Origin of the sequence: Streptomyces sp. NPDC006872 (assembly GCF_040635845.1) — a bacterium.
Classification (GTDB): Bacteria; Actinomycetota; Actinomycetes; order Streptomycetales; family Streptomycetaceae; genus Streptomyces.
The window spans coordinates 512449-567319 of sequence record NZ_JBEYIL010000005.1; the positions used below are offsets into that span (position 1 = coordinate 512449).

General features: G+C 70.1%; 60 protein-coding genes, 1 tRNA gene and 1 pseudogene (1 of these 62 cut by a window edge). 26 read left to right on the top strand and 36 right to left on the bottom strand.

The annotated features are described in order from the left end of the window. Positions 1–313 carry the 3' portion of a GNAT family N-acetyltransferase gene (locus ABZ725_RS18130; RefSeq protein ID WP_358803625.1) on the top strand. 164 nt of this gene lie to the left of the window's left edge, so the window shows 313 of its 477 coding nt (coding positions 165–477); its start codon lies off the left edge, out of view; its stop codon occupies positions 311–313. 46 nt (positions 314–359) lie between these two features. Here the strand turns inward: ABZ725_RS18130 and arfB are convergent, their stop codons facing one another. Further along, entirely contained in the window at positions 360–809 is a 450-nt protein-coding gene (gene arfB, locus ABZ725_RS18135; RefSeq protein ID WP_351904424.1) for an alternative ribosome rescue aminoacyl-tRNA hydrolase ArfB, read from the bottom strand. 165 nt (positions 810–974) lie between these two features. On the opposite strand from arfB, the gene ABZ725_RS18140 reads away from it, so the two are divergent. Further along, positions 975–1550, top strand: coding sequence for a TerD family protein (locus tag ABZ725_RS18140; RefSeq protein WP_358803626.1), 576 nt, complete (start codon positions 975–977; stop codon positions 1548–1550). Between the two features lie 94 nt (positions 1551–1644). On the opposite strand, the gene ABZ725_RS18145 is transcribed toward ABZ725_RS18140, so the two are convergent. The 3 genes from ABZ725_RS18145 to ABZ725_RS18155 all read right to left on the bottom strand — a co-directional run bounded on the left by ABZ725_RS18145 (position 1645) and on the right by ABZ725_RS18155 (position 2983). Then, positions 1645–2187: a DUF6879 family protein gene (locus ABZ725_RS18145; protein WP_358803627.1), complete on the bottom strand. Its 543-nt coding sequence runs from the start codon at positions 2185–2187 to the stop codon at positions 1645–1647. After that, complete coding sequence (locus tag ABZ725_RS18150; protein WP_358803628.1) at positions 2184–2666, bottom strand: hypothetical protein; 483 nt, start codon at positions 2664–2666, stop codon at positions 2184–2186. Before ABZ725_RS18150 ends, ABZ725_RS18145 begins: the two co-directional genes overlap by 4 nt. A 92-nt stretch (positions 2667–2758) precedes the next feature. Continuing rightward, a complete protein-coding gene (locus ABZ725_RS18155; RefSeq protein WP_358803629.1) occupies positions 2759–2983 on the bottom strand; it encodes a DUF397 domain-containing protein in 225 nt (74 codons plus the stop codon). 121 nt (positions 2984–3104) lie between these two features. Here ABZ725_RS18155 and ABZ725_RS18160 point away from each other — a divergent pair, with 121 nt between their 5' ends. Further along, a complete protein-coding gene (locus ABZ725_RS18160; protein WP_358803630.1) occupies positions 3105–3275 on the top strand; it encodes a hypothetical protein in 171 nt (56 codons plus the stop codon). A gap of 363 nt (positions 3276–3638) precedes the next feature. Here the strand turns inward: ABZ725_RS18160 and ABZ725_RS18165 are convergent, their stop codons facing one another. From ABZ725_RS18165 to ABZ725_RS18175, 3 genes are read right to left on the bottom strand one after another with little or no spacing between them, the layout of a single operon-like run. Beyond that, positions 3639–4493: a DUF5753 domain-containing protein gene (locus ABZ725_RS18165; protein WP_358803631.1), complete on the bottom strand. Its 855-nt coding sequence runs from the start codon at positions 4491–4493 to the stop codon at positions 3639–3641. A gap of 23 nt (positions 4494–4516) precedes the next feature. Further along, entirely contained in the window at positions 4517–5044 is a 528-nt protein-coding gene (locus ABZ725_RS18170; protein WP_358803632.1) for a DUF6879 family protein, read from the bottom strand. Continuing rightward, positions 5022–5249, bottom strand: a complete 228-nt coding sequence (locus ABZ725_RS18175) for a hypothetical protein (RefSeq protein ID WP_358803633.1) — start codon at positions 5247–5249, stop codon at positions 5022–5024. The genes ABZ725_RS18170 and ABZ725_RS18175 overlap by 23 nt, the downstream gene beginning before the upstream one ends. Before the next feature lie 134 nt (positions 5250–5383). Here ABZ725_RS18175 and ABZ725_RS18180 point away from each other — a divergent pair, with 134 nt between their 5' ends. After that, the gene (locus ABZ725_RS18180; protein WP_358803634.1) at positions 5384–5995 is read left to right on the top strand and encodes a DUF5753 domain-containing protein; all 612 of its coding nucleotides are present in this window, start codon (positions 5384–5386) and stop codon (positions 5993–5995) included. Here the strand turns inward: ABZ725_RS18180 and ABZ725_RS18185 are convergent. Further along, on the bottom strand, positions 5941–6150 hold the full coding sequence (locus ABZ725_RS18185; RefSeq protein ID WP_358803635.1) for a DUF397 domain-containing protein: 210 nt from the start codon (positions 6148–6150) through the stop codon (positions 5941–5943). The two genes, ABZ725_RS18180 and ABZ725_RS18185, sit on opposite strands and share 55 nt — an antisense overlap. Positions 6151–6161: 11 nt before the next feature. Then, complete coding sequence (locus tag ABZ725_RS18190) at positions 6162–7016, bottom strand: helix-turn-helix transcriptional regulator (protein WP_358803636.1); 855 nt, start codon at positions 7014–7016, stop codon at positions 6162–6164. A 227-nt stretch (positions 7017–7243) separates the two neighbouring features. Here ABZ725_RS18190 and ABZ725_RS18195 point away from each other — a divergent pair, with 227 nt between their 5' ends. Then, a complete protein-coding gene (locus ABZ725_RS18195) occupies positions 7244–7639 on the top strand; it encodes an ATP-binding protein (protein WP_358803637.1) in 396 nt (131 codons plus the stop codon). Here the strand turns inward: ABZ725_RS18195 and ABZ725_RS18200 are convergent. After that, positions 7538–8254: a Fic family protein gene (locus ABZ725_RS18200; RefSeq protein WP_358803638.1), complete on the bottom strand. Its 717-nt coding sequence runs from the start codon at positions 8252–8254 to the stop codon at positions 7538–7540. The two genes, ABZ725_RS18195 and ABZ725_RS18200, sit on opposite strands and share 102 nt — an antisense overlap. Then, positions 8238–9080, bottom strand: a complete 843-nt coding sequence (locus ABZ725_RS18205) for a hypothetical protein (protein WP_358803639.1) — start codon at positions 9078–9080, stop codon at positions 8238–8240. The genes ABZ725_RS18200 and ABZ725_RS18205 overlap by 17 nt, the downstream gene beginning before the upstream one ends. 125 nt (positions 9081–9205) lie before the next feature. Between ABZ725_RS18205 and ABZ725_RS18210 the strand changes: the two genes are divergently transcribed. Beyond that, positions 9206–10159, top strand: coding sequence for a bifunctional GNAT family N-acetyltransferase/NUDIX hydrolase (locus tag ABZ725_RS18210; protein ID WP_358803640.1), 954 nt, complete (start codon positions 9206–9208; stop codon positions 10157–10159). A 6-nt stretch (positions 10160–10165) separates the two neighbouring features. Here the strand turns inward: ABZ725_RS18210 and ABZ725_RS18215 are convergent, their stop codons facing one another. Beyond that, positions 10166–11623, bottom strand: coding sequence for a M1 family metallopeptidase (locus ABZ725_RS18215; RefSeq protein ID WP_358803641.1), 1458 nt, complete (start codon positions 11621–11623; stop codon positions 10166–10168). A gap of 6 nt (positions 11624–11629) precedes the next feature. Here ABZ725_RS18215 and ABZ725_RS18220 point away from each other — a divergent pair, with 6 nt between their 5' ends. Then, positions 11630–12130 (top strand): hypothetical protein, encoded by a 501-nt coding sequence (locus ABZ725_RS18220; protein ID WP_351904399.1) that lies wholly within the window; start codon positions 11630–11632, stop codon positions 12128–12130. Positions 12131–12156: 26 nt separating this feature from the next. Here ABZ725_RS18220 and ABZ725_RS18225 read toward each other — a convergent pair whose 3' ends face one another. Then, entirely contained in the window at positions 12157–12867 is a 711-nt protein-coding gene (locus ABZ725_RS18225; protein WP_358803642.1) for a pentapeptide repeat-containing protein, read from the bottom strand. Between the two features lie 72 nt (positions 12868–12939). Between ABZ725_RS18225 and ABZ725_RS18230 the strand changes: the two genes are divergently transcribed. Further along, positions 12940–13926 carry a zinc-binding dehydrogenase gene (locus ABZ725_RS18230; RefSeq protein ID WP_358803643.1) on the top strand — a complete coding sequence of 329 codons (987 nt, stop codon included), beginning with the start codon at positions 12940–12942 and terminating at the stop codon, positions 13924–13926. 59 nt (positions 13927–13985) lie between these two features. Here the strand turns inward: ABZ725_RS18230 and ABZ725_RS18235 are convergent, their stop codons facing one another. The 11 genes from ABZ725_RS18235 to ABZ725_RS18285 all read right to left on the bottom strand — a co-directional run bounded on the left by ABZ725_RS18235 (position 13986) and on the right by ABZ725_RS18285 (position 25283). Further along, positions 13986–17231: a Tat pathway signal protein gene (locus ABZ725_RS18235; protein WP_358803644.1), complete on the bottom strand. Its 3246-nt coding sequence runs from the start codon at positions 17229–17231 to the stop codon at positions 13986–13988. A 114-nt stretch (positions 17232–17345) separates the two neighbouring features. Then, on the bottom strand, positions 17346–18740 hold the full coding sequence (locus ABZ725_RS18240) for an FAD-dependent oxidoreductase (protein ID WP_358803645.1): 1395 nt from the start codon (positions 18738–18740) through the stop codon (positions 17346–17348). After that, positions 18737–19372, bottom strand: coding sequence for a rhomboid-like protein (locus ABZ725_RS18245; RefSeq protein WP_358803646.1), 636 nt, complete (start codon positions 19370–19372; stop codon positions 18737–18739). The genes ABZ725_RS18240 and ABZ725_RS18245 overlap by 4 nt, the downstream gene beginning before the upstream one ends. A gap of 151 nt (positions 19373–19523) precedes the next feature. Further along, a complete protein-coding gene (locus ABZ725_RS18250) occupies positions 19524–20693 on the bottom strand; it encodes a ferritin-like protein (protein ID WP_358803647.1) in 1170 nt (389 codons plus the stop codon). Continuing rightward, complete coding sequence (locus ABZ725_RS18255) at positions 20690–22690, bottom strand: GMC family oxidoreductase (protein ID WP_358803648.1); 2001 nt, start codon at positions 22688–22690, stop codon at positions 20690–20692. Before ABZ725_RS18255 ends, ABZ725_RS18250 begins: the two co-directional genes overlap by 4 nt. A gap of 16 nt (positions 22691–22706) precedes the next feature. Next, positions 22707–23189, bottom strand: coding sequence for a hypothetical protein (locus tag ABZ725_RS18260; RefSeq protein ID WP_351904373.1), 483 nt, complete (start codon positions 23187–23189; stop codon positions 22707–22709). Positions 23190–23203: 14 nt separating this feature from the next. After that, positions 23204–23374, bottom strand: coding sequence for a hypothetical protein (locus ABZ725_RS18265; RefSeq protein WP_358803649.1), 171 nt, complete (start codon positions 23372–23374; stop codon positions 23204–23206). A 314-nt stretch (positions 23375–23688) separates the two neighbouring features. Beyond that, a complete protein-coding gene (locus tag ABZ725_RS18270; RefSeq protein WP_358803762.1) occupies positions 23689–23892 on the bottom strand; it encodes a MerR family DNA-binding transcriptional regulator in 204 nt (67 codons plus the stop codon). 272 nt (positions 23893–24164) lie between these two features. After that, positions 24165–24758: a sigma-70 family RNA polymerase sigma factor gene (locus ABZ725_RS18275; protein ID WP_358803650.1), complete on the bottom strand. Its 594-nt coding sequence runs from the start codon at positions 24756–24758 to the stop codon at positions 24165–24167. Next, positions 24755–25024, bottom strand: a complete 270-nt coding sequence (locus tag ABZ725_RS18280; protein WP_358803651.1) for a hypothetical protein — start codon at positions 25022–25024, stop codon at positions 24755–24757. The genes ABZ725_RS18275 and ABZ725_RS18280 overlap by 4 nt, the downstream gene beginning before the upstream one ends. A 186-nt stretch (positions 25025–25210) precedes the next feature. Next, positions 25211–25283, bottom strand: a tRNA-Thr gene (locus ABZ725_RS18285). Between the two features lie 219 nt (positions 25284–25502). Between ABZ725_RS18285 and ugpC the strand changes: the two genes are divergently transcribed. The 3 genes from ugpC (at position 25503) to ABZ725_RS18300 (ending at position 28245) form a co-directional block, all read left to right on the top strand. Continuing rightward, positions 25503–26588 (top strand): sn-glycerol-3-phosphate ABC transporter ATP-binding protein UgpC, encoded by a 1086-nt coding sequence (ugpC, locus tag ABZ725_RS18290; RefSeq protein WP_351904359.1) that lies wholly within the window; start codon positions 25503–25505, stop codon positions 26586–26588. A 233-nt stretch (positions 26589–26821) separates the two neighbouring features. After that, the gene (locus ABZ725_RS18295) at positions 26822–27292 is read left to right on the top strand and encodes a hypothetical protein (protein WP_351904356.1); all 471 of its coding nucleotides are present in this window, start codon (positions 26822–26824) and stop codon (positions 27290–27292) included. Positions 27293–27513: 221 nt separating this feature from the next. Then, positions 27514–28245 (top strand): nucleotidyltransferase family protein, encoded by a 732-nt coding sequence (locus ABZ725_RS18300; RefSeq protein WP_358803652.1) that lies wholly within the window; start codon positions 27514–27516, stop codon positions 28243–28245. An 85-nt stretch (positions 28246–28330) separates the two neighbouring features. On the opposite strand, the gene ABZ725_RS18305 is transcribed toward ABZ725_RS18300, so the two are convergent. The 6 genes from ABZ725_RS18305 to ABZ725_RS18330 all read right to left on the bottom strand — a co-directional run bounded on the left by ABZ725_RS18305 (position 28331) and on the right by ABZ725_RS18330 (position 34822). Continuing rightward, the gene (locus tag ABZ725_RS18305; protein WP_358803653.1) at positions 28331–30034 is read right to left on the bottom strand and encodes a DoxX family membrane protein; all 1704 of its coding nucleotides are present in this window, start codon (positions 30032–30034) and stop codon (positions 28331–28333) included. Between the two features lie 156 nt (positions 30035–30190). Continuing rightward, the gene (gene rlmB / locus ABZ725_RS18310) at positions 30191–31132 is read right to left on the bottom strand and encodes a 23S rRNA (guanosine(2251)-2'-O)-methyltransferase RlmB (RefSeq protein WP_351911419.1); all 942 of its coding nucleotides are present in this window, start codon (positions 31130–31132) and stop codon (positions 30191–30193) included. A 123-nt stretch (positions 31133–31255) separates the two neighbouring features. Continuing rightward, complete coding sequence (gene cysS / locus ABZ725_RS18315; protein ID WP_358803654.1) at positions 31256–32656, bottom strand: cysteine--tRNA ligase; 1401 nt, start codon at positions 32654–32656, stop codon at positions 31256–31258. 132 nt (positions 32657–32788) lie between these two features. Further along, the gene (gene ispF / locus ABZ725_RS18320) at positions 32789–33304 is read right to left on the bottom strand and encodes a 2-C-methyl-D-erythritol 2,4-cyclodiphosphate synthase (protein WP_358803655.1); all 516 of its coding nucleotides are present in this window, start codon (positions 33302–33304) and stop codon (positions 32789–32791) included. After that, positions 33294–34046, bottom strand: a complete 753-nt coding sequence (gene ispD / locus ABZ725_RS18325; protein WP_351911416.1) for a 2-C-methyl-D-erythritol 4-phosphate cytidylyltransferase — start codon at positions 34044–34046, stop codon at positions 33294–33296. The genes ispF and ispD overlap by 11 nt, the downstream gene beginning before the upstream one ends. 293 nt (positions 34047–34339) lie before the next feature. Continuing rightward, complete coding sequence (locus ABZ725_RS18330; RefSeq protein WP_003953493.1) at positions 34340–34822, bottom strand: CarD family transcriptional regulator; 483 nt, start codon at positions 34820–34822, stop codon at positions 34340–34342. Positions 34823–35475: 653 nt separating this feature from the next. Here ABZ725_RS18330 and ABZ725_RS18335 point away from each other — a divergent pair. Then, entirely contained in the window at positions 35476–36150 is a 675-nt protein-coding gene (locus tag ABZ725_RS18335; protein WP_358803656.1) for a DUF461 domain-containing protein, read from the top strand. A 126-nt stretch (positions 36151–36276) separates the two neighbouring features. Here ABZ725_RS18335 and ABZ725_RS18340 read toward each other — a convergent pair whose 3' ends face one another. Continuing rightward, positions 36277–36957: a response regulator transcription factor gene (locus tag ABZ725_RS18340; protein WP_015659563.1), complete on the bottom strand. Its 681-nt coding sequence runs from the start codon at positions 36955–36957 to the stop codon at positions 36277–36279. Beyond that, positions 36954–38279, bottom strand: a complete 1326-nt coding sequence (locus tag ABZ725_RS18345; protein ID WP_358803657.1) for an ATP-binding protein — start codon at positions 38277–38279, stop codon at positions 36954–36956. The genes ABZ725_RS18340 and ABZ725_RS18345 overlap by 4 nt, the downstream gene beginning before the upstream one ends. Before the next feature lie 303 nt (positions 38280–38582). Here ABZ725_RS18345 and phoU point away from each other — a divergent pair, with 303 nt between their 5' ends. The 9 genes and pseudogenes from phoU to ABZ725_RS18390 all read left to right on the top strand — a co-directional run bounded on the left by phoU (position 38583) and on the right by ABZ725_RS18390 (position 46127). Then, the gene (gene phoU / locus ABZ725_RS18350) at positions 38583–39296 is read left to right on the top strand and encodes a phosphate signaling complex protein PhoU (protein ID WP_358803658.1); all 714 of its coding nucleotides are present in this window, start codon (positions 38583–38585) and stop codon (positions 39294–39296) included. A 100-nt stretch (positions 39297–39396) separates the two neighbouring features. Continuing rightward, entirely contained in the window at positions 39397–39555 is a 159-nt protein-coding gene (locus ABZ725_RS18355; RefSeq protein ID WP_351911412.1) for a hypothetical protein, read from the top strand. A 284-nt stretch (positions 39556–39839) separates the two neighbouring features. Further along, positions 39840–40541 (top strand): hypothetical protein, encoded by a 702-nt coding sequence (locus ABZ725_RS18360; protein ID WP_358803659.1) that lies wholly within the window; start codon positions 39840–39842, stop codon positions 40539–40541. Then, complete coding sequence (locus ABZ725_RS18365; RefSeq protein ID WP_351911410.1) at positions 40538–40885, top strand: transcriptional regulator; 348 nt, start codon at positions 40538–40540, stop codon at positions 40883–40885. Before ABZ725_RS18360 ends, ABZ725_RS18365 begins: the two co-directional genes overlap by 4 nt. 158 nt (positions 40886–41043) lie before the next feature. Continuing rightward, the gene (locus ABZ725_RS18370; RefSeq protein ID WP_358803660.1) at positions 41044–42765 is read left to right on the top strand and encodes an FAD-dependent monooxygenase; all 1722 of its coding nucleotides are present in this window, start codon (positions 41044–41046) and stop codon (positions 42763–42765) included. An 83-nt stretch (positions 42766–42848) separates the two neighbouring features. Continuing rightward, entirely contained in the window at positions 42849–44135 is a 1287-nt protein-coding gene (locus tag ABZ725_RS18375) for a hypothetical protein (RefSeq protein WP_358803661.1), read from the top strand. A gap of 212 nt (positions 44136–44347) precedes the next feature. Continuing rightward, complete coding sequence (locus ABZ725_RS18380; RefSeq protein WP_358803662.1) at positions 44348–45118, top strand: hypothetical protein; 771 nt, start codon at positions 44348–44350, stop codon at positions 45116–45118. 19 nt (positions 45119–45137) lie between these two features. After that, positions 45138–45579 (top strand): annotated as a pseudogene (locus ABZ725_RS18385) (tyrosine-type recombinase/integrase); the annotation flags it as partial. Between the two features lie 53 nt (positions 45580–45632). Further along, positions 45633–46127: a DUF5959 family protein gene (locus ABZ725_RS18390; RefSeq protein WP_358803663.1), complete on the top strand. Its 495-nt coding sequence runs from the start codon at positions 45633–45635 to the stop codon at positions 46125–46127. An 89-nt stretch (positions 46128–46216) separates the two neighbouring features. On the opposite strand, the gene ABZ725_RS18395 is transcribed toward ABZ725_RS18390, so the two are convergent. Then, a complete protein-coding gene (locus ABZ725_RS18395) occupies positions 46217–46978 on the bottom strand; it encodes a phosphoglyceromutase (RefSeq protein ID WP_351911406.1) in 762 nt (253 codons plus the stop codon). A gap of 174 nt (positions 46979–47152) precedes the next feature. Here ABZ725_RS18395 and ABZ725_RS18400 point away from each other — a divergent pair, with 174 nt between their 5' ends. Further along, the gene (locus ABZ725_RS18400; protein WP_358803664.1) at positions 47153–48460 is read left to right on the top strand and encodes an MFS transporter; all 1308 of its coding nucleotides are present in this window, start codon (positions 47153–47155) and stop codon (positions 48458–48460) included. Between the two features lie 37 nt (positions 48461–48497). Here the strand turns inward: ABZ725_RS18400 and ABZ725_RS18405 are convergent, their stop codons facing one another. Next, positions 48498–48929 carry a DUF2000 domain-containing protein gene (locus ABZ725_RS18405; protein ID WP_358803665.1) on the bottom strand — a complete coding sequence of 144 codons (432 nt, stop codon included), beginning with the start codon at positions 48927–48929 and terminating at the stop codon, positions 48498–48500. 49 nt (positions 48930–48978) lie between these two features. On the opposite strand from ABZ725_RS18405, the gene ABZ725_RS18410 reads away from it, so the two are divergent. Both ABZ725_RS18410 and ABZ725_RS18415 read left to right on the top strand, forming a co-directional pair. Next, complete coding sequence (locus tag ABZ725_RS18410; protein ID WP_358803666.1) at positions 48979–49797, top strand: AraC family transcriptional regulator; 819 nt, start codon at positions 48979–48981, stop codon at positions 49795–49797. A gap of 24 nt (positions 49798–49821) precedes the next feature. Then, positions 49822–50313, top strand: coding sequence for a hypothetical protein (locus ABZ725_RS18415; protein ID WP_358803667.1), 492 nt, complete (start codon positions 49822–49824; stop codon positions 50311–50313). 94 nt (positions 50314–50407) lie between these two features. On the opposite strand, the gene ABZ725_RS18420 is transcribed toward ABZ725_RS18415, so the two are convergent. After that, a complete protein-coding gene (locus ABZ725_RS18420) occupies positions 50408–50911 on the bottom strand; it encodes a YbjN domain-containing protein (protein ID WP_358803668.1) in 504 nt (167 codons plus the stop codon). Continuing rightward, the gene (gene mshA, locus ABZ725_RS18425) at positions 50904–52241 is read right to left on the bottom strand and encodes a D-inositol-3-phosphate glycosyltransferase (protein WP_351911400.1); all 1338 of its coding nucleotides are present in this window, start codon (positions 52239–52241) and stop codon (positions 50904–50906) included. The genes ABZ725_RS18420 and mshA overlap by 8 nt, the downstream gene beginning before the upstream one ends. 292 nt (positions 52242–52533) lie before the next feature. Between mshA and ABZ725_RS18430 the strand changes: the two genes are divergently transcribed. Next, on the top strand, positions 52534–53364 hold the full coding sequence (locus ABZ725_RS18430) for a class I SAM-dependent methyltransferase (RefSeq protein ID WP_358803669.1): 831 nt from the start codon (positions 52534–52536) through the stop codon (positions 53362–53364). A 220-nt stretch (positions 53365–53584) separates the two neighbouring features. Continuing rightward, positions 53585–54682: an NlpC/P60 family protein gene (locus ABZ725_RS18435; protein WP_358803670.1), complete on the top strand. Its 1098-nt coding sequence runs from the start codon at positions 53585–53587 to the stop codon at positions 54680–54682. The last annotated feature ends 189 nt before the right edge of the window (positions 54683–54871 follow it).

A 54871-nucleotide genomic window follows, 5' to 3' on the forward strand; every position in this document is an offset into this window, starting at 1 on the left:
CATGGACGGCGACCGGCCGGTGGGCTTCCTGATGGCGTTCCTGGACATCGACTGGACCGGCGACGGGGACGGCCGTCCGATCCGCTCCGGACTGTGGCGGCTGAACATCGCCGCGGACGAGCAGGGCCGCGGGTACGGCCGTTTCGCCGTGGAGTCCGTCGCCGCGGAACTGCGCCGCCGGGGAACGAAGGAGATGTACGTGACCTGGCACGAGGGCGAGAACGGTCCGGCGGACTTCTATCTGGGGCTGGGATTCCGGAAGAACGGCGAGAAGAGCGAGGGAGAGACGGTAGGAGTCCTCTCCCTGGACTAGGGCTGTGACCGGGAGGGGCAAGCGCACGGACCCGCGTGGGACCGGCTCACCCCCAGTCGCTGCCGCCGCCGCTCCTCCCCCGCCCCCGCTTGGTCTCCGACCGCTGCTTCTTCTCCCGCAGCCGGCGCTCGTTGATCCCGCGCGGGATCCGGGTCGGCCGGCGCGGCTTGGGCGGCGGGGCGGTGGCCTCGGCGAGGAGCGCGGCGAGGCGTACGGCGGCGGTCTCCCGGTTGCGCCACTGGGAGCGGTGCTCGGAGGCGCGGACGGTGACGACGCCGTCGACGAGCCGACCGGCCAGCTTCTCGAGCGCCCGCGCCTTCCACACCTCGGGCAGCGCCTCGGTGCGGGCGAGGTCGAAACGGAGCTCCACCTGCGAGTCGCTGGTGTTGACGTGCTGCCCGCCCGGCCCCGAAGACCGCGAGAAACGCCACATGAGCTCGGCCTCGGGGAGGGAGACGGAGCCGCGGACGACATAGGGACCAGACATGCCCACCATGTTCCCGCTCCGCCCGCCCCCGCGTCACGCGAATATCCCTTGGTAAAGAAAGTAAAGAAACGGGGAGTCGTGGGGAACCTTGGGCACCCTTCGCTGCGTTCATAGGGATAGCTGTAGCTTCGTACCCGCGCGAAGCCGTACACAACGAGGGAAGGACTCCCAACCATGGCTGTAAGCCTGTCCAAGGGTGGCAACGTCTCGCTCACCAAGGAGGCTCCGGGCCTGACCGCCGTCACCGTGGGCCTCGGCTGGGACGTTCGCACCACCACCGGCACGGAATTCGACCTCGACGCCTCGGCGATCGCGGTCAACCCCGAGGGCAAGGTGTACTCGGACGCCCACTTCATCTTCTTCAACAACAAGCAGACGCCGGACCAGACCATCGTCCACACCGGCGACAACCGCACCGGCGAGGGCGCGGGCGACGACGAGGCGATCAACGTCAACCTGGCCGGCCTCCCGGCCGACATCGACAAGATCGTCTTCCCGGTCTCGATCTACGACGCGGAGAACCGCTCGCAGAACTTCGGCCAGGTCCGCAACGCGTACATCCGCATCGTGAACCAGGCCGGCGGCACGGAGATCGCCCGCTACGACCTCTCGGAGGACGCGGCGACCGAGACGGCGATGGTCTTCGGCGAGCTCTACCGCAACGGCGCGGAGTGGAAGTTCCGCGCAGTCGGCCAGGGCTACGCCTCCGGCCTCGCCGGCATCGCCCAGGACTTCGGCGTCAACGTCTGAGCGACCTCAGCGCCCTGACGCTTTGAGCTGCACACAACGAGGCCCGACCGGATCGACCCCGGCCGGGCCTCGGCGCGTCTCGGGGGGCCGTTCCCTACGCCCGCTCTCCAACCGGCGACGGCCGGTACTCCTCGTGCGGGACGCCGCGCTCCCAGACAGCTTCGAACGCGCCGCTGCACAGCCTCAGCACCTGAGGGTCGTCGGTCAGCTCCCACCAGTCGTCGGGGCTCTCGCCGTCCCCTGTGAAATGGAGTACGAGGACCAGCTCGTCGTCGAACACCCAGAAGTCGTTTCCGGGGAAGGCGATGTCCGTGGCCCGGCGGCGTGACAGCCAGCGGATCTGCTCCCCTGCTCGTACGTTGGCGTGCGACACGTGGTGCTCGAAGCGGAGGTAGTCGGACTCGGGCACCGAGAAGACGCGGGCCCGGCGGATCACGACACCGCGCTTCGTGGCGTCACCGACCCACGCGAGCCAGGGACGGGTCTCAGGGTCACCGCCCGCGGGAGTGTCCCGGACCCCGGCCTGCCAGGCGACGTAGTCCGGATCCGAGGTCATGTAACCGTCCCGCATCTCCAGATGCACGGCCGAGCGACGGGCGCTGCCCAGCAACTGCTCGAAAGACGGTTCCTCGCTCACGTTCGCTTCTCCTCACCTTTAGGGCACGGAAGTTGAGGAACCGTGCGGTTCGGCGAACAGGTAACCACTGCGAGGGACAGATACGCGGGGCGTTCGAGATAGAAGCCGCACGACACATCACCGCCGCGCGCCAGTTGCGCTGCGGCCGACTCAACGACGCGGGCGAGGCGGACGGCGTCGCAGTCGCCCTCGACGGCGAACCGCGGCGCGTACTCGGCCAGCCGCTCCCCGAGCCAGGCCGCCGCTTCCTTCGGCTCCTCCCAGGTCCTCCGGACGAGCGAGCGCGGTTTCATCAGCCAGAGTGCCGTTTCCAGCGGCGGAAGATCAGAGGTGGGGAACTCTGCGGCCACCTCCCGATACCGCTGGATCAGTTCCGGCCTGCTGCCGGCCGGGGGCGGCTCGGGATGCGGGGGCCGACGCAACGCTTCCTGGTCGAAGCGCTGTTTGGGGCCGGTCCAGAGGTAGCCGTGATGATGCACCGGTAGTCCCGTAGAGGTAGAGGGGTCGGCCCCACCCGGTGGAGAGGAAGCGGGCAGGGCCGAGGGAGGACTCGAGTGGCGGGAGGAACGCGTCAGACAGACAGTCCGAACCGCGCCGGGTCGATGCCGGCGGCGTCCAGCTCCTCCGTCGTGAACCGCAGCGGCGTCGCGTCCGGCCGCTTGCTGTCCCCGAGGGCCCAGGAGTCGTCACCGATCCGGGCCAGGGTCACGCATCCCTCGCTGCATGGACCGCCGCACGCCTTCACGAACGAGGCCCCGCTGATGTCGAGCGCGTACAGATCAATTCCGTCCAGCATTCGCACCACTGCACCTTCCTGATCACCTGACACGACCACGCCTGCATGCGCGCCCGCCGCCGCCCCTCAGAGGCGGGAGTCCAAAGGAGGAAGGGGGTAGGGGCTACGTGCGCTACCCGGAGTGGGGGTCATGCTCCTGATGCGCCGACTCGCACGCAGCACGAAGCGCTTCCGCTATTCGCTCGATGTGCTCGGCGGGGACCACGCCCACGTGCACGAACGGCGACCCGGAATGGGTGACCATCGGCCGCAGATGCCGCTGCACCCGTTCCGGAAGACCAAGGGCGGCTAGCGCCTCACGAAGCGCCGTGGTCGCGGCGTCCGCCCGACTGCGGCTGTCCCGCCAGGTCTGCATGTCCATCAGTGGGCCTCGGCGTGGTGCGCGCGCAGTTCGACGTTGCGATCCGAAACGGTGCTGAAGTCACCGCTGGAGCGCGCATTCCGTCTCGCGACACCGAGGGACAGACACACGGCACACCCCGGCTCGACGGAGGGCTCCGCCGGAGGGTCAGCCAGGCGATAGCCCTTCGGCTTCTGGGTCTCCATGGGTGCCTCCCCAACTGCTGTGGCCGATGCAACGACCGTAAGAAGCAGGAAACCTACGGGTCCATGGTCTTGCACGAGCTTGCAGGCGAATGATTCTGGGGAATCACAGTCACCCGAGGGCATCAAGGGCGGAGACGATCAATTTCCTTGCATGCTCCCCGTAGACGGAAATTCCTGCCAGCTCGGCGAAGGTACGTGCGTAGTCAGCGATTCCATCGGGCTGTCTCAGATTGAGATGTGCGCTGACAAGTTCGACAGCCACCCTCTCGTCATCGAAAACCGAGAACGCTTCGGTCGGCCAGGCATGCCCACGGGGCCTGCCCATAGGAATAATGCCCAGGCTCACCGATGGTAGCGACGCCCGAGTGATGAGCTGCCCGAGCTGGGCCGCCATGACTTCGGAGTCCCCCACGACCGTGCGCAGAACCCACTCTTCGACGAGGAATGCAAAGCGGCGACCGGCGGCATGAAGAATGCGCTGCCTCGCCATTCGTGCAGCGACAGCGTCCGCAACGCTCCCCGGAGCGTCACGAATTGACGCAACCGTCTCAAGCACAGCCCGAGCGTAGTCGGGTGTCTGAAGCAACCCTGGAACAACCCATGACTGATAGAAACGGAACCGTTGCGTTCTCTCATACAGCGGCAGAACAGAATCCTGCACATGTTTCAGGCCCGCACGCTCCAGTCGACGCCAGTCGACGTACATCTCCTCTATGCCGCGCGCAGTAGCGATCAGATCGGCGACTTGGTCCTCCGTGCCGCACGTCTGAGCCCAGACGATGATGTCCTCCTCCGAGGGGAGTGTTACGCCGTTCTCGATCCTGGAGGACTTCGACTCATGCCAACCGGCACGGGCAGCGAACGCCCGTGCCGTGGCGAACCCCGCCGCCTGGCGAATCTCCCGGAGCCTCTTGCCCAGGGTCTTGCGTGCTTCCTGGACGGCCGAGGCTGGTGACGCGGTCAATGCGATGATCCCGTCAAATCAGCTCAGGGCACTTCGAATTCCTCATGTGGGACAGCTCGCTCCCACACTGATTCGAAGGCAGTCGAGCACAATCGGGCCACCGCCGGATCGACAGTACGCTCTTCGTCGCCGTCAGGGGAGAGCTCTCCGTCCCCGGTGAAGTGTAGGAACACGACGAGACTGTCGTCGAACAGCCAGAAATCGTTGCCGGGCAGCGCGATATCCGACGCCCGTCGGCGAGGTAGCCAACGCACTTGCTCCCCCGCCGCGACATTTCCCGTCGTCACGTGATGCTCGAAACGGATGTAGTCCGTCACCGGCTCGGAGACGATACGTGCCCGGCGGATTTTGACACCTCGGCCAGTGGTGTCACGCATCAATGCGAGCCATGGGCTCGTCGCCTGGTCGAGGTAGCGCGATGTACCGCGAGAGCCGTTCCGCCACGCGACATACTCTGGATCGGACTGCATGTAGCCGTCCCGCATCTCCAGGTGCACCGCAGATCTCTTGGCCAGCCGAAACAACTCGTCAAACGCCGGTGCCTCCGCCACCGTTCACCTCCGGGAAGAACTGCACCATTCGCTTGGGAATCTCGACAACGGTCTCGTACTCGGGAAGGTCGAGCTCCGACAGCCGGTCGGCATCCAGGACCTTCCAGCCCTGGACCAGATAGTTGTCCGTGACGTCGTCGTAGTACACCGTCGGGGACTTACCCTCCGGTGATTCCGGGTCCTTGCCCAGCAGATGCAGAGCCATGGCTTCCTCCGTGTCGAGGGTTGTCGATCTCTTCCACCGAGCTTGCACGTTCCAGGTGGGCGGGCGCACTGAACTTGCGCGTACTTGCAGGGGTTTAAGGTTCGTAGCCGGCGGAGCGGTGGAAAGCTCCCCGCATGACGCAGCCCAAGCACACTCACCAGACGTGGGACGACTACCTCCGCGAGGGAACAGGGCCGGTGCAGGACAAGTTTCTGGAGCTGGTGCGTGGAACGCGGGACTCGCGTCACTACTGCAACAACGTCATTTGGGGCAACCTCCAGACCGAGGACTACGCCAGGGCCGTCTTCCGGAAAGTGGTCGACTTCCATGAGATCCCCGACGACGTCGAAGCGGGGGTCGCTCGGCGTGCGGCGCGCGCTCAGTTCATCGGGCAGGGTGGCCGTACCTATCACGTACTGCTCAGCGAGCAGGCCCTGCGCACGAATCTGGGCGGTGCCGAGGTGATGCGCGGCCAGCTGACCCACCTCCTCGACGCGCTCGCACTGCCAGGGCTGAAGCTGGGTGTCATCCCGGCGCGGGCGGAACTCTCCCTTTACCCCGGACACTCCTTCACGATCTTCGACGGACGCCATGTCCATGTCGAGACCTTCTCGGCGGGACTCGACGTCAAAGATGAACGTGAAGTCGCCGTCTACGAGAAGGCGTTCACCTTGCTGGAGCGGTCGGCGGTCTACGGGCGGGAGGCTCGTGAACTGGTCGAGGCGGAACTGGCCGTTCTGACCTGACGCATCAGGGCCAGCAGGCTCAGGGGGGACACCGTGAGCATGGTGGTGGGGGCCTCGCTCTCGCGGAGGAGGAGGCGGGGGTCGGCGTGGGCGAGTTCTACGCAGTTCTCCGCTTCCACTCCCGAGAAGGAGGACTTCTGCCACTGAAGAGACATACCGTGGGCTCTCACAATTCTCGCGCGATGTCGTGGATGAGTTGCCGGGACTTCTCGACATCGAGCGATGCGCGTTCAGCGACGTCGATGAGATTCCGGTACTTGTTGAGTTCAGCGGCGGCCGTCACGAAGATACCCCCGGCGGGACTGTCCATCTGAACGGTATCGAGTTGGGGCACGACTCCGCGCACGTACATCAGGGGATACGTCGCTTCGATGAACTCCTCGCAGGTGAACGGGATGACGCGGACGGTGACCGTCGGCCGTTCCGAGGCCAGGAGCAAGAACTCAAGCTGCTCTTTGGCGATCTTGCGACCGCCGAACCGCATGCGCAGGGCCGCCTCGTGCACCACGGCAAGGAACGGCGGCGGCACATCACGCTCGAGGATCCTTCGCCTACGCAGCCGGAACTCCACCCGCGCATCCAGTTCCAGGGCGGAAAGTGCGGCCGCGTACGTGCTGTGAATCGCCCTCACATATCCCTCGGTCTGCAGAACTCCCGGGACGCTCATGGTCTGAACGCTCCGTAGAGAAACCGCGTGGTGTTCCAACTCTGCGATATTGAGGAAGCCGGGAGCGAGCACACCTCGATACTCGTCCCACCAGCCCTGCCCCCGTGACTCACGGGCGATGGTGCACAGCGCCTCGATCAGCGGCTCGTCATCGCATGAGTAGAAGATCGCGAGACGTCGGATCCGCTCCTCGCTGATGCCGATACGGCCGGACTCGATGTGACTGATCTTCGCCTGGTCGGTCGAGAGCAGGCCAGCGGATTCCCGAGCCGCCTTGCCCGCGAGTTCCCTCAACTTCCGCAGTTCAGCACCGAGTCGGACCTGGCGGGCGGTGGGGTTCTCTCTCAGCGGCATGTCTCTTTCCTACCAGCGCCAGACACCGCCCGCGCCGATCCGGGCCACTCGTTCGGGTGAGGATTGGGGACATACTTGCCCATGCACAACTATGACCCCTACCTTCGAAACGTCAGCGCGTGGCCGGCCAGTGAACCCGCAGTGCAGTCACCGACATTCGGTGCCCGAGCCACGGTGGCCCTCCCCGCGCATCCTCATCGCCAAAAGCAGACCCAGAGACGAGGCTCATGAACCCCCCGCAGATCTACCGCCTCCGCGCCCCCAACTCCCCCTCCAGTCCCAAGATCTGCCGGGATACCGTCGCCCTGCTCCTCCAGGCCACCGGGCATCATGAACTCAGTGACACCGCACGTCTGTTGGTCTCCGAGTTGGTGACCAACGTCAACCTGCACACCACCTCGCTCGCCGTCCGTCTCGAAGCCGTCGTGCGGCGCGACCGGGTGCGCGTCCGCGTGTACGACGACGAACCGGGGTCTCCCCAGCCGCCCGCGACCGATCCGGGACGAGAGCACGGACGTGGCCTACTCCTCGTCGAGACGATGGCGCAGGACTGGGGCGTCGGGTCGTCGCATCCCTCGGATTCGTCCGGCCGGGGCGGCAAGCACGTCTGGTTCGAGCTCTGAAGAGCTGCCGCGGCGGCGGTTGAGTACGTCGATCAGGGTGGCCAGGTCGGCCGCCCCCGCCGGGTCGTCCGGGTAGCGGGCGATGTGGAGGGGGCCGACCTCGGGGAGGACGACGTCCTCGCGGGCCAGGACGTGGACCAGGGTGAGCAGGGCCGCTCGGGCGTTGCCGTCCTCGAAGGGGTGGAAGAAGGCCACGTCGAGGTAAGCACGGGCCGCGCGCGCCGCGAGCGGGAGGCTCGGGTCGGTCGCCTCGCGCAGACAGGCGGCGAAGTCGGCCCGGGTGTGCGGGGTCAGACCGTAGCGCTCGCGGCCGGCCTTGGCGTAGGCGTCACCCGTACGGAACAGGGGCCTCGTCCCTCCCAGCACCTCGCCCTGCCAGGCGGCCAGCAGCGCGAAGTCGAGCGGGGCGCGGCAGGCGGCGTCGGCGAGGGTCAAGGCATGGGCACGGAGGAGGCGTTCGGCGCGGACGGGGTCCCGTCGGCGGACCGGGCCCGCGCACCAGGCGCGGAAGCCGTCGCGTCCGGGGAGCCCTCGGTCCAGAGCCGGTGCGCGATGCCAGTCGACCTCCCGGCGCACCCGTCGCCAGACGGCCAGACTGTCAGCGGCGGCGGTCATGGGACCCCCGGCCGGAGAGCCCCCGGCCAGGGAACGCCCGGTCGTGGAACTCCTCCAGTGCCGCCCGCTCGCGGTGGTCCTGATACGGGAGTCGGCCGGTCAGGGAGACCGCCAGATCCTCGCCCACCGAGTCGATCAGCATGCTTCCGGGGTCCGTCCAGCTCTCGAAGCGGCCGCCGATCGCGGTCTCCACCGCCCGCTCGGCCTCGGCCGGGTCCAAGCCGGTGCTGATGAGGAACCACGTCATCGTCAGCGCGGCCATCCCCTGCCAGCCGCCCTCCGCGCCGGAGTCCAGGACACGCGTCACGAGCCGGACCGAGGCTCGTTCCAGATGCCAGCTGCGCTCCTCGGGGGAGGCTTCGGGAGGCGGGGCCAGCTCCTCGAAGATCTCCGCCAGTCGCTCCAGCCACGCCCGCCACTCCAGCAGGGCGGCGACGGCGCGGGCCGCGGTCTCGTCAGGGGTCGTCACCGAATCGGCCCCGGTGACCCAGCTGCCGATGACCCCGCCGTGCCGATGGCACCAATTCCATCCGCGAGCCCAACTCCCGTAGCGCTCCCGGATGATCGCGTCCACCTGGTGGGCACACCAGCTCTCGCCTTGCCACCAGCCGTCCATGCCGGAGAGCACCGGGGGAACCCATTCCCGGATCAGCGCGCTGAGCGCGGCCTCCTCGTCCTCGTCCCATACGAAGGGGTGACGGGCCGGATCGAGTTCGTCCCAGGTCAGCCGGCGCACGCTGGGGACGGGGGGCACGCGGTTCTCCGGGAACGGCAAGGTGTCTCGGTTGTACGCCAGGGCCGGGCTCTCCCACTCTTCGGCGGACATAGGGAGACCCCAGAATCCCGAACACTGCTGGAGACTTCAAACAGATAAACGTCCGGGTCGCCCGACTCCCCCGCCCCGCTCCCCCGCACCCCGCCCCGCACCTTGCCCCCCGCTACCCTGCGCCCATGCTTCTGGAGCCGCTCCCCCTCACCCCCGACCGCGACATCCCCGGCCCCCTCCTCACCGAACTCACCGCCCTCTACGCCTCCGACCGCGAGTTCCAGGCGCTCAGCGGCGACTTTCCCGACCCGGACGACATCCGGCCCGAGCAGGTGGCGGCGGCGCTGGCGGAGGAGTTGGCGAATCCCGAGGTCGAGGTGCTGCTGGCCCGCAGCGAGGGGCGGCTCGTCGGGGTGGTGATCCTCCTCGCCCAGCACCCCGACCCCGCCGATCCCGATCCGTGGATCGGGCTGCTGATGGTCGACGCGGGCGCGCAGGGGCAGGGCCACGGTCGCCGGATCGTCGAGCGGGTCGAGGATCGGTTCCGGGACGACGGTCGGATGGGCGTGCGGCTCGCCGTCCTCGACGCCAACCCCAAGGGGCTCGCCTTCTGGACGGCGCTGGGGTACGAGGTCGTCGACCACCGCCGCGATCTCCAACTCGACCGTCCCTGCGCCGTGTTGCGCAAGCCGATCCGCAGGATCCGGCAGGCCGCACGTGTCGTCGTCCTCGACCCCGACGGCGCGGTCTTCCTCTTCCGGTACGACAGCGAGGACTCCGGCGTGCACTGGGCGCTGCCCGGCGGCGGGCTGGACGCGGGGGAGACCCCGACCGAGGGGGCCCTGCGCGAGCTGCGCGAGGAGACGGGGTGGGCGGATGTCACGCTCGGCCCGCTGCTGTGCGTGTGGGAGCACGACTTCACCCGCTTCCGGGTCCTCGTCCACCAGATCGACCGCATCTACGTCGCCCACGGCCCGCGCCGGGAGCCGACCGGCCCGGATCTCGCCGCCTCCCACACCACGGACGGCATCCTCGGCTGGCGCTGGTGGAGCCGGGCAGAACTGCGCACCCCGGCCGAACCGGTATGGCCGCCCGAACTGGCCCAGTTGCTCGACGACTTCAGCGACCGACCTCAGTGACCGCCTTCAGTGACCGACCTCAGTGAGCTCCGGCTTGCCGCTCCCGTACAGCCAGTCCGACCAGATCGACGTGAAGTCCTCGTCCGGCGCCGCCCGTTCCACATACGCCGTGAAGTCGTCCGTGCTCGCGTTGCCGTGGCGATGGGCGGCGGCCCAGCCCTGGACGATGTCGTAGAAGGCGTCGTCGCCGACCGTCTGGCGGATGCGGTGGATCACCATCGCGCCACGCTGGTAGACGGGAGGCGCGGAGATCTGCGCGGCGGTCGTCGGCTGCGCCGGCGGGAACTCCCACAGGTCCTCGTACTCCTCCTCTCCGTTGTCGTAGAGGTCGGTGAACGTCTGCTCGGCCGTCGCGCCGCCCTCGTCCTCCGTCCACAGCCACTCGGCGTAGGTCGCGAAGCCCTCGTTGAGCCACATGTCCCGCCAGGTCTTCGGGGTGACGGAGTCGCCGAACCACTGATGGGCCAGTTCGTGGACGAGGGTGACCGTGTCGGGCGCGCCGGGGTAGACCGGGCGGCTCTGGGTCTCCAGGGCGTAGGCGGAGTCCTCCGGGCGGTCGACGATCGCGCCGGTGGAGGAGAAGGGGTACGGGCCGAAGTTGTACTCCGCCCATTCCATGGCCTCGGGGAGCCGGGCGAGCACCGCGCGGCTCGCGGCCGTCTGCGACGGGTCGACCGCCACGTACACCGGCAGGCCCTCCTCGGTGGCGGACCGGGTGACGATGTAGCGGCCGATCGCGACCGTCGCCGCGTAGCTCGCCATCGGCTCGGCGGTGTGCCAGGTGAAGGTCGTGCGGCCGTCGCCCGTGGCCTTCTCACTCCTCAACTCGCCGTTGGAGACGGCGGTCAGGCCCTTCGGGACGGTGACGGCGATGTCGTACGACGCCTTGTCGCCGGGGTGGTGGTTGCCGGGGAACCAGGCCATGGAGCCGGTCGGCTCGCCCAGCGCCAGCGCCCCGTCCGCGGTCCGCAGCCAGCCCTCCTTCGAGCCGTCCGGGTCGGTGATCGTCTCCGGGCTGCCGGAGTAGCGGACCCGCACCTCGAAGGTCTCGCCCTTCGGCAGGGTGTCGGCCGGCCGGACGACCAGTTCCTGGCCGGTACGGCTCCAGCGGGCCCGGTCGCCCTCGACGGTGACCTCCGTGACGTCCAGGCCGGTCAGGTCGAGCTGGAAGGAGGAGAGTTCCTGCTCGGCGCGGGCGGTGATCGCCGCCGTGGCCGTGAGGAGCGGGGAGTCGCCGCTGGAGTCGCCTGGGGTGTAGGCGAGGGTGAGGCCGTAGTGGGAGACGTCGTAGCCGCCGTTGCCCGCCTTCGGGAAGTAAGGGTCGCCGACGCCCGATGCCCCTCGGGTCGAGTGATCGCCACCGCCCGAGCAGGCCGTGAGGAGAAGGGCCAGACAAGCGGCGGCGGCCGGGACGGAGCGCACGGATCGGGACACATCAGCGATCCTACGAGGGCATGACACCATCACCTCGTGCTCGACATCGGCTACGCCCTCTCCAACCGCTTCCCGGACCCGCCGCAGATGGACTACCGGCGCGCGGACGTCCACGCCCTGCGCCACGACCTGTTCTGCGGCGACGTCTATCTCGCCGACACCAAGGCGGACCGTGAGGTGTCCACAGCCTGGGGATGGGTGCCGGTGCTGGACTTCGCGTGGGCGCTGTGCGACATCGTGGAGCAGGTCGACCAGGATCCCGCGGGCTCCCGCGCCTCCCGCCCGCAGCACGCGGAACTGGACTTCACCGAGTCCACCGACCGCATGCTCTTCGAGCGCCGCTTCGGCTGGGTGGACATCGAGGCCGACTGGATGCCGCCGGAGGAGCCCCCGCTCACCTTCTCCCACGCCGAACTCCGCCGCGAGGCCCGCGACTTCCTCCACGACCTCCTGGCCGACCTGACCGACCTCCACGAGGACCTCGCCGAGAACCCGGCGATCTGGACCCTCCAGGCCCGCTTCCCCCGAATCAGCTAGCCGTCCGTCACCTCACCCCTCGACCCTCACCCCTCCACCCGGATCCCCAACTGCCCCGCCAGCACCGGTGCCAGATCCAGCAGCTGAGACATGCTGATCACCGCCCCCGCCAGCCGGTCGACGCCCGCCGCGATGCCGAGCTCCACGGCTCCGCGCAAGTCGACGTCGGTCAGGGTCGCCGCGGTGAAGTCCGCCGCCTTCACCGCGCAGTCCACGAACTCGACCCGCTCCAGCCGGGCCCCGCCGAAGTCCGGCTCGACGAGCACGCACCCCTGGAACACGACGTCCCGCAGCCGCGCCTGCCGCAGGTTCAGGAAGTCGATCTTTCCGCCGCGGATCAGCACCCGCTCCAGCACGGCGCCGTACATCTGGGTGCCGCCCAGGCGGGCGTCCACGATCTCGACGTCCCGCAGGCTCGCGTCCGCCAGGTCCGTGCCGACGCCCCGGACGCCGGTGAGCACCGAGTCGAGGACGCGGGCGCTCTTGAGGCCCGTGCCGTCCAGCGCGCACTCCGTCAGCGCGCAGTCCATGAAGCGGGCTCCCGCGCCGTCCTGGCCGGTGAGGTCCAGGTCGCGGAACTCCAGACCGTCGTAGTCCCCGTCCGGCTCCAGTTCCCCTCCCTCGTAGGGCACTGGCTCCGGAAGCCGTATCTCCGGCCGCCGCGCCGCCTTCACGCCCGTCCCGCCGCCGCTGCCGCTGTCCCGTCCGCCCGCCCGCGCACCCGCTCGCCTCGCCATGCCCCCCATCCTGCACCCCGCCACTGACAATGCCTTGACCTCAAGCGAGCTTGAGGTTGAAGAGTGCTCCGCATGTACGCCATCCGCCTCCACGCCTTCGGGCCCGCCGAGAACCTCAGCTACGAGGAGGTCGAGGACCCGCTCCCCGCCCCCGGCCAGGTCCGTGTCGCCGTCCGGGCCGCCGGGGTCCATCTCCTGGACGCCGCCCTGCGCGAGGGCTTCCAGGGTCCGGCCCCCACTCCGACGCCCCTGCCCACCATCCCCGGGCGCGAGGTCGCCGGGGTCGTCGAGGCGCTCGGCGAGGGCGTCCCGTCCTCCTGGCTCGGCAGGCGCGTCGTCGCCCACCTCGGTTTCGCGCCGGGCGGCTACGCCGAACTCGCCGTCACCGACCTCGAACGCGTGCACGAGATCCCGGCGAACCTGGACGACGCCCAGGCCGTCGCGATGATCGGCACCGGCCGTACGGCGCTGGGGATCCTGCAGTTCGCCGAGCTCGGGCCCGACTCCGTCGCCGTGGTGCCCGCGGCCGCCGGCGGTATCGGCACGCTGCTCGTGCAGTACGCCAGGAACGCGGGCGCGACGGTCGTCGGGCTGGCCGGGGGACCCGCCAAGACCGCGCGGGTCCGGGCCGACGGCGCCGATCTCGCCGTCGACTACACGGACACCGGCTGGCCCGCGAAGGTCCGCGCCCACCTGGACGGCCGGGCCGCCACGGTCGTCTTCGACGGGGTGGGCGGGCAGGTCGCCCGTGAGGCCGTCGCTCTCCTCGGCCCGGGCGGGAGTCACCTCGTCTTCGGGTGGTCCGCCGAAGGCATCCGCGGCGGACAGGGCCACTTCGTCGAGGGCGTGTCGAAGTCCGTGCTCGGGCCGGTGATGATCGAGAAGGCGGGCGGCCTCCGCGCCCTCGAACTGCGCGCCCTCGCCGAGGCCGCCGCGGGCCGGCTGACCCCGGCCGTGCAGACGTTCCCGCTCGCCGAGGCCGCCGCCGCGCACCGGGCGCTGGAGACCCGCGGAACGACCGGCAAGGTGGTGCTGACGACAGCTCTGCGGCCGGCCTGAACAGCACAGAGGGGACGACCGCGTGGCCGCCCCCTCCGTACCTCATCCGGTCGGGTCGGTCAGCGGACGACCGCCTTCGTCGCCCTGCTCACCGCCGACCCGTCGAGGTGACCGGTCCGGCGGGCGGTCACCTTCACGGTGATCTTCTTGCCCTTCTGCGCGGCCTTCAGCACGAGCGACGACTTCGTCGCCCCGCTGATCGCCTTGCCGTTCGCGTACCACTGATACGCGTACGAGGTCGCCGCCGGACTCCAGGTCCCGCTGGTCGTCTTCAGCGTCCGCCCGACCTTCGCGGTGCCGCTGATCAGCGGCGCCTTGGTCGCCCGGGGCGCGTCGCCCTTGACGACGGTCACGGCGGCCGAGGTCGCGGCCGCCCCCGTCCAGCCGGTTCTGCTCGCGGTGACGGTCACAGTGAGCTTCTTGCCGAGCAGCGCGGCGGGGAGCGTGTACGAGGACCCGGTCGCCCCGGCGATCGCCTTGCCGTCGGCCTTCCACTGGTACGTGTAGGAGGAAGGGGCCGCAGACCAGCTGCCCGGGGCGGCGGTGACCTTGGCGGCCACCTTGGCGACGCCGGTCACCTTGGGGACGACCGTGTTCCTCAGTTCCGGCTGGGTGACGGTGAAGGTGCCGCGCGCGTACTGGCAGCAGGTCGTGACGACGCTGACGCTCCAGACGCCGGCCGACTCGCCCGTCAGGTCCAGGGTCGCCGTCAGGGTCCGGTGGTCGGCCGAGACCGAGTCCGCCGGGGCGGTGAGGGTCCGGCCGACCTGGGTCAGCCGTACCGTCGCGTTCGCGGGCAGCGCGGTGCCGGTCACCGTGAGCGTGACCTTGCCGCCGGCGACCGCGGTCAGGGGGCTCACCGAGGCGATGCTCACCTTGTCCGGGCCGCAGAGGGCCGAGGAACAGCTCAGCTTGGCGCTGTAGGAGGTGCCGGACGCCTTCTCGGGCAGGCCGAGCAGGAACAGCGAGGGCGCGGAGCCGCTGGTGGAGCCGCCCGCCGCGCACTGGGCGCCGGAGGTCGACAGCGAACAGCCGTTGCTCCATTTCGCGTTGTAGAGCGCGGGCACCGCCGTGGTCGTCGCGCCGGTGGTGTCCGTGACCGCCACGTCGAAGCGGTCGTACCCGGCCGTGGGCAGTACCGCGCACACCGCGCTGTGCGTCTCGTCGAGGGTGCCGGTGATCGGCCCGTAGCCGTAGGAGACCGACGGGACCCGGGTGCACTCGGGCGACGGACCGTCCGCGGTCGCCACCCGCAGCGCGTCCAGTCGGTACTCGGGCGCGGCCTTCAGCGTGACCGGGGTCTGCACCAGCACCTGGTGGCTGGTGGAGCCGGTGACCGCGCAGGAGACGTTGCGCCAGGCGCACTCCGCGCCTCCGTCGCCGTCGACGACGGCGGAGTTGGCGGTGCCCAGCGCGTCGCGCACGTTGATGTGCAGCACGTCGGTGGCCGCGGCGGTGGTGACCTGATGGCAGGTCAGGGTGCCCGGCACGCCTGCGACGCCCTTCACCGAGGCGCCGCCGACCTCGGTCGCCGCGGTCCGCGCACAGCCCGCCGAGGAGGCGGTGGCGGTGACGTCGCGCCGGGTGAGGGTGTAGGCGCCCGCCTGGTCGCGGCCGGTCACCAGCACGGTGTGGGCCTTGCCCGGGGTCAGCGGGCAGACCGTCCAGCCGTTGGTGGTGGCGGCGGCGCGGTCGCAGACCTTCCGGCCGGTGGAGTCCAGCACCGAGAACGTGCCGCCCGCGGTCCCGGGGGCGGCGACCAGCTCGACGACCTCGGCGGCCGAGTGGGCGTCCGCCGGGATGCTCAGGCACTGCGAGAAGACGCCGTCTCCCGTGCCGAACACAGCCTTCGCGCCGTCGGCGGTGAAGCTGCCGGCGGGCAGCACGGGGCAGTCGTCGGCGATGTCGGTGCGGTGGAAGGCCACGGCGTACCTGCCCGTCGCCTCGTCCAGGCCGTCCTCGGTGTGCACCAGCGCCCGGTAGGGGGCGGTGCCGGTGAGCGCGCAGTCGCCGCCGGCGAGCCGACCCGAGCCGCACTGCCAGTCGCCGTCCCGGTCGACGACCTCCAACTCGGCGTCCACGCCGGGCGCGGAGAGCGGGGTGAGGGCGGCGATCCGCGCGCCCTGCGGATACGGCAGCGTCAGACAGTCGTACTGCCCCGCCGCGGTCAGCTCGCCCTGGTACAGGCCCGTCGACAGGGCCACACAGCCGGCGTCCGAGCCGCGATCGAGGACCACCAGCCCGTCCCGGAAGTCACGGAAGGGGTAGGAGCCGTCGAGCACGGCCGTGTAGGCGCCCGCGGCCGGGAGGACGCAGGGGTCGATGCTCGCCCGGCACACGGTCAGCCCGGCGGAGTCGTACACGCGGACCGGGCCGGTGTACTGGTGCTCGTCCACATAGTCGACGGAGTGCGGGCCCGCCCGGTCGGCGGTGAAGACGAAGCAGGGGTTGGCGGTGGCCTCCTGCGCGGCCAACGGCCCGAAGGGCCGGACCGGCGCGGGGGTGCAGCCCTGCGGGTCGTCGAGCCGACGGACCTTCACCCCGTACTCGGCGGGGAAGCCCTGCTCCGTGTAGGAGACGCGGGAGACGACCCGGTAGGGGCCGTCGCCGGGCAGCGCGCAGCTGTTCTCGTCGTTCTCCGGGAAGTGCGGGCAGATCCGGGCGCCGGACTCGTCGGTGATCCACGCGATGGACTCGCCGGACACCTTGGAGCCGTTGGTGAGCCTGATCCGCTCGCCGGGCTTCGCCTCGAAGGGCTGGCAGTCGACCTCCACCGGGCTGACCGCCGTACGGGCCAGGTCGGGCAGGTCCCAGCGGGTGCCCACCGGGTCCGCGCAGCCCTCCGTGGAGGCGAGCGACACGAAGGTGACGGCGGTGTCGCGGGGGTCCCAGCCGTCGTTGTGGACGCGCAGCGTGTAGGTGCCCGCCGCGGGGACCGAGCACATCTCCCACGTGGTCCAGAGGTCGCCGTCGCAGTCCACCGGGTTGCCGTCGGCGGCCTGGAGGGTCGTGAATCCCTGATAGCTGCTGTCGTTCAGCGACAGCTGGTAGAGGCCCGGCGCGTCGGCCGTGACGGTGTAGCAGGTGTTCGCGTGGCCCTCGACGGTCGCCTTCCCGACGGCGTCCCCCGGGTCGCCGAAGGGAGCGGTCGCGAGCGGCGCGCACGCCGGGTCGGCGGGGTCGTCGGCCTGCGCGGCGCCCGCTGCGGTGAGGCTGAGCAGCGAGGCGAGCAACGGAACGGCGGCGAGTAGTGCTCCTGCCCGCCGCCGTCGTCTCGCAGGCGGACAGGAATCCGCGTCGGTCATCTGAATCCCCCCTGGGTCAATGCTCGTCGAGCCGATGGTCGCACACAGGTACGACACAGGACCCGCGGGTTTCCAGGGCCGGGCGTCAAGGACCGGAACGAGGCAGGCAGCGCCTCAGTGCCGTCCCGCCACCCGGTCCGCCGCCCGCGCCAGTCGCGACGACCCCGTCGCGTGGCGTTCCGTCTCCCGTCGGTCCGCCGCTCGGTAGGTCGCGTACATGCCCTGCACGCCGAGCCACCGGAACGGCTCCGGTTCCCACCGCCGCACCTTGTGCCCGACCCACGGCAGATCGGTCAGTTCGGTCCGCCCGCCCTCCCCGGCGTCCTGCCGGACCAGGTCCCGCAGGGTCCGCGCCGCCAGGTTCGCCGTGGCCACGCCCGAGCCGACGTAGCCGCCCGCCCAGCCGAGTCCCGTGGCCCGGTCCAGCGTGACCGTCGCGCACCAGTCGCGGGGCACACCCAGCACACCCGACCAGGCGTGTTCGATGCGCACCCCGGCCAGCGCCGGGAAGAAGTCGACCAGGATCTCCCGCAGCGCCCGCACGGTCGCCGCCTGCGTCCGCCCGTCGTTGTCCGTGCGCGAGCCGAAGCGGTACGGCACCCCGCGGCCGCCGAGCGCGATCCGGCCGTCGGCCGTGCGCTGCGCGTACATATAGGCGTGCGCCATGTCGCCGAGCGCCTCGCGCCCCGCCCACCCCACGGCCGCCCACTGCTCCTCGGTCAGCGGCTCGGTGGCGATCATCGAGGAGTTCATGGGCAGCCAGGTCCGCTTCTCGCCCTTCAGCGCGGCCGTGAACCCCTCCGTGCAGCGCAGCAGGTAGCGCGCCCGCACGATCCCGTACGGCGTCACGGCGCGCCCCGGGAGGATCTCGGTCACCGGCGTCGACTCGTACACCTCGACCCCCAGCGCCTCGACCGCCGCCGCCAGCCCCTTCACCAGCTTCACCGGATGCACCCGCGCCCCGTGCGGGGTCCAGCTCGACCCCACGGCCCCCGCGACCCGCACCCGCTCGGCGGTCTCCCGGGCGCCGTACAGCTCACGGTCGTCCTCCCCGTACGACAGCTCGTGCGCGTGGAAGTCCTTCAGCCGGGCCAGCTGCGCCGGCGTCCGGGCCACCTCCAGCACACCGCCCCGGTGGACGTCCGCGTCGAAGCCCTCCGCCGCCACCGCCCGGACGATTTCGTCCACCGTCTCGTTCATCGCCCGCTGGAGGCGTACGGCGGCCTCCCGCCCGTGCAGCTTCGCGTAGCGGTCGCGGCCCGCGATGCCGTTGTAGAGCCAGCCCCCGTTGCGCCCGGAGGCGCCGTATCCGCAGAACCGCTGCTCCAGGACGACGATCCGCAGCGCGGGATCCGCCTGCTTCAGGTAGTACGCCGTCCACAGCCCCGTGTACCCGCCGCCGACGATCACCACGTCGGCGGACGCGTCACCGCCCAGCGGCTCCCGCACCGCGGGCAGACCGTCGTCCGCGTACCAGAAGGAGACCCCGCCGTTCACGAAACCGTTCATGGACGGACGGTAACCCGCTCTCCGACCAGGGGACAGCAGCCCAGCCCGATGAGCACGGCGACGAAGTGCCCGAAGTCGGTGAAGGTCGGCCCGACCGCCAGCGGGACGGTGTAGACGGCGAGGACGACCGCGAGATACGCATACCGCCAGGGCGGACGGACCCGGTAGAAAAGCACCGCGACCACCCCGGCCAGCGCGTAACTCACGCCCACGTCCAGGGTGTTGACGGAGGACTTCGGCGCAAGCCCGTCGTGGACGGCCCGCGCCAGCGCGCCCTCGCTGATCAGCGTCGCCAGCACATGCGCGGCCGCGCAGACCGCCAGCCACCGCGCGGTCCCCAGCCAGCGCTCGACCTGGGCGTGGAAGACGGAGTACAGCGCCACGTACGGCAGCCAGTGGCCGCCGTCGATCCACATCGCGCTCGCTACCAGCACCCGCACCGGATGCCGGGAGAGCTCATGGATGTTGGTGGACCGCTGCCGCAGGAACTCCTGTTCGAACTCCGGTGACATGTGGTGCAGGGCGACCGTGGTCAAGAACAGGATCGTCAGCCACACATAGGTGCCGGGCGCGCTGCGGACGTACGCCCACACCGCCCGCCGGACCCCGGAAACTCCCCTGAGCCGTCTCACGCAGCCCAGTATCGTCCGGGAGATCAAGGACGGCCGCCGGAGGCGGAGCGACCGGAGATCGCCCGCCTCCCGCGCACCCCCTGAAGCCGTCAGCCGCCGATGGCCTCCTCCCGCTTGCCCTCGACGTGCCACCACTTCGTGACGATGGAGATCACCGGCTCTGCTCCCTCAGCTCCTGGGCGTGCTCGCGCAGCTTCTGCCGTTCGTCGATCGGCACATAGGAGAAGCGGGGGCACAGCGTGTACCCCGGCTTGGCCGGGTTCGGGGTCCGCATCAGGGCGACGGCGCTGCGTTTCAGCTCGAACATGGTGTGGACGGCGAGCGGCAGCGCGGGCTTGGCCACCTCGACGCCGTCGCCGAGCCCGCCCCGGACCTTCGGCCGCCCCGAGAAGGCCAGGTAGAGGTCGTCGACCAGCGCCGAGTACGACAGGTCGAACTCGATCAGCGCCCTGTCCTCGGCGTCGCCCGCGCTGTCGCCGTTGCGCGGAACGTGCAGCGCCGGGTGGACGGCGTCGTAGTCGACGAGCAGCAACGCGCCCTCGGGCTCGGCGGCGGCCTTCTGGGTGCTGCGGAAGCGGCGCCCGGTCTGGAGCTCACGGAAGCGGGCGTAGTGGGAGTACATCTCCCAGCCGTTGATGAGCTTGTCCTTGTCGGTGACCGTCTTGGCCTTCTCCCCCAGCCGCTTCTCGGGCAGCCCCTCGCCCTCGTCGACGATCTTCTGGATCGCCGCCACCGCCGACGCGCGGTCCGTCACCTCGACGACCGAGCCGGCGCCCCCGTAGTACTGGTCGGCCGGCACCTGGTCGCCGTGCTCGAAGGCGTGGTCGTCCTCGCAGATCCTCGGGTCCTCCAGCGCCTTCTTGATCGCTTCGTAGAACTCGCCGATGGTCCGGTAGCTGCACTCGCCGACGTCGATCGCCTGCAGGCTGGCCGCGCCGTGCAGCGGGTGCTCGATCTTGACGAAGCTCGCGACGGCCTGCGGGGTGAGCGGCAGCAGGTCCAGCGTCCCGATCTTCGAGATCAGCGGACTCACGAGCGGGTAGCCGGGGATCGGGCTGAGGTTCTTGCGCTTCTGGAACTCGACGGGGTCGATGCTCGGCGTCTCCCCGATGGCGTTGAGGACGTTGGCCGCGAGGGTCATGTGGAGCATCTCCTCCATGACCACGCTGCGGATCGTCTGCGCCGCGTCGGTGTTGGCGTCCTCCTTGATGGAGTAGAGCGCGGTGAGATAGACCGGGATGGTGCTGAGCTCCAGACCGATGGCCAATTGGAGGGCGGCCTGCAGGTCCTTGAGGTTGTCGATCGCTTTCGGTCGGCTCACTTGTGCTTCACCTTCTTCAGCTCCTCGGCGATCCGGTCGCCCGTGCGGATGGCCAGCGCGGTCATGGTGAGCGTCGGGTTGGACGTGCCGAGCGTCGGCATGCTGCCGCAGCCGACGATGTAGAGGTTCGACAGGTCGTGGCTGCGCTGGTCGCGGTCGACGACGGACTTCGCCGGGTCGACGCCCATCCGGTGCGTGCCCACGACATGCCCGGCGCCGCGCACCCAGTAGGTCTCGCCGGCGTACTCCACCGCCATGGCGTCGCTCGGGTCGTAGTGCGTGTAGTCGCCGGGCTCGTAGTCGGGACGCCTGGCATGGTTGGCGATGCCCAGCTGCGCGAACAGCTGCCTGCTCGCGTCCGCCGCCCAGGGCAGCGCGGCCTTCACATAGTCCGAGAGGTCGTAGTGGATGACCGGACGGTGCTGCCCCAGCGGGCCCTTGTAACGGTCGTCCACGGTGACGCGGTTGGTCGCCTCGGGGTCCTGCTCCAGCTCCCAGGCGATCCGGAACTGGCGGGGCAGGATCTCGCCGAGCTTCGCGCGCAGTTTCGTGCCGTAGAGCAGCACGTCCCCGTCCTTGCCGCCGCCGACCAGGTCGTGGACGGTGTCGTACGGGGCGTTCTCCGGGAAGTTCCAGCCCCAGTTGCCGATCTCGACCCGGAAGGCGGTGCGCTCCTTGCGGAAGTCGCCGTCCCGGAAGGCGGGGATGCCGGAGGTGGACCCGGGCCCCCGGTAGGCGCCGACGCTGTCCCTGAACATGCCCCAGGTGAGCAGCAGCGGATGGTCCATCAGGTTCCTGCCGACCTGGCCGCTGTTGTTGGCGGCCTTGGAGCCGAGCAGCAGGGTGGCGTTCTCGATGGCGTTGGCGGCCAGGACGTAGACGTCGGCGGTCACCTTCCTCTCGACCGGCGGGCTGCCGTCCTCGAAGTACGTCTTGTAGGTGAGGCCGGTGACCGTCCCCTGTCCGCCCTTCGCCTGGTTGTGCTCGACCCGCACGACGACGGACTGGCTGCGCACGACGACCCGCGCCCTGGCCGGCTTCCCGCTCTCCGCGGGCCGGTCGGGGTGGTTGACGATCAGTTCGTACAGGGTCTTGAGCGCGCTGTACTTGGCCTGGGCCGGGCAGATCGGGATGCAGCTGGAGTTGCCCTCGCACCGGGTTCCCTGGTCGACGTTCCCGACGGCGCCGACGACCTGGTACGCCTTGCCGGCCTTCGGCTTCGCGGGCGTGGAGTTACGGGCCACGGGGGTGTTGCTGATCTTGATCGGGAAGGAGTGGAACGTGCCGCTGTCGTCGCTCAGCTCGACCGTCAGGCCGGCGCACATCTTGGCCAGGTAGTCGTCGAGGTAGCTGGACGGGATGCGCTCCATCGGGAAGTGGTAGACGCCGTCCGGGAACTTCGCGGTGTTCGCGCTCTTGAAGTACTCCTCGGGCTTGCCGCCGATCCCGGGGTAGTGCTGGTCCGCCACGTTCGCCGAGACGCCGATGATGTTCCACTCGGCCCGCTCGTAGTACGGCTTCAGTTCGTCGTACGTCATCGGCCAGTCGACCGCGCGGCCGTACTTCGAGCGCAGCCTGAAGTCGTTGGGGAGCATCCGCAGGCAGGTGCCGAGCCAGTGCAGGGTGGTGCCGCCGAGCGAGCGGGCGTAGTCGCTGCCGAAGGGCAGCGGGCCCTGCTGGACGAACCATCCCTTGTCGCTGGGCGTGTGGGCGATGTCCAGCACGTCCGGCTGCGGCGCCGAAGCGCTCGCGGGATAGGGGGCGTTGGGCACCTTGATCAGCGCCTCGTGGTACGCCTCCACATAGGTGTCGTACTTGTCGGCGCTCATGGCCGTGGCCCGGCCGGCCTCCAGGATGAGGATGCGGGGGTGCCTGGGCGGCTGCTGGGCCGCGGCCTGTTCGATGACCGTCTTGGCGACGGTCGCCGCGGAGATGCCGCCGCCGACGAGCACGATGTCGTAGTCGGGTGTCCCGGCTGCTGTGGGGGTGTCGCTCATGACGTCTTCCTCGGGCTCAGGAGATCAGGGTCGGGGGCTCGGCCCAGGAGCCGAAGCCCGGCGGCTTGGCGCCCATCGGGTGGGTGCCGGCCGCGGCCCAGACCAGTCCCTCGCGGTAGCCCTGGGCGGAGACGACGTGCTCGACGTCGTCCGCGGTCGAGCCGTTCTCGTCCCGGTAGTCACCGGCGAGCGGGTACCAACTGCCCAGGTACCAGAGCTTGATCAGGCTGACGACGACCGGCGCGAAGCGCTTGTCGTCGATCACGTTGGCCTCGACGGAGTCGTGGTTGCCGTGCCTCTCGTCCTCCTCGAGGGCCTCGGCCGCGTACCGGAACAGCTGTCCCGCCTCGCGCTCGCCGATGATCCGCAGCAGCGTGTCGTAGTACGTGTCGATCATTCCGGTGCCGGCCAGCTCCACCCGGTCGAAGCCGGTGAGGACGGCGGACAGGTCGGTGAAGATCTGTTTCGGGGTGGAACGTGTGGAGATGCCGTCGGACATACGGGTGCTCCAGGTCAGGAGGGGACGATGGTGCGGTTGAGCGGGCTGAGGTCCAGCGGGCGGCTGACGTCCGGCTCGAAGTCGTAGGCCCACTCCGCATCGGCCCGGGTGTCGGCCGGGTCACCTCCGCCCTCCAGCACCGCGATGTCCGGATCGATGGCCGTTTGTTTCAGGTCGATTGCCATAACACCCCCATTCACCTAAAAGGGGCATACGTAACCATGACGACTCGCATGCCTTCCGCATATGCGGAGAGCATGAAGGGGTTCCTACGTGCACAGATGTGCAGCAACGTGAGATTTGCGTATGCCAAAGGCATTCACCCCGCCGGAGCAGGGACATACACGGCAAACCCGTCGTACGGGTGGGATCCGGGGAACACCCGCCCGGACACGACACCACCCGTCGCACAGACGAGCGACGGGCGGGACGGGGTGGGGCCCCTCAGGACACCGAGGCGTGGAGTCCGTCCGGGCGCCGTCCGGCGCCAGGACCTGTCCTAGTCGTCGGCATCGCGGCGACGACGGTACCCGGCCCTCTGCGCCGACCAGGCCCGGACGGTATCCGCGAACCAGTACGGCTTGCCGGCCTCCACCCGGTCTGGAGGCGGAAGCAGGCCGTGCTTGCGGTAGGCACGCACCGTGTCGGCCTGCACACCGAGATGCGCCGCGATCTCCTTGTACGACCAGAGCTGCACGTCGATCGCCGGAAGGGAAGCCGGAAGCGGGACTACGACCGCGGACGTGCCGGGCTGTGCCCCAAGAGCCTCGCGAAGTCCGGCTTCGACGTCCAGGAGGTCGCCGAGGCGCTCCACGGCGACCTCGTGCCGGGACTGAAGCAGGATCTCGCACAGGCCGGCCTCGGCGTCCAGGACACCGGCGAGTCCCTCGACCAGAGCGCGCCGATGGTCGTCCAGCCGCCGCTCCACGGCCTCGTCGCCGGAACTCTCGCCGGAATTCGGCTCCGGCCGCGGGGTCACTGCTGCGCCTCCGCATTCTTGAGGTAGGCGGCTGCGGCGCGGCGGGCCTTTATCAGGTTGGCACGGACCGTGTCCGACGGCAGACCGAGTTCGTCGGCGATGTCGCCGGGCTTGTAGCCGGCCAGCGTCCAGGCCAGGACCTGGCGCTGCCGGGCCGGCAGGCTGCGCAGCACGGGCAGCATGTCGTACCTCCCCTCCCATTCCGTGATGGCATCCGGGCAGGCCAGCAACGACGTCGGTTCGGGAACCCGTTCGACCAGGTCCTCTCTGACCGCGGCGACCATACGGACCAGCGCGCGCGAGGCGACCTTGTGGACCCATGGGCGCGGTCTGTGGAGCTCGGTCCAGCTGCGGTACGCCTTGATCATCGTGTCCTGAGCGATGTCCGCGGCGACATGCAGTTCGGCGCCCTGATGAATCAGGAAGGCGACCAGTTGACGGATGGCGCTTCGGTAGAACGCGGAGAACTCCTCGTCAACCTCGGAGCGGTCTCCACAGCGTTCCCCGAGGCGTTCTCCGAACGAACCGCTGCGCGCGGCGGGACGGACGACCGGGCGCTCCGCTCCGTCCGTCGGATCCTGGTGGCTCACGCGGCGGAGTCCAGCCGGCGGTCCGGAGCACAGGTCACCCTCATCCGGACATGACATCCGTCCCCGTACCTGTCGTCGAACTCCACCAGCCCGCCTCGACCGTTCGCGGCCACCGTCTCGGCGACGCCGAGGAGGCACTGCCGATGCGCCCGCTCGCGCCGTGCGCGCCAGCGCAGGCGCAACCACAGACTCAGCAGGGCGCACGTCTTCGCGGCGATGGCGGCGGTGATCGAGACGATGGTGACAGCAGTCGTGGCCGTGTCCATGGCCGTCCCCTCCTCGTACGGTGGCGACCTCGGAAGGCCGCCCGTCACCAGGTAAGAGCCCGAACGGTCCGTGATCGTGAACTCGCAGGCCGAATTCCGAGTTCACCGCGCCGCACTGCCGTCAAGAACTACGTCGCCGCCCCCACGGTCCAAGACCGTGGGGGCGTCGACGTCGGTGGATCACAGGGCCCCCTGTCGGATTCGAACCGACGACCTTCGCTTTACAAGAGCGGTGCTCTACCAGCTGAGCTAAGGAGGCATGCGCGCGCGTGGTTCACGTACGTGCCCGTGCAGTGTACCCAGGTCACCGGAGCGCCCTGTCGAAAATTTCCGCGAAGTTCACATGCCTCCAGGTACTGACAGATCCGGCGAACGCGAGGTAGCGTCCTGAGCCAGTTCACTCGTGTGGACTACACCACCACCTTCCTACAACGGATCGTCCGGCACGTTCCTGCCGGTAGAAGGGGGCCTTCGAGCCATGGCCACTGTCACTTTCGACAAGGCGACCCGGGTCTACCCGGGTTCCACCAAGCCCGCCGTCGACGCACTCGACATCGAGATCGCGGACGGCGAGTTCCTCGTCCTGGTCGGTCCGTCCGGCTGCGGCAAGTCCACCTCGCTCCGGATGCTCGCGGGGCTCGAGGACGTCAACGGCGGTGCGATCCGCATCGGTGACCGTGACGTCACGCACCTGCCGCCGAAGGACCGGGACATCGCCATGGTGTTCCAGAACTACGCGCTCTACCCGCACATGACGGTCGCCGACAACATGGGCTTCGCGCTCAAGATCGCCGGCGTCAACAAGGCGGAGATCCGGCAGAAGGTCGAGGAGGCCGCGAAGATCCTCGACCTCACCGAGTACCTCGACCGCAAGCCGAAGGCCCTCTCGGGTGGTCAGCGCCAGCGTGTCGCGATGGGCCGCGCCATCGTGCGTGAGCCGCAGGTCTTCCTCATGGACGAGCCGCTGTCCAACCTGGACGCCAAGCTCCGTGTGTCGACCCGTACGCAGATCGCCTCGCTGCAGCGCCGTCTCGGCATCACCACCGTGTACGTGACCCACGACCAGGTCGAGGCCCTGACCATGGGCGACCGGGTGGCGGTCCTCAAGGACGGTCTGCTCCAGCAGGTCGACACCCCGCGCAACATGTACGACCGGCCCGCCAACCTCTTCGTGGCCGGCTTCATCGGCTCCCCGGCGATGAACCTCGTCGAGGTGCCGATCGCCGACGGCGGCGTGAAGTTCGGCAACACGGTGGTGCCGGTGCAGCGTGACGCGCTCTCCGCCGCCACCGACAAGACGGTCACCGTCGGTGTCCGCCCCGAGCACTTCGACGTGGCCACCGAGGAGGAGAAGGGCCTCGCGGTCGTCGTGAACGTGGTCGAGGAGCTCGGCTCCGACGCCTTCGTCTACGGCACCGCCCAGGTCGGCAGCGAGACGAAGGACCTCGTGGTCCGCGTCGGCGGCCGTGACGTCCCGGAGAAGGGCAGCACGCTGCACGTCGTCCCGCGCGCGGGCGAGACCCACGTGTTCTCGACGTCGACGGGCGAGCGCCTCTCCGACTGACGTCGCCGCTGACGACGTCAGCGACGCAGGATTAAACCCGGGTAATTCACCCAGGTTGACGAAAAGGGCCCCGCAGCCTGCTGCGAGGCCCTTTTCTATGCCCGCAGAATCCCCACACAGTGGACATTTCCACAGGCACCCGTCAACCCCTTACCCAAAAGGGAGCACGCCTTCATCCCCCGTCCGGGTGACTAAATGTCGCCAAATCATTACTGCACGCTACCCTCTCACGCGTGAAGCACTCCGCGAACCACTCCACCACCCAGCGCACGCGCCGCGGCCAGGGCGGCCCAGCCCGCCGGATCGGCCGCTCGCTCGCCCTCGTCCTGCCCGTCGTCATGGTGCTCTCCGGGACCCTCGCGGTCACCCGGGTCAACTGGTCGGGGGACCCCTCGGATTCGGTGCTCACCGCCTCCGACGTCTCCGCCGCGCACCAGTCCTCGCACAGCGCCGCCAAGGCCCCGCAGGACGTACTGCGCGACCAGCTGCTGACCGAGCTCCAGGAGAAGGACCCGGGCGTCGCCCTGACCCACCTCCAGGCCGCGGTCAACGGCAAGCCGTCGCTGGCCAGGCACTGCTCCTCCATCGCCCGCGCCCTCGGCCGCGCGGCGGTCCGCGCGTACGGCCCCTCCCGCGCCCAGTCCTACTCCCGCCCCGTCTGCGACACCGCCTTCGCCTCCGGCGTCCTGGCGGCCCAGGGCTGAGCAACCCGGTCCCCCACGGCCCACACGGCCCACACAGCCCACGCGGCCCATGCGGCCCCCTCCCCGGGGGGCCGCTCACCGGGTCGACCGCGCAGCGGGACGGCCGCCCACCAGGGCAGCAGACCGTCGGGACGGGCCGGCCGTCGGGCGGTCGGCCCGTCCGGGATCCCCGCGCCGGGGGACCCGCGCGGCCCGGAAGCCGTGCCACGTACAGTGCGGGCATGACCGATCCGCGTGCCGCGTCCCGCCCCACTCAAGCCGTCATCCTGGCCGGTGGCCAGGGGTCACGGCTGCGTCCGTACACCGACGACCGGCCCAAGCCGATGGTCGAGATCCCCGGCACGGGAACGCCGATCATCGGCCATCAGCTCGGCTGGCTCGCCGAGGAGGGCGTCACCGACGTCGTCGTCTCCTGCGGTCATCTCGCCGAGGTCCTGCAGGACTGGCTGAAGTCGGCCGAGCTGCCCCTCGAGGTCACCACCGTCGTGGAGACCGAGCCCCTGGGCCGCGGCGGCGGCCTGAAGTACGCCGCCGCCCATCTGCCCCACCCCGACCGGCCCTGGTACGCCACCAACGGCGACATCTGGACCCGCTTCTCGCTGCGCGAGATGGCCGACTTCCACACCGAGCGCGACGCCATAGCGACCCTCGCGCTGGCCCGTCCGCGCATTCCGTGGGGGGCCGTGCAGACCGACGGGTTCGGTCACATCACGGACTTCATCGAGGCCCCGCCCACCACCTACGAGATCAACGCGGGCGTCTACGTCTTCTCGCCCGAGTTCGCGGGGCTGCTGCCCGCCCGCGGCGACCACGAGCGGACGACGTTCCCGCATCTGGCCCGTGAGCTGCGGCTGGCCGGCTATCCGCTCCCGCAGGGGGCGTACTGGCGCGCCATCGACACCGCGAAGGACCTCACCGAGGCCGCGAAGGAGCTGGCGGCCCTGGGCCGCTGACGACCCCACGACACGACGGACGGGGGTGCCGCGCGCTCGTCCGCGCGCGGCACCCCCGTCCGTCTGCTCAGAGACGCGCTGCGCCCTACCCGAGCAACCCGCCCACCAACCCCGGACGGCCCGAGGACGACGATCCGCCGCCGTCCGAACCGCTCGTCGAGCCGCCGCCACCGGAGCTGCTCGTCGAGCCGCCCGACGTGGGGCCGGAGCTGGTCGCCGGGGCCTCCTCCACCGGGGCGGACTGCTCGGGCGGGGCCTGGCCCGCGGTGCCCTGGGTCTGGCTGGGCGCGCCGGCGTCCTCCGTCTCGGCGGAGTCCCGCTCCTCGGCGGGCTCGCTGTCCGCGCCGGCCGTCGGGGCCGCCGAGGTGGCGCCCTGGGTCGGCGAGGTGGCGGTGTCCGGCTTCCGGGACGCCGTGTGCGTGCCGGACTTCTCCGGGAGCGGCGAGCCGGGCAGTTCGTTGCGCGGGGGCTCGCCCGGGCCGGGCACGACCACCCGGTCCGCGTCGCGCACGGCGCCGCCGAGCAGCGAGCCGACCAGCAGCGTCAGACCGACGACGATCGCGGTGACGAGCGCACCGCGACGCAGGACGTAACGGCGCAGCTCCCACAGGTCGGAGCGCGGTCCGAGTCGGCGCCAGGCGCCGGCGGCGAGACGGCCGTCGACCGAGTAGACGGGGGCGCCGGCGATGATCAGCGGCGACCAGGCGGCGAGGTAGATGATGTCGGGGGTGTCGTAGACCGGGACGGTCTTCCAGCTGACGGTGACGATGAGCGCGGCCGAGAGCCCGGCGCCGACCACCGCGGCGACCCGCTGCCAGCAGCCCAGCACCGTGAGCACGCCGACGACGACCTGGAGGAAGGCGATGACGAGGCCGGAGCCGACGGGGTGGTGCAGGGCGAACTGGCGCAGCGGCTCGGCGACTTCCCACGGGTGCAAAGTGTTCAGCCACTTCACCATGGAGCCGCGCTTGCCGCCGTCGAAGTAGACGGGGTCGCACAGCTTGCCCATGCCGGCGTAGATGGAGATGAAGCCGAGGAAGATGCGCAGCGGGAGCAGGACCACGCCGAGGTTCATCCGGCGGCCCGGATAGTAGGCGTGCCGGGCGGGGTCCTCGGCGTGCCGGCGGCTGCGCGGGGCTTCGTCCGCACCGCCGTGCGGACCGCCGTCCGCCTCGCCGAAGTCCTCGAACCGGGCGTCGTCGTAGGCGGGTTCGTCGTAGGCGCTGCCGACGGTGCGCATGTTCGGCAGCAGGCGGTTCTCGCCGGCGGCGGGGGCGCGCTGCGCGCCGACGATGGGGGTTTCGAGGGTCTGCGCGGCGAGGTCGCCGTCGTAACCCCGGTCGTCGACGTCGACGCGGGGGATGACCTGGGTGGCTCCGGCGTCGGCCGCGGGCGGTTCGCCGTGGCCGACGCTGCCTGCCCGCACGGCCTGCAGCAGCCGGTGGGCGCCGGTGTCGTCCGGGGCGGACTTGCCGCTCCAGACGACGGCCCGCCGACGGCCCCCCGGAGCGGCGCCTGCTGCGCCCGCTCTGCCCGCCGCCCCGACGACGGGGATGCGCGTGGTGTCATCGATGGCGCTCGCGTGCCGGGCGATCCGCGGGGATTGGTTACGCCGCGCCGACACGTTCAACTGCACGCGGAAGCTCGCGTGACTGACGATGATCTGCGCCGGATCGCTCGGCACCTTCACCATGCTCAGCGCGGGAGCGTCATCGAATCCGGATCCGGCATCGAATCCCGACGAGCGGCCCCCCGTGGGTGTGCGGGGTGTTCTGGTGTCCACACTCATCTAACCGAGTGACGTGTGTTTAGGACACTGCTTTGACCCGCCAGATCTGTCCGGACTCCGTCAAGGTTGCACTACCCGCCCGGATTAACCCATTCGGGCGAACTTCCGCACACCCGTTCAGGCTGTTCAGACCCCGAGCCGAGCCGCCGACCGGCCTCAGACCCGCCGTCGAGCCGCCTCGTACAACACGATCCCCGCCGCCACACCGGCGTTGAGCGACTCCGCCCCGCCCGGCATCGGGATCCGCACCCGGTGGTCGCAGGTCTCGCCCACCAGTCGGGACAGGCCCTTGCCCTCGCTGCCCACGACGATGACCACCGGGCCGTCCAGCGCCGCCAGTTCGCCGACCTCGGACTCGCCGTCGGCGGCCAGGCCGACGACCACGATGCCGGCCTTCTTGTAGGCCTCCAGGGCCCGGGTCAGGTTGGTCGCGCGGGCGACCGGGGTGCGGGCGGCCGTACCGGCGGACGTCTTCCACGCGCCGGCCGTCATACCGGCCGCACGACGCTCGGGGACGACGACGCCGTGGCCGCCGAACGCGGAGACGGAGCGGACGACGGCGCCCAGGTTGCGCGGGTCCGTCACACCGTCGAGGGCCACGATCAGCGGGTCCTCGCCGTTGTCGTAGGCCGCCGACGCCAGGTCCTCGGGGTGCGCGTACTCGTACGGCGGGACCTGAAGGACCAGGCCCTGGTGGTTGAGGCCGTTGGTCATCCGGTCCAGCTCGGGACGCGGGGCCTCCATGAGGTGGATGCCGCCGCGCTCACCGGCGAGCTGGAGCGCCTCGCGCACCCGCTCGTCGTTGTCGATGAACTGCTGGACGTAGAGCATCGTCGCGGGGACGCCGCCGCGCAGCGCCTCGACGACCGGGTTACGGCCGACGACCATCTCGGACGTGCCCTTGCCGCCCCGCCCCCGCTGCACGGGCCGGCGCACGGCCTGCTTCGCCTTGGCGCCCGCGATGCGGTTCTTCTTGTGACCCTTGCGCATCTCGGCGGGCGGGGTCGGTCCCTTGCCCTCCAGGCCTCGGCGCCGCTGGCCGCCACTGCCGACCTGCGCGCCCTTCTTGCCGGACATGCGGCGGTTGTTGGCTGCCATGAGTGACTCGTCTCCGTGAGCTTCGTACGTACGTGTGTGGTGCAGTCGTCTGCCGTCGTCTGCTGTCGTCTTATGCAGTGTGCCGCCCGGACGGCCGGGCGGCACAGTCGATCAAGGTCGGGACTAACGCGGACCCAGCGTCCAGCGCGGGCCCTGCGGGCCGTCCTCGATGGTCAGGCCGGACTGGGTGAGCTGGTCGCGGATGGCGTCCGCGGTCGCCCAGTCCTTGCGCCCGCGGGCCGACTCGCGCTGGTCGAGAACGAGCCGTACGAGGCTGTCGACCACGCCGTGCAGGTCCTCGCCCCGGCTCTCCTCGCCGGCCCAGTGCGCGTCGAGCGGGTCCAGACCGAGGACGCCGAGCATGGCACGGACCTCGGCGAGCCGGGCCACGGCGGCTTCCTTGTCGTCGGCGGCGAGGGCCGAGTTCCCCTGCCGGACCGTCGTGTGCACGATGGCCAGGGCCTGCGGGACGCCCAGGTCGTCGTCCATCGCCTCGGCGAAGGCCGGCGGCACCTCGGCGGCCGGCTCGACGACTCCCCCGGCCTTCTCGACGACGCGCTGCACGAAGCCCTCGATCCGCGCGAACGCCGACTCGGCCTCGCGCAGCGACTCCTCGCTGTACTCGATCATCGAGCGGTAGTGCGGGGTGCCCAGGTAGTAGCGGAGCACGATCGGGCGCCACTGCTTGACCATCTCGGAGACCAGGACGGAGTTCCCGAGGGACTTCGACATCTTCTCGCCGCTCATGGTGACCCAGGCGTTGTGCACCCAGTACCGCGCGAACTCGTCGCCGTAGGCCTTGGCCTGGGCGATCTCGTTCTCGTGGTGCGGGAAGATCAGGTCGAGGCCGCCGCCGTGGATGTCGAAGGCGGAGCCCAGGTACTTGTGCGCCATCGCCGAGCACTCCAGGTGCCAGCCGGGACGCCCACGGCCCCACGGCGTCTCCCAGTCGGGCTCGCCCGGCTTGGTCGCCTTCCACATCGCGAAGTCACGCGGGTCGCGCTTGCCGGTGATGCCCTCCTCGGGCGGCTGGCGCAGGTCGTCCAGGTCCTGGTTGGACAGTTCGAGATAGCCCGGGAAGGAGCGCACGTCGAAGTAGACGCTGCCGTCGGCCTCGTAGGCGTGACCGCGCTCGATCAGACCGCGCATCATCTCGATCATCTCGGGGACATGCCCGGTGGCGCGCGGCTCGTAGGTCGGCGGGAGGCAACCGAGGGCCTGGTAGCCGTCGTTGAACGCCCGCTCGTTGTCGTAGCCGATGGACCACCAGGGGCGGCCCTGGTCGTGCGACTTGGCGATGATCTTGTCGTCGATGTCGGTGACGTTGCGGATGAACGTGACGTCGTAGCCCCGGTAGGCGAACCAGCGGCGCATGATGTCGAAGTTCAGCCCCGACCGGATGTGCCCGATGTGCGGGGCCGCCTGCACGGTGGCGCCACAGAGGTAGATCGAGACACAACCCGGCAGAAGCGGGGCGAAGTCACGGATCTGCCGGGCACTGGTGTCGTACAGGCGAATAGTCACCACTCCAGGGTAGTGGGCGTCGGACAGTGCCCCGAGCCCCTTCCCCGCACGGCCACACATTCGTGACATGCCCCCGTACGGGCATGACGGGGCGGGGCGGAGGCATGGGTCGCACGGGTGGAGCACCCGGGTTCAGCCGGTGCGGGCCACCAACGCCGTGGCGATCGCCATCAGTCCCTCGTCCCGGCCCGGGAAACCCAGCCCGTCCGTCGTCGCGCCCGAGACCGACACCGGGGCGCCCGCCGCGTCCGACAGGATCCGCTGCGCCTCGTCGCGTCGCTTGCCGATCTTGGGGCGGGGGCCGACGACCTGCACGGCGATGTTGCCGATGACGAAGCCGGCCGCGCGGACGATCCGGGCCGCCTCCGTGAGCAGCGTGACGCCCGACGCGCCGGACCACTCGGGGCGCCCGGTGCCGAAGTGCTGTCCCAGGTCACCGAGTCCGGCGGCGGAGAAGAGCGCGTTGCAGGCGGCGTGCGCGACGACGTCCGCGTCGGAGTGCCCGGCCAGGCCGGGGCCCTGCCCTTCCCACTTCAGGCCCGCGCACCACAGCTCGCGGCCCTCCTCGAAGGCGTGGATGTCGGTGCCGATGCCGACCTGGGGAAGCACCGGCCTTGCCGGAGGACTCTCCGGAGCGTCAGAAGCCATCGTTGAGCCTCCTGCGCGCCAGGACCGCCTCCGCGAGGACCAGGTCGAGGGGGCGGGTGACCTTGAAGGCCTCCTCGTGACCGGGGACCACGACGACCGTCAGGCCGAGCTGCTCCACCATGCTGGCGTCGTCGGTGACGTTGTCCGTGACCGTCTCGTGGGCGCGGATCAGCGTGGCCCGGTCGAAGCCCTGCGGGGTCTGCACGGCACGCAGCCGGGCCCGCTCGGGGGTGGCCACGACCGGCTCGGGGTCGCCGGCGGTCGCGGCCGGTTCGACCTCCTTGACGGTGTCCGCGAGCGGCAGCGCCGGGACGACGGCCGGGGCGCCGTCGCGGACGGCCTCGATGACGGCGTCCACCGTGTCCACGGGGACCAGCGGCCGGGCGGCGTCGTGCACCAGCACGATGTCGTGGCCGGGCGGCAGCGCGTCCAGGCCCAGCTTCACGGACTCCTGGCGGGTGTCGCCGCCGGGGACGACCAGGAAGTCGGTGCGGTCGGGCAGCGCGTGCGCGTCCAGCAGCGACTTCACCTCGGCCGTGCCGTCCGGCGGGGCCACGACGACCACCAGGGATACGGCGCGGGAGGCCGCGAGGGCGCGCACCGCGTGGATCAGCATGGGCGTGCCGCTCAGCGCGCGGAGCGCTTTGGGGGCGCCCGGACCGAGGCGGACACCCCGGCCGGCGGCCGGAATCACCGCGGCCGTGCGGGCGGACGCCGGGGAAGGACGTGAATCGTCAGACATCGGTTCCTGTCAGGTTTGTGTGCTCGGCCTACGTGGGTATGGCCTGGGAAGTGCCGGGCGCGACGCCTTGACCGGACCCTTCCGTGACGCACCGGTCGAGGCAGCAGCCCGGGCCCGGCACAGCAGTACAGGGACCAGTATCGCCAGTATCGGGGGAGCACCTTCGCCGCAGCAGGGCGCACGGCGGTAAGCGAACACGAACATGCCGCAGCGCCCGGCGACGGGAAATACGTCATCGGGCACCGCGGCATTTCAGTGTTCTTCAGTGTGCTGAGGCCGGTCTCGGGCCGACTTCAGGACGCGAGAACCTCGTCGAGCAGGGCTTCTGCCTTGTCCTCGTTGGTGTTCTCCGCGAGAGCGAGCTCGCTCACCAGGATCTGGCGGGCCTTGGCGAGCATGCGCTTCTCACCGGCGGAGAGTCCGCGCTCGCGCTCACGACGCCACAGGTCACGCACGACTTCCGCGACCTTGATGACATCGCCGGAGGCGAGCTTCTCCAGATTTGCCTTGTAGCGACGCGACCAGTTCGTGGGCTCCTCGGCGTACGGCGCGCGCAGCACCTCGAAGACCCGGTCCAGCCCGTCCTGACCGACCACATCACGCACGCCGACGAACTCCGCATTGTCCGCTGGCACACGTACCGTCAGGTCGCCCTGGGCGACCTTCAGCACCAAGTAGGTCTTGTCCACGCCTTTGATCTGGCGAGTTTCGATGGCCTCGATCAGCGCGGCCCCGTGATGGGGATAGACCACGGTGTCGCCAACCTTGAACGTCATGTGACAGGTACCCCTTCCGTGGCTATCCAGGGTAACACGGAAACTGCGGGTTCTGAATGGCGTTTTCGCAGGTCAGGGCATATCTCGGGGCTTGACAACTCTAACAGGAACGTGCTGCGCAGGGCCCACGGAAGCAGGTATCCGCAGGTCGGAGCGGCTCTCCGAGGGGGGTGAAACGCGTACGTTACACACATCCGGAGCCCCGCCCGAACGGCCGAACGTCCACATATGTCCTCTTCCAGGTGTGCGACTTCCGGTACTCCGTTCGGTGCGCCTGGCCGGATACGAGTCGTTTCCGGAATTGATCATCAACTGTTCGACCAGGCCCGTGATCAATTCCGCGGGCGATCTCGTATTCCTTCACGGAAAATCCGTGAGCGGACGTCGAGCGCGCTTATGTGAATGGCGTACCAGAGGGAAGAGGGACGGAAGACGACAGGTGAAGCCGATGTGACTCGTGGGTCACTTGTGGCGGTCGGGGCGGGGGGTGCCGAAGAACGGCCGACACGTCCGTCGGGGCCCGGGATCCCTCAAGAGGCGGGTCGGGTGCGGCGGCGCGGGAACGGCTCGGTAACCTGAGGCCGCTGACAGACCCTTAGAGCGGCTTTATCAACAGAAAAGCCGCCCCGTGCGTTCAAGGAGTTGCCGCCGCCGTGAGCAGCAGCCTTCGACGCGGCGCCTTCGCCGCTTCCGCCATCGCGTTCTCGATCGCCTCGCTCGCCGGCTGCGCGGCCGGCAACGACTCCCAGACCCTGGAGATCAAGCCGGACAACGCCGCCACCAGTGTCGGCGACATCAAGCTGCAGAACGTCCTCGTCATCACCCAGCCCGACATGGAGTCGACCGGGCCGGCCGCGATCTCGGCGACCGTCTTCAACACCGGTGACCACGCCCAGACGCTGGAGTCCATCAGCGTCGACGGCATCGACAGGTCCGCCGAGCTCAAGCCCGCCACGGGCAACGGCAAGCTGACCGTCCCGGCCGGCGGCTCGGTCGTCATCGGCGGCGCGAACAACGCCTCCGCGGTCCTGGAGAGCAGCGGCGAGGCCGTCCAGGACGGCAACGCGCAGAAGGTCACCTTCACCTTCAGCGACACCGGCGAGGTCAGCCTGCGCGCCTTCGTCGTCCCCGCCGAGAGCTACTTCTCCAAGTGGGGTCCGACCGCCGTCCCGACCGCGTCGGAGAGCGCCGCGCAGACGGCCTCGGAATCGCCGTCCGGCGAGGCCTCGGCCTCCGGCTCGGCGACCGAGGGCGGCACCGCCGAGACGGGCACCCCGTCCGACACGTCCTCCCCCAGCTCCACGGACACGGCGGCGGCGGGCCACTGAGCCGCATGACCGCATGACCGTATGCGTGAGGGGCGGCACCCTGCACAGGGTGCCGCCCCTCACGCACGTTCTCCGACCGGTCCGGTCACGGCTTACGGCTTCGGCTTACGGCTTACGGCTTACGGCTTACGGCTCGAACTTGTAGCCCAGGCCGCGGACCGTGACCAGGTAGCGGGGTGCGCCCGGGTCGGGTTCGATCTTGGCGCGGAGGCGCTTGACGTGGACGTCCAGGGTCTTGGTGTCGCCCACGTAGTCGGCGCCCCAGACCCGGTCGATGAGCTGCATGCGGGTCAGGACGCGGCCCGCGTTGCGCAGCAGCATCTCCAGGAGGTCGAACTCCTTGAGGGGGAGGTCGACCTTGGAGCCGGAGACGGTGACGACGTGACGGTCGACGTCCATGCGGACCGGGCCGGCCTCCAGGGCCGCCGGGGTCACCTCCTCCGGCTCGCCGCGGCGGCGCAGGACGGCCCGGATGCGGGCGACCAGCTCGCGGGAGGAGAAGGGCTTGGTGACGTAGTCGTCGGCTCCTATCTCCAGCCCGACGACCTTGTCGATCTCGCTGTCCTTGGCGGTCACCATGATCACGGGAACATTGGAGCGGCCGCGCAGCTGACGGCACACCTCCGTGCCGGGCAGACCCGGCAGCATCAGGTCGAGGAGGACGAGATCGGCGCCGTTGCGCTCGAACTCGTCCAGTCCGTCGGGCCCTGTGGTCGCGACGGCGACCTCGAAGCCCTCCTTGCGGAGCATGTACGACAGGGCGTCGGAGAAGGACTCCTCGTCCTCGACGACGAGCACTCGGGTCACGGGTGGGCCTCCGGGGCGGATAGCGTCTGGTACGCGGTCGGATCGGGGGAAGAGGCGCGGGGCGGTGCCTGGGGTGAGGGGTGAGGAGAGGAGTGGGTGACCGCGTCGATGTCGTCGGCGTCCTCGACGTCGACCTCGTCCGGGTCCGGATGCTGCTGCGCGCGGTCGCGGGCCGGGGCCGCCTCCGGCAGCCGCAGGGTGAACGTGGAGCCCTGGTTCTCGGCGCTCCACACCGTGACCTCCCCGCCGTGCGAGGCGGCCACGTGCTTGACGATCGCCAGCCCGAGGCCGGTGCCTCCCGTCGCGCGGGAGCGGGCCGGGTCGACGCGGTAGAAGCGCTCGAAGATGCGCTCCTTGTCCTTGTCGGAGATGCCGATGCCCTGGTCGGTCACGGCGATCTCGATCAGATCCCCGCCCGGCGCGCCGATCCGGCGTGCGGCTATGCCGACGCGGGTGCGGGCGGGCGAGTAGTTGACGGCGTTCTCGACCAGGTTGCCGAGGGCCGCGGCCAGCTGGCCCCGGTTGCCCCAGACACGCAGGTCGGCGGTGCCGGCGGCGGCCATGGTGATCTGCTTGGTCCCCGCCTGGTGCCGGCAGCGGTCGACGGCCTCGGCGACGAGTTCGTCGATGCCGACCGGTTCGGCGTCCTCGAGGGGATCGTCGTTCTGGACCCTCGACAGGTCGATGAGCTCCTGGACCAGGCTGGTCAGCCGGGTGGCCTCGATCTGCATACGGCCGGCGAACCGCTCCACCGCCTCCGGATCGTCCGAGGCGTCCATGACGGCCTCGGAGAGGAGGGAGAGCGCGCCGACCGGCGTCTTCAGCTCATGGCTGACGTTCGCCACGAAGTCCCGCCGGACCGCCTCGATGCGACGGGCCTCGGTGAGGTCCTCGACCAGGAGCAGCACGAGCCGGGAGCCCAGCGGGGCCACTCTGGCGGACACGGCGAGGGCCTCGCCGCGCCCGGTTCCGCGCCGGGGAAGGTCCAGCTCCACCTGGCGTATCTCGCCGTCCCGCCTGGTGTCCCGGGCCATCTTCAGCATGGGCTCGACGCTGAGCCGGCCGCCGCGCACCAGCCCGAGGGCGTACGCGGCGGAGCTGGCCTTGACGACGGCGTCTGCCTCGTCGAGCACGACGGCGGATGAGCGAAGCACGGACAGGACGGTGTCCACACCCGGCGGAAGCACCGGGTCCGTGTGCAGGGAGGTGCGCGTGGGGCGCTTCTGCTCCCGCTCGCTCCAGCGGAACGCCAGCATGGCGATGACACCGGTGAGCACCCCGGCGATCGCTGCCGCTGCGGCGACCGCCGCGTTCACGTCCATGCACCCAGGTTAGGCATGGCATCGGTCTTGGCCACAGCCATCGAGGTGCGAGCTCGAACACTCGTCGCCCAGAGTTCACCTTGGAGCCAGTGGTGGTTCATTTGAGGTGCCGGAAATCGACGCGTACGGGGCGGAGCGTGGGACCGTGGGGTTCGCAGCACCGGTGACAAGGCCGGTCAGCACCGGTCCGGCGGCTGGTTCCGACCTGGTTCCGCGGCTGGTTCCGGCCCCCGGAAGCGAACCCGAAGCCGAACCCGAAGCCGATAGCCGAACCCCAAGAACGACGTACGAGAGGGAACCCTGATGCGGGACGCGTACCACGAGGAACTGGACTCGATCGGCGACAGCCTGGTGGAGATGGCCCGGTTGGTCGGGTCGGCCATCGGACGCGCCACGACGGCCATTCTCGACGCCGACCTGAAGCTGGCCGAGAGCGTCATCGAGGCCGACAAGAAGGTCGACGAGCTGCAGCACGACCTGGAGGCCCGCGCGATAGCGCTGCTCGCGCGGCAGCAGCCGGTGGCGACCGACCTGCGGATAGTCGTCACATCGCTGCGGATGTCGGCGGACCTGGAGCGCTCGGGCGACCTCGCCCAGCATGTGGCGAAGCTGGCGCGGCTGCGCTTCCCGAACCGCACGATCCCCCACGACCTGCACGCCACGATCCTGGAGATGGGGCAGCTCGCGCAGCGCCTGATGGCGAAGGCCGCGGAGTGCATCATCACCAAGGACGTCGACCTGGCGCTCCAGCTGGAGGCCGACGACGACGCCATGGACCTGCTGCACCGCACGCTCTTCCAGCACCTGATCGACGACCGCTGGAAGCACGGCATCGAGACGGCCGTCGACGTCACCCTGCTGGGCCGCTACTACGAGCGGTTCGCCGACCACGCGGTGGCCGTCGCCAAGCGCGTGGTCTTCCTGGTCACGGGCGAGCACGCGAACGAGTTCCAGCCCGACATCCAGCCGGACATCCAGGCTTCGGCGGGGACGGGGACGGCGGCCGAGGGGGCCTGAACCCTCTTCCGGGGGCGTGTGCGAGCCACTGTGCGCCGTTGATGCGCCCAGCGGAACGGGCATGGAATGGGCACAGGCCCTACGCCTCCGGGAGGAACCCATGGCCGAGTCCCCCATCGCTCCCACCCCCGACCCCACCCAGGAACGCCCGACCGAGCAGCCCGCCGAGATCAGAAGCCTGACGCTGATCGCCGCGTGCGGCTGCGGATCCGGGTGCGGCTGCGGATGTCAGTCGGGCGGCCCCTGCCAGTGCGGCTGAGGCCGCACGAAGCGAACGTACGAGGCTGAAGGGCCCCGGTGCCGATCACGGCACCGGGGCCTTCGTCATGCCAGTTCGCTCTTGACCGCAATGTACTTTGCATTGCAGAGTTGATGCGGCCGAGACGATCAACGGCGATCAACAGGGGGCAGATCATGGGCGAACCGGCGACATCCGTATCCGCATCCGCAGCAGCCGCAACCGCAACCGCAACCGCCGCAGGACTGCTGGCGACCGCGGAAGGTCTGCGGGCCAGAACCCGTACGCAACTGAACGGCGCATGGGTGCCCCTCCTCGGCCTCGGCCTCCTGGCGCTCGCGGCCGCTCCGGTCGCCCGGTACGCCTTCAACTTCGGGGCACACGGGCGCAACGTCGCCTCCTACCCGGACTTCGCCTACGCCGAGCTGACCGGCCTGTGTGTGGTCCACGAACCGGGAACCCCCTGTCTGGAAGGCGAGTTCGACGGCGCGGCGCTGCGGTTCACGGCCTGGGGCGTGTGGTTCGCGCTGCTCCCGCTGGCATGGTTCGTCTTCGCCCGCTGGTACCGCCTGCGGGGCGAGACCCGCGGCATCGTCCCGCGCCGCCGCGGCTGGACCGGCGTCACCGCCGTGGCCACGGCGGGTGTCCTGGCGGCCTTGCTGCTGTTCCTGTTCGGCAGGAACCAGCCGTTGCAGGTCGACCTGCTGAGCAACAGCTACGCCTCCCCCTGGTATCTGGTCGGCGTCGGACTCCTCGCCCTCGGCGTGGCCGAACGCAGCTGGATCGCCACGACCGCCGGCACCGCCCACGCCCTGCTGCTCACCGGCTACCTCGGCGCGTCCTGGGGCAGCGGATGGCTGCCCTGGCTGCACCCGGCCGACCCCGGCTGGACCGACGGACCGCAGGCCAAAGCACTCCTGCTGGCCGCCGTCCTGCTGGTGGCCGGCCTGGCCGAGTGGACACTCGTCCGCCATCGGACGGCGCCGGCGGGTACGGTCACGGCATGAGCGTCGAGGACCCGATCGCCGTGCGGGACGGCCACGAGGAGCCCCACCCGACCCAGGCGCTGGACGACACCGTCCACCAGCGCGTACGGCTCGGCATCCTCACCGTCGCCCGCGAGGCCGACCGGGTCGAGTTCGGCTTCCTGAAACAGCAACTGGCCGTCACCGACGGAAACCTCTCCCGGCACCTGAAGGTCCTGGAGGAGTCCGGCCTCGTCACGATCGAGAAGGGCTACGCCGGCCGCCGCCCCCGCACCTGGATCTCCCTCACCCGAGAGGGCGCGCAGGCCCTGGAAGCGGAGCTGCGCGCCCTGCGCGCGCTGGTGCAACGGCTGGAAGGGCACTGACGTCGCAGCGCCGTCGCCCCGGTCGCAGTCCATGCCCCGCAGGGTGACCATGGACTTCGGGCTGCACGGGCTACGGGCTACGGGCCGCGGACAAGAGGCGTAAAGGACCACCGCACCGGCATCGGGAGGCACCCGTGGCACACACCGGAGCAACCGCCGTGACCGACGTGACCGATGCGACCGACGTGCTGATCGCGGGGGCCGGACCCGTCGGGCTGAGTGCGGCCGCCGAACTGCGTCGGCACGGGGTGCGCTGCCGGCTCGTCGACCGCCTGCCGACTCGACTCCCGTACGCGAAGGCCGTCGGCATCCAGCCGCGCACCCTGGAGATCTGGGACCGGATGGGTCTGGCCCGGTCGGTCCTGGAGGCGGCCTCGGTGTTGCGCGGCCAGCTGATCTACGTCAACGGTCGGGAGCAGGCGCGCATCGACCTCACGCTGCCGCCCGAAGTGCCCTACGAGTTCGCCGCGCTGCCGCAGTACGAGACCGAGCGCCTGTTGGAGGAGTACGTCGCCGGCTTCGACACCTTCATCGAACGCGGCACCGAACTACTGTCGTTCACCCAGGACGACGACGGCGTCACCGCGCGCCTGCGCACCGCCTCCGGCGCGGAGGAGGAATTCCGGACCGGCTATCTGATCGGCTGCGACGGGGCACACAGCACCGTGCGCAAGGGGCTGGGCCTCCGCTACGAGGGGGCGGCCTTCGCCGAGGAGTACATGCTGGGCGACGTCGAGGCCGACTGGGACCTGCCCCACGGCTACGGCCTGCGCTCCCTCCACCGCACCGCCGACGGCGCCACCGACGACGTCCTGGTCTGCATCCCACTGCCCGGCACCGGCCGCTACCGCATGTCGATGCTGGTCCCACCGGAACTCTCCACGAAGACGGCGGGTGACGGCGACGGCGGCGATGGCGGAGGCCGCAGCGCCGGCGACGGCGATGGCGGAGGCCGCAGCGACAGCGACGGCGACGGCGTGGCCCACGGTCTGGAAGCCGACCGCGCCCCGGAGCTCCACCACCTCCAGGCGGTCGTCGATCGCCTGGCCCCCAGAACGGCAACCCTCTCCCGCCTCCGCTGGTCCTCCGTCTTCCGCATCAGCCACCGCATCGTCGACCGCTACGCCGACGGACGCGTCTTCGTCGCGGGCGACGCCGCCCACATCCACCCGCCCACCGGCGCGCAGGGCATGAACACCGGCATCCAGGACGCCTGCAACCTGGCCTGGAAACTCGCCCTCGTCGTCCGGGGAGAGGCCGGGCCCGCCCTCCTCACCACCTACGACGCCGAGCGCCGTCCGGTCGGCGAGGAGGTCGTCGGCCGAACCGTCCGCCACGCCACCCAGGGCATCGAAACCGACCCCGCCGACCCGCGCACCCTGCTGCTCCGCGAGGCCCAACTCCTCATCGACTACCGGAACGGCCCCCTGGCCACCGCCTCCCACGGCCCGCCCGACGCCCCCCAGCCCGGCGACCGCGCCCCCGACTGCCCCGGCCTGACCACCCCCGCGGCCGCCTACCCCTGGCGGCTGCTGGACATCCTGCGCAACCGCCCGGACCACGTACTCCTCCTCTACGCGACCGACCCCACCGAAGCCGCGAAGGCCGCTGCGACCGGCATGCAGACGATCGTCGTCCTCGCCCGCGAATCCACACCGACGCTCTCCGCCCCGGACACCCTGCCGGTCCCCGCCTACCGAGACACCGCAGCCGAATTCGCCCGCCTCTACCACCCCGACGGCCCGACCGGCTACATCATCCGCCCCGACGGCTACCTGGCAGCCCGCTTCCCCCTCACAGCCACCACGACAGCCGTCTCCGACTACATGACCACGTGGTTCCGGCCGAAGACGGCGCGACAGAAAGAAACAGAGACGTAGGAGGAGCCCCTCGTTACGACGGCCAATCCTTTTCATGCAGATGGGCGAGCACAAGGAGCGTGCACCACCCGACACCCGCTCTCATGGAAGACATGACGCCGAGAAGGGCACTGACCGCGGTTCTCATAGCGACCCTGTTCTTCACCGCCGCTGAATTCGTCTGGCTCGGTTCCGAGGACGTCAATGGAGCCCTCACGTATGCCGGCCGCCTGAACGGAGCTCTCCTGCTGTTGACGGCATTGATCGTGCTGGCAGCGCTCGCCGCATACTGTCACCACCTTTCCACCGGCAACAGACTCGCGGGGTACGCGGGAACCACGGTGGTAGTCGCCATAGTCATATCCATGCTTGTCAACTTCACGTTGCTCGCCCTGCAGGTCGAGAGCTGGAGTTACACGCACTACCTGTGGGTCTGGCTGCTTCTGAGCATGGCGTCACTCTTGTCCCTAGCTTTTCTCTACACGCGGCATCAGCGTCAGCAGATCGAGCTTCCGAGGCCCAAATCGCTGGCCATCGGAGCGCTCTTCACCACTTTGGCCGCAGCCGTCAATTTCGGGTACGCGCAGATCTACCAGCCGTACAGCACACCAGCATCCGTCTCCACCACGGTCGAGCTGGGGAAGGCCCACATCACGAATGGAAGGGTGACGCTGCCGGTCCGCCTGCGATCGAAGAACACCGGATCCGTGACCGTCTACGCCCTAGGCTCTCTCTTCCAGGTGTCGGCCAGAGGCCCCATCGCCACCGACTCCCGCCGGACCAAGCAGGACTGGCTGAAGGACATCAGCGACGGCCAAGCCATTCTGCTTCGGTACGCGGACGAGCGGAAGAAGAAGTACGACCTACTCGCCCAGGGACGGTTCATGCGTGTGGGCCGTAAGCTCGACCCCGGCACGGAAGTCACGACGGACAGCCTTGTGCAGTTCCCTGAAAGCGCATCCTACGAAGCGATAAACGCTACCGCAGACATGGTTTACCTGCGGGCAGACAGAGTCGTACTGACCAGCGACGAGTACGCGCGATCAGGACGGAATTCATGGCATGCAGACAAGAGCCACCATGACGTGGAATCGGCTCCGCCATGGGTCGCAAATCCCGGTACCGAGATATTGAGGTACCAGTCGCGCATTGTCCACAGCAACGCATTTCTTGAGCACACTCGCAAGGCCAGGTACGCCACCCTTTGGTGGGTCCTTGAAGAGCCGGACAAGACTTGGTTCGGCCCATACCTCGTGGCCAAAGTCAGCCCGGCAGACAAGGTCAACATCAGGCCCGAGTCCGCTGAACCTCAACAGTTGACCGCCGCGTATGGCCTCGACCACTCACCGAGTGGGCGAACGCAGAAAACGGTGCAGCAACTCCTGAATTGAACCCGGACACAGTCGTCTGCGGAGTCGTGACGGAGATCGTGGGCCACAAGGACCGGCTGTCAATGTTGGATGTCAGCGGAACAGTTCCGGCACCGGGCAGACCTGCAACGGCTCTCCCGGTCGGTCGGCCCAGCGTCACCGGACATGCCGACCGGCACACATCCACAGCGATCGACACGTCGGCGAAAGGGTGCTTGCGACAGTCTGCTTGGATGCCGGAAATGACGACGAGTTCCCCTCTTCCCCACGCAGACGACGCCGATTCCGACCGTCTGAAGGCCCTGCTGGAACGTGCCGCCACGGGCCGGGAAAGTCAGGCCTGGAGCGACCTCTGGACGGAGCTCTACCACAACGGCTCTCTGGATGTCGCCCACCCGCTGTTGCTGCACACGCTGGCCGACATGGCGGAGGCCGACAAAGCCGGTGTGGCAGCTTCGGCCCTCCACCTCGCCGGCGCCCTTCTCGTCCAGGCCGACCAGCGGTACGAGACCCGGAACCTGCGGCACCAGTACGCGCCGGAAGTCGCACGCCTGCTGGACGCCGCAAACCGATGGCGGCAGGTCACCGCAGACCGCAACGACTACTGCTATCTGCTTGAGGCGGTCCTGAACCTGGAGGGCGACGTCCACTGGGCAGAAGGCTTGGTCTGGGGCGTCGTCAGCGAGGAATACGAGCTTGAGTGCCCCGACCCCGACGGCTGCGCGTCGCTGTGGGTGATTCTCGGAGAGCGAGGCTTCTTCAGCACGGCGGAGGACTACGCCCTCTCCGACGACGTCGAGACCTCTCCTCTCCATCCGGCCGATCCTCGCGCCCTGGAAGGTCTCGGCCGGCGCCTTTATGACCTCGCCCTGGCCGACGGCCATGAGGAAGTCGCGCGCGTCCTGACGTATGCCTTCGGTGAGGCGACCTGCCCGGAGTGTCAGCAGCGCTTCTCCGTCGTCGGGCAGGTCGTGACCTCTTCTGAAAGCAGTTCGCCGGCATAGAGCTGTAGACCGCGACTGCGACGTTCCGCTGCCTGGTCCGGTCGCCGATGCGCTCCGGGCTCACATGAAGCGGTTCCCGCCGGTCGAGATCACCTTGCCGTGGGCCTCCGGTGACCAAGCGGCTGATCTTCACCGGGCCGCGCGGTGGTCACGTCTGGCGGACGTCGCTCAACGAGGAGGCGTGGAAGCGGGCGCTGGCCTCGGCCGGTGTGATCCCCGACCGGAAGCCGGGTGAGTCGTACGCCGAGTCCCGCGAGAACGGCATGCACGCGCTCCGCCACTTCTATGCCTCGGTGCTCCTGGACGCCGGAGAGAACATCAAGGCCCTCGCCGAGTACCTCGGCCACTCGGACCCAGGCCTGACACTACGGGTCTACGCCCATCTCATGCCCTCCAGCCGGGAACGTACGAGCAAAGCTGTGGCCAGCGTCTACCACCGCTGCCTGAACCCCGGGCCCTGACATCCGTGCGCAATCCGGCAAGATGCTCGGACTTGTCATCGGGGAGGGAATCCATGGACTCGACGGACGACGTCATCGACTTGATCCACCTGGCCGACCGGCCGGGTACCAGCGGACACAGCGTCTCCGTGCGCGTTCTGGGGCGCTCACAGCCCGGCAACCTGTTCGGCCACGACTTCCTCGAATGCGAGATCGTCATCGTGGCGGAGTCCCTCAGCGCCACCTTTTCGGTGACCCTCCTCCCTGAAGATCTGGAGGACTGGGAGGACACCTTGGCGACCCTGGAAACCCGGCGATTCGCCATGTGGCTCACCTCGGGGCGGACACCGTCGTTGAAGTTCAAGCCTGACGGCCACGACCGGATGTCGGTGTCGGCCCACGACGGACCCACCTCAGGAGTCACGGTCACCGTCCCGCTGTTCGCACTTCCGACGGGCTGGGTCGGCAAGCAGCGTGACCTGCTCGCGCGGGTGCTCGAGGTCTACCCCCGCGAAGTCGTCGAGACATCACCCGGCGCCTACGAGTGGCGGCGTGCTCGCAACGTCTGACGGCCCGACCAAGCAACTGACGGCCCAGGCCCACCAAAAAGCCCCCGCCCCGCGAAGAAATCGCAGGTCGGGTGCTTAAAGGCGTCCGCTTACTTCTTCTTGCCCTGGTTCTTGACCGCCTCGATTGCGGCGGCTGCCGCGTCCGGGTCGAGGTAGGTGCCGCCCGGGGTGAGGGGCTTGAAGGCTGCGTCGAGTTCGTAGGCCAGCGGGATGCCCGTCGGGATGTTCAGGCCCGCGATGTCGGCGTCGGAGACGCCGTCGAGATGCTTGACCAGGGCGCGGAGCGAGTTGCCGTGGGCGGCGACCAGGACCGTGCGGCCGGCCAGGAGGTCCGGGACGATGCCGTCGTACCAGTACGGGAGCATGCGGACGACGACGTCCTTCAGGCACTCCGTGCGGGGGCGCAGCTCCGGGGGGATGGAGGCGTAGCGGGGGTCGGAGGACTGGGAGAACTCCGAGTCGTCCGCGAGCGGGGGCGGCGGGGTGTCGTACGAGCGGCGCCAGAGCATGAACTGCTCCTCGCCGAACTCCGCGAGGGTCTGCGCCTTGTCCTTGCCCTGGAGGGCGCCGTAGTGGCGCTCGTTCAGGCGCCAGGAGCGGTGGACCGGGATCCAGTGGCGGTCCGCGGATTCGAGCGCGAGCTGCGCCGTGCGGATCGCGCGCTTCTGGAGCGAGGTGTGGACCACGTCGGGGAGGAGGTCGGCGTCCTTCAGGAGTTCGCCACCGCGGACTGCCTCCTTCTCGCCCTTCTCGTTCAGGTTGACGTCCACCCAGCCGGTGAACAGGTTCTTCGCGTTCCACTCGCTCTCGCCGTGGCGGAGGAGGATCAGCTTGTACGGTGCGTCGGCCATGCGTATGAGCGTAATCCACCGCTCCGATCCGTTGTGCGCCCGCTCGTACTGCGGACGGCCGGCCGGCGGTCCGCCGCCGATTGACCGGATCTGTTAAATGAGTGGCCCGGCCCTCTTCTCTCCTCGTAAGTTCTGGTCGCCGCCTGCGCCGCTTACAATTCCGGGGGATCCGCCATGCCAGCCGCCGTCGCCGTCCTCAGACGCGCCGTCCGTGAGAGCCTCTCCGGGCTGCCCCGGGAGTTCTGGTGGCTGTGGACCAGCACCCTCGTCAACCGGCTCGGCGGGTTCGTCGCCACCTTCATGGCGCTGTACCTGACACTCGACCGCGGGTACTCCGCCTCCTACGCCGGGCTCGTCGTCTCGCTGCACGGGTTGGGCGGGGTCGTCTCGTCGCTCGCCGGCGGGGTCATGGCGGACCGGATCGGACGGCGGCCCACGCTGCTCGTCGCGCAGACCTCCACCGCCGCCGCCGTGGCGCTGCTCGGGTTCGTGGAGCATCCGGTCGCCATCGCCGGCGTCGCCTTCCTCGTCGGGATGGCCTCCAACGCCTCCCGGCCGGCCGTGCAGGCGATGATGGCCGACATCGTGCGGCCCGAGGACCGGGTCCGCGCCTTCTCGCTCAACTACTGGGCCATCAACCTCGGGTTCGCCGTCTCCTCCATGGCCGCCGGGTTCATCGCCGAGGTCAGCTACCGCGCCGGGTTCCTCCTCGAGGCCGGGATGACGTTCGCGTGCGCGGTCGTCGTCTTCCTCAAGCTGCCCGAGTCCCGGCCCGTGCGGGCGGACAAGGCCGTGCCGGAGGACTCCGTGGGGCTCGGAACCGTGCTGCGCGACGGGCGGTTCATGGGCGTGGTCGGACTGTCCTTCCTCATCGCGCTCGTCTTCCAGCAGGGCTCGGTGGGGCTGCCCGTGGCGATGGGCGCGGCCGGGTTCACGCCGGCCGACTACGGCATGGCGATCGCCGTCAACGGCGTGCTGATCGTCGCGTTGCAGATCCCCGTCACCCGGTTCATCGAGCATCGCGATCCCCGACGACTGCTGGTCGTCTCGTCGGTCCTCGCGGGGTACGGCTTCGGGCTCACCGCGTTCGCCGGGTCGGTCGGGGTCTTCGTGCTCACCGTCTGCGTGTGGACGCTCGCCGAGATCGTCAACGCGCCGACCCAGACCGGGCTCGTCGTCCGCCTCTCCCCCGCGCACGGCCGCGGCCGCTACCAGGGCATGTACACGCTCTCGTGGGCGGTGGCCTCCCTGGTCGCACCGATGATGTCCGGCTTCGTCATCGACCGGTTCGGCGCGGAGTGGCTGTGGGCGCTGTGCGCGGTCGTCGGGACGGCGGCGGGGATCGGGTACGGGGTGCTGATGCGACAGCTGCCGGACGAGGAGTCCGACGTGGCGGGCGACAGCAGCGACGATGACGTCAGCGACGGCGGTGACGGTCGTGCGACTGCGGCTGCGGCCAAGTCCCAGGTCCGCGCCGGCTGATCTCCCCGCCGCCCCCTCGGCCACGGCGCCCCCTCGGTCACGGGTGCATCCGTGCGCCCTTCAGCACCTTGTCCACCGCGTTCCTCGGGCCGTACACCGCCAGGCCGACCAGGTCCAGTTCGGGCGTGCGCACCGCGCGTACCGCTGCGCGGTTGTCGTGGTCGTTGCCGGTGGTGAAGAGGTCGCCGGTGAACACCGCGCGCGGGAGGGAGCGGGAGAGCACGCGCGCGTGGGCTGCGGTCAGCGTCTCCTTGGTGCCCTCGAAGACCAGTACCGGCTGGCGGAACATCGGGAGGTAGCCGACGGCGTCCGCGTCCTCGTAGGGCTCCCCGATCACCTCGGGGACGGTCGTGCCGAGGCCGCTGACCAGGAACGCGGTGACGTTCAGGCGCTGCCAGGTCTCCAGGTCCTCGCGCAGCAGGACGGCGATCTTCGTGTCGAAGCGAAGGGGTTCGGTGCTTGTGCTCATGCCGTGAGACTGCCGTTCGTTCCGCGGTCCCGTCTTGTACGTTTTTTGCATGGCAGTCCGGCAGGAAGTCTCCGCCTGGCGTCCGGCCGTCCGGGGCGTCGCGGAGGTCTTCCACGCCCACTTCACCGAGTACGCGTACCCGATGCACGTCCATGAGGCGTGGACGCTGCTCATCGTCGACGACGGCGCGGTGCGGTACGACCTCGACCGGCACGAGCACGGGACGCCGCACGACACGGTGTCCCTGTTGCCGCCGCATGTGCCGCACAACGGCTCACCGGTGACCGCGCAGGGCTTCCGCAAGCGGGTCCTGTACCTCGACTCCGACGTGCTCGGCGAGGAACTGATCGGGGCCGCCGTCGACGCGCCCGACCTGCGCGATCCCGTGCTGCGGCGGCGGGTCGGGCAGTTGCACTCCGCGCTCGCCCGGCCCGGCGACGAGCTGGAGGCCGGCAGCCGGCTGACGCTGATCGGCGAGCGGCTGCGGGATCACTTGTCCTCCCCTCCGCAGTCCCCGCTGCGGGCACGGCAGCGCCCCGATCCCGTCCTCGCCCGCCGACTGCGTGAGCTGCTCGACGAACGCGTGGTCCAAGGACTCGCGTTGGAGGAGGCGGCCGCACTGGTGCAGGCTCATCCGGCCCATCTCGTACGGGCGTTCAGCTCGGCGTACGGCATCGCACCGCACCAGTACCTCACCGCCCGCCGCGTCGACCTCGCCCGCAGACTGCTGCTCGACGGACGGCCGCCGGGTGCCGTCGCGGTGGCGGCCGGGTTCTACGACCAGGCTCATCTCACCCGGCATTTCCGGAAGTTGGTGGGGGTCACGCCGGGGCGGTACGGAGATCGACGGAAGGTCTCCGTCCGGTGATCGACGACGGCTAGCGTCGCTGCCATGGACATGAACACGGATGAGACGACTGGGATATCGAACAGATCGGGCCGTGGAGCGCTTCGCGTCGGACGGATCTCGGCCGCCGTCGCGGGGGCGGCGGCCCTGGTGGCGCTGAGCGTCGGAGTCGCCCTCGCGGCCGACTCGGCGGACGACGAGCCCGTCCCCGTGCCGACCGCGTCGGCGAGCCCGTCGGTCAGCGAGGTGCCGGCCGACCCCGGGGGCAGCGGGGGCACCGACGGCGGGACCAGTGTGGGCACCACCGACGGCTCCACCGGCGGCGAGGACCCGGACGCGAGCGAGACCCCGTCCACGCCCACCACACCGCCGGTCGACCTGGACGAGATCAACCGGCGCATCACCGAGCTCAACGCGAAGGTGGACGAGCTGCCCACCAAGGAGGATCTGGCCGACGCCCTGCGGGCCTTCGCCGACCAGCTCGACCCGTCCGCCCCGCCTTCCACCGGCCCTGCCGACCCGGACGACCCGTCCTGACCCGTCCGAACCCGTTCGCCGCGAGGCGTGAACCGACCCCGGGCCGTCAGCCGGCTCGGGGTCGGTCCGGGGTCGGCCCGAGGCCGGCCCGGGATCAGTCCGTCGGGCGTTGGGTCAGGTGGGCGAACGCGTCCAGGTTGCGGGTCGACTCGCCCCGGGAGACGCGCCACTCGTACTCCCGGCGGATGGCGGTCGCGAAACCGAGCTCCAGGAGGGTGTTGAACGCGCCGTCGGCGGCCTCCAGGACCTGGCCCATGAGCCGGTCGATCTCGTCGGCGGTGATCGCGGCGAGGGGGAGGCGGGCGGTGACGTAGACGTCGCCGAGCGGGTCGACGGCGTAACTCACGCCGTACAGCTTGAGGTTGCGCTCCAGGAGCCAGCGGTGGACGGCGGGCTCGTTCTCGTCCGGGTGGCGGACGACGAAGGCGTTCAGGGAGAGGGAGTGGCGGCCGACGATGAGGGAGACGGTCGTCTTGAGTTTGCGGGTGCCGGGCAGCTGGACCACGTAGTTGCCGGGCGCGGGGCTCTCCCACTCCAGCTCCGCGTCCTTCAGGAAACCCTCGACGACCTGCGCGGTCGACCTCTCCGCCTCACCCATGTTCGGAGCGTACGCGACGGCGGTGGGACTGGGTCGCGGCCGCGTAGACGTCGGCGGTGGCGGCGGCCGCGGTGTCCCAGCCGAAGGACTGGGCGTGCGCGGCGGCGGCCGCGCCCATGCGGGCGGGGAGTTCGGGGCCGTCGGCGAAACGCTCGAGCACGCGCGCGTAGCCGGCCGGTTCATGGCCCTGCACCAGGAAGCCCGTCTCGCCGTCCCGGACGGCCACCGGGAGCCCGCCGACGGCGGCGGCGAGCACCGGGGTGCCGGCCGCCTGCGCCTCTATGGCGACCAGGCCGAAGGACTCGCTGTAGGAGGGGACGACCAGCAGGGAGGCTGCCCGGAACCAGTCCGCGAGCTGGTCCTGGCCGACCGGCGGGCGGAACCGTACGACGTCCGCGATGCCGAGCCGCGCGGCCAGCTTCTGCAGCCCCTCCGGCTTGGCGAGGCCGCTGCCGCTGGGCCCGCCGACGATCGGCACGACGATGCGGGAGCGGAGCTCGGGGCGCTCGTCGAGCAGGACGGCGACCGCGCGCAGGAGGATGTCCGGAGCCTTCAGGGGCTGGATGCGGCCCGCGAAGAGGGGGATCAGGGCGTCCTGGGGGAGGTCCAGGCGGGCGCGGGCGGCGGCCCGGCCGTCCGCGGGGCGGAAGCGGTCGAGGTTGACGCCGGGGTGCACCACGGCGACCTTGCCCGGCTCGGCGTGGTAGTGCCGGACGAGTTCGTCGGCCTCCTCCGCCGTGTTGGCGATGAGGCGGTCGGCGGCGGCGACGATCTGGGTCTCGCCGATGACGCGGGCGGCGGGCTCGGGGGTGTCGCCCTCGGCGAGCGCCGCGTTCTTGACCTTGGCCATCGTGTGCATGGCGTGCACCAGGGGGGCGCCCCAGCGCTGGGCGGCCAGCCAGCCGACGTGGCCGGAGAGCCAGTAGTGCGAGTGGACGAGGTCGTAGTAGCCGGGGCGGTGGCCGGCCCATGCCTGCATCACGCCGTGGGTGAAGGCGCACAGCTGGGCGGGGAGGTCCTCCTTGGCGAGGCCCTCGTAGGGGCCCGCGTCGATGTGCCGGACGAGGACTCCGGGGGCCAGCTCGACGGTCGGCGGGAGTCCGCCGGTGGTCGCGCGCGTGAAGATCTCCACCTCGATGTTGATCGCGGCGAGGCGCTGCGCGAGCTCGACGATGTAGACGTTCATGCCGCCGGCGTCGCCGGTGCCGGGCTGGTGGAGCGGAGAGGTGTGCACGGAGAGCATCGCGACGCGACGGGGGCGGCGGTGGAGCCTCAGCCGCGAGGGGGCCGCCGTAGAGCGACGCCCGAGCCTGTTGACGTACTGGCTCACGTGGCGTTCCTCCTTGCTGCGGGCATGCCGGAAGGAGGGGGTGGGGCCCTCCAGGGGGGTGCAACGCCGGAGGAAGGCGTTCCCATTCCGGTCGGTTTCGAAAATGGACGGTTTTTGCCCAGCCGTTACCCAATTTCGCTCAACCGTTCGATGCCCTTCTGCGTTGCAAAACCTTTCTGTGTTGCGCCCTTCCGCGTTGCGATCCCCTTCCGCGTTGCCATGCCCGTCCGCGTCGCATGCCTTGCGACACCGCTTCGAGCCAGGGTCGCGGGCACCGCATACCCTCACAGGTATGACATCCCGCGCCCCCAACCGCCCCGTGGGCACGGTCACGCGCGGGACGACGAACCCCAACCGGCTGCGCCGCATGGACCGCTGGATCGCCGCAGTCCACGGCGGCGAGCTGCGCCGCGCCGCCGAGCCCGTCGCCGTCGACCTCGGATACGGGGCCGCGCCCTGGACGGCCGTCGAACTGCTGGAGCGGCTGCGGTCCGTCGCGCCACGCGCGTGTGTCGTGGGCGTGGAGATCGAACCGGCCAGGGTCGCGGCCGCCGGGCCGTACGAGCGCGAGGGGCTGGTCTTCCGGCACGGCGGGTTCGAGATCCCGCTGCCCGGCCCGCTCCCCCAGCGACCGCACCTCGTCCGCGCCGCCAACGTGCTGCGGCAGTACGACGAGGACGAGGTCGCCGCGGTCTGGGAGCGGCTGTGCGCGCGGCTCGCGCCGGCGGATCCGGCGACCGGGTCGCGCGGCGGACTGCTCGTCGAGGGGACCTGCGACGAGATCGGGCGCCGGCACGTATGGGTCGCGCTCGGGCCGGAGGGCCCGCGCACGGTCACCTTCGCGACCCGGCTGGGATCCCTGGACCGCCCCTCGGACCTGGCGGAGCGGCTGCCCAAGGCGCTGATCCACCGCAATGTCCCGGGCGAGCCGGTGCACGCCTTCCTGCGCGACTTCGACCGCGCCTGGGCGGCGGCCGCGCCCTACGCGTCGTACGGCGCCCGCCAGCGGTGGATCCGCACGGTACGGGACCTGACGGCCGACTGGCCGGTGACGGACGGCCCGAGGCGGTGGCGGCAGGGCGAAGTGACGGTGCGGTGGGGGGCGTTGGCGCCCAGGAGCTGAGTCACGGTTTCTCCGCGGCCGCCGGGAACGATCCCCATGAGTCGTTCGTCACAATGACGGGGAGATCGTCATGCCGGGGCGGGGGAGAGGGAAGAGCAGAACTGTTCCTGTCGTTCTGTTGTCACCTCTATCGGCACCTCTGTCGTTTTCGGCCGTGACATGACACGATCCCCCGTGCACCGTAAGTTACTGACGGTAAATCAGGGTTGGGGGACGGGGTATGGGAACGGGCAAGCGCGGCCTGCTCGTGGTGGCTGTGACCGTGGTCTGCGCGGTCACCGTATTGGGGGCGCCGGGCACGGCGTTCGCCAGCCCGAGCCCCAGCCCCACACCGTCGTCGACGGCGGGGTCCACTGCACCGGCACTCCCCTCGACCGCGTCCAACAAGGACCTCGAGGCCGTGCGCACCCAGCTCGAAGCGCTCTACCACGACGCCGCGGTCGCCACCGACGCCTACAACGCGGCCGAGGAAGCGGCGAAGAGGCAGTCCGCGGAGATCGTCGCGCTGGCCACGAAGATCGTCGAGGGCCGGGAGAAGCTGGACGACCTCAAGGACCGCGCGGGCGCCGCCGCCCGCTCCCAGTACCGCACCGGGGGCCTGCCGGACGAAGCGCAGCTGATGCTGAGCGACGACCCGACCGAGTTCCTGAACGGCGCCGGCCGGGTGCTCCAGGGCGAGCGCGCGACCAAGGGCCTGCTCAGCGAACTGACCCGCACCCAGGAGGACTTGGAGCAGTACTCCACGGACGCCTCCGCGCAGTGGCAGAAGCTGGAGGCGGGCCGCAAGACGAAGGCGGCGGCCCAGAAGAAGATCGAGACGCAGATCGCGGCGGCCGAGAAGCTCGAGTCCCAGCTGGAGAAGGAGGACAAGAAGCGCCTCGAACAACTGGAGGCGCAGGCCGCGCAGCAGGCGCAGACCGCCTGGCTGAGCACCGGCGTCCTGGCCGAGATCAACAGCTCGGCGACCGCGCAGGGCACGAAGGCCGTGCAGTACGCCACCGCACAGATAGGCAAGCCGTACGTATGGGGCGCCGAGGGCCCGGACTCCTTCGACTGCTCCGGGCTCACCTCCGAGGCCTGGAAGAGCGCCGGCCGAGCGATACCGCGCACCTCGCAGGAACAGTGGAATCAGTTGCCGCACATCGCCGTCGCGGACATGCGCCCCGGCGACCTGATCATCTACTTCGACGACGCCAGCCACGTCGCGATGTACGTGGGCGACGGCTTGATCGTCCACGCCCCGCGCCCGGGCCGGACGGTCACGCTCGCCGGGGCGGGCTCGATGCCGATACTCGGGGTGGTACGACCGGACGCGTGACCTCGCCCACGTGACCCAAGGCACCCCGCCCGGCCTCCCAAACCCCGGGCGGACGTGACGTTCGTCATCCTCGCTCCGCTCCCGCCCTGCCCAACTGCGGTACGGAACGCGGCATATGACACTGGCGAGAGATCAAGCCGCGTGCTTCACGCCATTCCGTTGCGACGCCTTCTGCCGCTATGGTCCCGG

Coding starts and splice junctions, on each gene's coding strand:
- arfB (WP_351904424.1), bottom strand. CDS start 809: ATGGTGGGCATGTCTGGTCCCTATGTCGTCCGCGGCTCCGTCTCCCTC.
- ABZ725_RS18140 (WP_358803626.1), top strand. CDS start 975: ATGGCTGTAAGCCTGTCCAAGGGTGGCAACGTCTCGCTCACCAAGGAG.
- ABZ725_RS18155 (WP_358803629.1), bottom strand. CDS start 2,983: ATGCTGGACGGAATTGATCTGTACGCGCTCGACATCAGCGGGGCCTCG.
- ABZ725_RS18175 (WP_358803633.1), bottom strand. CDS start 5,249: ATGGCTCTGCATCTGCTGGGCAAGGACCCGGAATCACCGGAGGGTAAG.
- ABZ725_RS18180 (WP_358803634.1), top strand. CDS start 5,384: ATGACGCAGCCCAAGCACACTCACCAGACGTGGGACGACTACCTCCGC.
- ABZ725_RS18185 (WP_358803635.1), bottom strand. CDS start 6,150: ATGTCTCTTCAGTGGCAGAAGTCCTCCTTCTCGGGAGTGGAAGCGGAG.
- ABZ725_RS18190 (WP_358803636.1), bottom strand. CDS start 7,016: ATGCCGCTGAGAGAGAACCCCACCGCCCGCCAGGTCCGACTCGGTGCT.
- ABZ725_RS18195 (WP_358803637.1), top strand. CDS start 7,244: ATGAACCCCCCGCAGATCTACCGCCTCCGCGCCCCCAACTCCCCCTCC.
- ABZ725_RS18200 (WP_358803638.1), bottom strand. CDS start 8,254: ATGACCGCCGCCGCTGACAGTCTGGCCGTCTGGCGACGGGTGCGCCGG.
- ABZ725_RS18205 (WP_358803639.1), bottom strand. CDS start 9,080: ATGTCCGCCGAAGAGTGGGAGAGCCCGGCCCTGGCGTACAACCGAGAC.
- ABZ725_RS18210 (WP_358803640.1), top strand. CDS start 9,206: ATGCTTCTGGAGCCGCTCCCCCTCACCCCCGACCGCGACATCCCCGGC.
- ABZ725_RS18215 (WP_358803641.1), bottom strand. CDS start 11,623: ATGGTGTCATGCCCTCGTAGGATCGCTGATGTGTCCCGATCCGTGCGC.
- ABZ725_RS18225 (WP_358803642.1), bottom strand. CDS start 12,867: ATGGCGAGGCGAGCGGGTGCGCGGGCGGGCGGACGGGACAGCGGCAGC.
- ABZ725_RS18230 (WP_358803643.1), top strand. CDS start 12,940: ATGTACGCCATCCGCCTCCACGCCTTCGGGCCCGCCGAGAACCTCAGC.
- ABZ725_RS18235 (WP_358803644.1), bottom strand. CDS start 17,231: ATGACCGACGCGGATTCCTGTCCGCCTGCGAGACGACGGCGGCGGGCA.
- ABZ725_RS18240 (WP_358803645.1), bottom strand. CDS start 18,740: ATGAACGGTTTCGTGAACGGCGGGGTCTCCTTCTGGTACGCGGACGAC.
- ABZ725_RS18255 (WP_358803648.1), bottom strand. CDS start 22,690: ATGAGCGACACCCCCACAGCAGCCGGGACACCCGACTACGACATCGTG.
- ABZ725_RS18260 (WP_351904373.1), bottom strand. CDS start 23,189: ATGTCCGACGGCATCTCCACACGTTCCACCCCGAAACAGATCTTCACC.
- ABZ725_RS18265 (WP_358803649.1), bottom strand. CDS start 23,374: ATGGCAATCGACCTGAAACAAACGGCCATCGATCCGGACATCGCGGTG.
- ABZ725_RS18280 (WP_358803651.1), bottom strand. CDS start 25,024: ATGGACACGGCCACGACTGCTGTCACCATCGTCTCGATCACCGCCGCC.
- ugpC (WP_351904359.1), top strand. CDS start 25,503: ATGGCCACTGTCACTTTCGACAAGGCGACCCGGGTCTACCCGGGTTCC.
- ABZ725_RS18300 (WP_358803652.1), top strand. CDS start 27,514: ATGACCGATCCGCGTGCCGCGTCCCGCCCCACTCAAGCCGTCATCCTG.
- ABZ725_RS18305 (WP_358803653.1), bottom strand. CDS start 30,034: ATGAGTGTGGACACCAGAACACCCCGCACACCCACGGGGGGCCGCTCG.
- rlmB (WP_351911419.1), bottom strand. CDS start 31,132: ATGGCAGCCAACAACCGCCGCATGTCCGGCAAGAAGGGCGCGCAGGTC.
- ispF (WP_358803655.1), bottom strand. CDS start 33,304: ATGGCTTCTGACGCTCCGGAGAGTCCTCCGGCAAGGCCGGTGCTTCCC.
- ispD (WP_351911416.1), bottom strand. CDS start 34,046: ATGTCTGACGATTCACGTCCTTCCCCGGCGTCCGCCCGCACGGCCGCG.
- ABZ725_RS18330 (WP_003953493.1), bottom strand. CDS start 34,822: ATGACGTTCAAGGTTGGCGACACCGTGGTCTATCCCCATCACGGGGCC.
- ABZ725_RS18345 (WP_358803657.1), bottom strand. CDS start 38,279: ATGGACGTGAACGCGGCGGTCGCCGCAGCGGCAGCGATCGCCGGGGTG.
- phoU (WP_358803658.1), top strand. CDS start 38,583: ATGCGGGACGCGTACCACGAGGAACTGGACTCGATCGGCGACAGCCTG.
- ABZ725_RS18355 (WP_351911412.1), top strand. CDS start 39,397: ATGGCCGAGTCCCCCATCGCTCCCACCCCCGACCCCACCCAGGAACGC.
- ABZ725_RS18365 (WP_351911410.1), top strand. CDS start 40,538: ATGAGCGTCGAGGACCCGATCGCCGTGCGGGACGGCCACGAGGAGCCC.
- ABZ725_RS18375 (WP_358803661.1), top strand. CDS start 42,849: ATGGAAGACATGACGCCGAGAAGGGCACTGACCGCGGTTCTCATAGCG.
- ABZ725_RS18380 (WP_358803662.1), top strand. CDS start 44,348: ATGCCGGAAATGACGACGAGTTCCCCTCTTCCCCACGCAGACGACGCC.
- ABZ725_RS18390 (WP_358803663.1), top strand. CDS start 45,633: ATGGACTCGACGGACGACGTCATCGACTTGATCCACCTGGCCGACCGG.
- ABZ725_RS18395 (WP_351911406.1), bottom strand. CDS start 46,978: ATGGCCGACGCACCGTACAAGCTGATCCTCCTCCGCCACGGCGAGAGC.
- ABZ725_RS18400 (WP_358803664.1), top strand. CDS start 47,153: ATGCCAGCCGCCGTCGCCGTCCTCAGACGCGCCGTCCGTGAGAGCCTC.
- ABZ725_RS18405 (WP_358803665.1), bottom strand. CDS start 48,929: ATGAGCACAAGCACCGAACCCCTTCGCTTCGACACGAAGATCGCCGTC.
- ABZ725_RS18410 (WP_358803666.1), top strand. CDS start 48,979: ATGGCAGTCCGGCAGGAAGTCTCCGCCTGGCGTCCGGCCGTCCGGGGC.
- ABZ725_RS18415 (WP_358803667.1), top strand. CDS start 49,822: ATGGACATGAACACGGATGAGACGACTGGGATATCGAACAGATCGGGC.
- ABZ725_RS18420 (WP_358803668.1), bottom strand. CDS start 50,911: ATGGGTGAGGCGGAGAGGTCGACCGCGCAGGTCGTCGAGGGTTTCCTG.
- ABZ725_RS18430 (WP_358803669.1), top strand. CDS start 52,534: ATGACATCCCGCGCCCCCAACCGCCCCGTGGGCACGGTCACGCGCGGG.
- ABZ725_RS18435 (WP_358803670.1), top strand. CDS start 53,585: ATGGGAACGGGCAAGCGCGGCCTGCTCGTGGTGGCTGTGACCGTGGTC.